Genomic DNA, 55,685 nt, shown 5'->3' with positions numbered 1-55,685 from the left:
GGCGGGCTGGTGGTCGGTCTGTTCGCTCCGCCGCTCCTGCTGTCCGGCGTGATCGGTGCCGGAATCGGCGCAGGTGTTGGCGCCATCAGGAAGCGGCACGAGGAGAAGGCCATCGGCGTCAACGCGGACGAGTGGCTGCCGCCGGGCTCCTCGGCGATCGTGGCCCTCGTCGACGACCTCTACCTCGACCGAGTCGACAAGGCGATCGACAAGGCCACCAAGAGGGTCAGCAAGGCTGTCGAAAGTGGTGACTACGACGCCGTGGTCAAGGCCATCAACGAGGGTGACCAGAAGATCATCGACGCCGCTTCGTCCTGATCGGCCGAGGCGGCGGGTTAGAGCTCGACGCCGAGCAGGGCGTTGACGGCGTCGTTCACCAGCGCGGCGTCCGTGGCCGCGGCGGTCCCCGGGGATTCCAGGGCGGACTTGGCCCAGACGTCGACGGCGGCGAGGGCGCCGGGCGCGTTGAGGTCGTTGGCGAGTTCGGTCCGCATCCGGCCGATCAGGGCCGCGGCGGAGCCGTGGGGAGCCACGGCGAGGGCCTCGCGCCAGGTGCGGAGCCGGTCTTTGGCTTCGGCGAACCCGTCGACGGTCCAGGACCAGTCCGTGCGGTAGTGGTGGGCCAGGATCGCCAGGCGGATTGCGGCCGGCTCTTCCCCGTCGGCGCGGAGCCTGGAGACCAGGACCAGGTTGCCCTTGGACTTGCTCATCTTTTCCCCGTCGAGGCCCACCATGCCTGCGTGCGCGAAGTGGCGGGCCAGCGGCACGCCGGCCAGCGAGTACGCGTGGCCGGCACCCATTTCGTGGTGCGGGAAGACGAGGTCCGAGCCGCCGCCTTGGACGGTAAACGGCTTGGGTAGGTACTCCTGGGCGATTACGGTGCATTCGACGTGCCAGCCGGGCCGGCCCTCCCCCAGCTCGCCGCCGGGCCAGCGGGGCTCGCCCTCGCGGGCAACCCGCCAAAGCAGCGGGTCCAGCGCCTGGCGCTTCCCGGCCCGGCCCGGGTCTCCGCCGCGTTCGGCGAAGAGTTCCAGCATTTCGGCGTCGGAGAGGCCGGAAATCGATCCCAGGGTCCAGGCGTCGACGGCGTCGGCCGAGTGTTTCCCGGCGGCTTCGACGTCGTAGTACACGTCGCCGTCGGGCTCGCCGCCGGTGCCGGGGACGCGGTACGCGAGCCCGCTGTGCAGGAGGCGCTCGATGGCGGGAACGATCAGGGGAACGGCCTCGACGGCACCGATGTAGTGATCCGGGGCGAGGACGTTCAGGGCCTCCATGTCGGTCTGGAAAAGCTCGATCTGGCTCGCGGCGAGTTCGCGCCAGTCGACGCCGGTGGCCGTCGCGCGCTCCAGGAGGGGATCGTCGACGTCGGTCACGTTCTGGACGTAGGCGACGTGCTGGCGGCCGTCCCGCCACGCGCGGTTCAGGAGGTCGAAGGCGACATAGCTGGCCGCGTGGCCCATGTGCGTGGCGTCATAGGGGGTGATGCCGCAGACATACATGGACTGCTCACCGGTGGCCTCCAGGGTGACGATTCCGCCCTTGGCGGTGTCGAAGAGGCGCACGGCGGGCATGCTGCCGGGGAGCTGGGCAACAGGGCGGGAGATCCAGGATTTCACAGCCCAAGCCTAGTGCTAGGCGCTGATGACATTGAAACCGAGCAGCAGGAACAGGGACATACCCAGGAGGATCCGGTACCAGACAAAGAGCCGGTAGCCGCGGGTGGAGACGTACTTCAGGAACCAGCCAATGATGACGTAGCCCACAATGAAGGCGATCACGGTGGCCAGGGCCGTTTCCGCGAGCCCGTACGGGCCGGTGATGCCTTCCTTGGAAACCACCTTGTACAGCTGGTACAGGCCGCTGCCGAACACGGCGGGGATGGCCAGCAGGAACGAATACCGGGCCGCCGCCTCACGGGTGTAGCCCATCAGGAGCCCGGCGCTGATGGTGCCGCCGGAGCGGGACACGCCAGGGAACAGGGCCAGGGCCTGCGCGAGTCCGTAATATAGGCCATGTTTGTAGGTCAGCTGCGTCAGTTCGCGKTTCTGCCGGCCGATGGTGTCGGCCACCGCGAGGACCATGCCGAACACAATCAGCATGGTCGCGACGCCCCATAGGCTGCGGAGCACCGACTCGATCTGGTCCTGGAACAACAGGCCGAGGACGATGATCGGGACGCTGCCCAGGATCACCAGCCAGCCCATGCGCGCATCCGGGTCATGCCGGGACGCTTTGCCGGTCAGCGAAGCGGACCACGCGCGGATGATCCGCAGGATGTCGCGCCAGAAATAGACAATTACAGCCGTCTCGGTGCCCAGCTGGGTGATGGCCGTAAAGGCCGCGCCGGGGTCTGACGCCTCCGGCAGGAAGGCGCCGACAATCCGCAGATGGGCGCTCGAGGAAATCGGGAGGAACTCGGTCAGCCCCTGTACCAGGCCCAGCAGAGCCGCTTGTATCCAGTTCACGTTTATAGACCCTACGTTATGAAGCAGGGCGAATCCCCGTAAGCTTGCTGGCATGCAGCAGCGTTATGTCGGCAACAGTGGGTTGCGCGTGTCCGCCCTATCCCTTGGCACCATGTCCTGGGCCCGGGAAACCGAGGAACAGGATGCGGCCGCCCTGGTGCGGTCCTTCGTCGATGCCGGCGGAACCCTGATCGACACCGCGGCATCCTACGCCGACGGGCAGGCCGAGGCGATGCTCGGCGGAATGCTGGGCGACGTCGTCGCCCGTTCCGAAGTGGTGATCTCCACGAAGGCCGGACTGACGACGGCGGACGGGCGCCGCAGCGTCGACACGTCCCGCAACGGCATGCTCTCCGGGCTTGACGCGAGCCTTGCCCGGCTGGGCACCGACTATGTGGATCTCTGGTTCGCGCACGCCTGGGATTCAAATGTGCCGCTGGAGGAGACCCTGTCCGCGCTGGACCACGCCGTGCGGTCCGGCCGGGCACGTTACGCCGGCGTCTCCAATTTCAACGGCTGGCAGACAGCCAAGGCCGCCGCCATTGCGGGCTTTCCCCTCGTGGCCAACCAGTCCGAATACTCGCTCCTGCAGCGCAGCGCGGAGATTGAACTGATTCCGGCCATCGAGGACGCCGGGCTCGGCCTGATGGCCTGGGGTCCGATCGGACGCGGCGTCCTGAGCGGTAAATACCGCGGGCACATTCCCGGGGATTCCCGTGCCGCCAACCAGCGGCTCGCCACGTACGTGGAGCCTTATCTCGAGGCGCCGGCGTCAAGCGTGGTGGAAGCCGTCGCCATGGCGGCGAAGGGGCTCGGCCGGACGCCCCTGGATGTGTCGCTGAGCTGGCTCCTGTCCCAGCAAGGGGTGGCCACCGCGGTGGTCGGCCCCCGGACGCAGGTTCAGCTCAAGGAGATCCTGGATTCGGCCCTCGCGCCGCTTCCGCCGGAGATCGCCCAGGCCCTCGAGGATGTGTCCGACCCGGCCTGAGGCCGGTCCGGGGGTTCCGCAGGACCTGATTCTCTGGGTTTGTCCGTTCCCTGAGCCTGTCAGTTCTCTGAGTTCTGCAGGATCTCGAGGTCCTCTTCGTCGTCGATGTCGTCTTCGTCATCGTCGTCTTCGTCGCCGTCGATCACTTCCAGGGGCGTCACTTCCCCATACGCCTCATACAGGGCGTCGTCGTAGACTTCAAAGGCGTCAGCAACGGCGAAGAACGCCGCCTCGACCGCGGGATCCCCATCACTTCTGCGGGCGGAAGCCGCCGCCAGGTGTTCTTCCAATGCAGAGGTCAGTGACTGAAGCGCGACACGCGGATCGATGCTCATGACTTCACGTTAGTCGGAAAAAGACGAAAATGGAGAGCAATGAAAGAACATTTTCTGAGCAGCTCGGTCCGGCGGGAACGGGACTATGTGAAGCAGTACGAGTACCTCGTCCTGACGGTCGGTCCTGAGGATTCCCTGCCTGAGGCACGCCGGCGGCTCGTGGAGCATTCCGAGTACGGCAAATGGGAACTGGAACGCAGCCGCCTCTACGTGGGCGGCGGGCGGCGTTTCTGGTTGCGCCGGAAAGTCATCCAGGTCCAGCGCACCGTCTAGGACTCCCCCGGCGCTGAAACCACGGGCATCGGCCGGGAGCGGGGCGACCAACGCCGCGGACCCCGGGGCCGCCTTAGGGTGGGTCCAGCGGGCCCAGCCAGGCGTTCGCCACAGTGTTGTGCGCCGACTCGTCGTCTGACGGGTGGAACATGCCGGCCAGCACATCCCGGTACAACCGCTCCAGCTCGGAGCCGCGGAAGTAGCTGGACCCTCCGGATACCCGGATGGCGAGATCCACCACGGCGCGCGCCGTTTCCGTGGCCCTGACCTTGAGGCCCACGAGCCGGGGGAACCACTGGCCGCCGTGGTCTACGAGTCCGTCGACGTCGGCCGCCACGCGGGACAGCTGCGGGTAGAGCGCATCCATGGCCATCGCCGCCTCTGCCACCTTCCAGCGGATGTCCGGGTCCTGGGCGTAGCTGCGGCCGCCGTTCTTGAATGACGTCCGGCGCTTGACCGCTTCAACCCCGAGCGTGAGGGCCCGTTCGCCGATTCCCGTATAGACCGCGGCGAGCAGGGTTTCGAAGCAGGCAAAGATCGCGAAGATCAGGGGGTCGGCGTTCGGGCCCACCGGCAGTTTCCGGAAGATCCTTTCCGCCGGCACGACGGCGCCGTCCAGGAGGGTCGTGTTGGACTGGCTGGCCCGCATGCCGAGCGTGTCCCAGTCCGGCAGAATCTCGTAGCCGGGCGTTTCCCGGGTCATGAATCCGTGGACCAGTTCCCCGGCGCCGTCCTGGGCGGAGGAGTCCTTCCCGAAAATCCCCAGCCGGGTCCACGCCGGTGACAGGCTCGTGAAGATCTTGCGGCCGGTGAAGCTGTAGCCGCCGTCGGGCAGGGGGACGGCCTCGGTGCGGGAATCGAACAGCACGGAGTCGTTACCGGCCTCCGAATTGCCGAAGGCAAAGACCTCCCCCTGCGCAGCCTCCTGCAGGATGAAATCCAGCGAGGGGTCACCCCGGGCGGCCAGCACCTGGGCGACGCCGGTCCACACCAGGTGCATGTTGACGGCAAGTGCGGTGGCCGGCGCCGCCGTCGCCAGAAGCCGCTGCAGCTGCGCCGCTTCCGCCAGCCTGAGTCCGAGGCCGCCGTCGGCCGCGGGGACAAAAATCTTCAGATAGCCGGCCGCCTTCAGCTCGGCAAGGTCCTCGTGGAAGAAGGCGTTGTCGCGGTCGTAGCCGGCGGCGCGTCCCCGGATCCGTTCCAGCAGCGGCCCGCTAAGGATGTCCTCGGGCGTCATGGCCGGGTGTCCGCTCAGTAGTTGGTGAGCAGGGTGTCGAGCACCCGCGCCCCAAATTTCAAGGAATCCGCCGGGACGCGTTCGTCGACGCCGTGGAACATGCCAGTGAAGTCGAGTTCGTCCGGGAGCATCAACGGGGCGAAGCCATAGCCGGTGATGCCCAGCCGGCTCAGGGACTTGTTGTCGGTCCCGCCGGACAGCGTGTACGGCAACACCTTGGCGCCCGGATCCTCGGAATGCAGGGCATCGATCATCGAATCGACGAGGTTGCCGGCGAACGGCACCTCCAGCGAGACGTCGTTGTGCACGTAGCTGATGTCCACGCCGGTGCCGGCAAGCTCCCGCACGATCTCCAGGACCTGCTGCTCCTGCCCGGGCAGGGTCCGGCAGTCGATGAGGGCCTCGGCCGACTCCGGAATGACGTTGTGCTTGTAGCCGCCCTTGAGCAGGGTGGGATTGGTGGTGTTCTGCAGTGTGGCGCCGACAAAGCGGGCCACCGTGCCGAGTTCCTTGAGGATCTTGTCCGGATCGTCCGGATCGAATTCGACGCCGGTGAGTTCGGTGACTCCGTCGAGGAACTGCCGGGTGGTCGGTGTGAGCTCGATCGGCCAGTTGTACGCACCAATCCGGGAGACCGCACCGGCAAGCCGGGTCACGGCGTTGTCGGTGTTGATCTGCGAGCCGTGGCCTGCGCGGCCATGGGCAACAAGGCGCAGCCAGGAGAGGCCCTTTTCCGCCGTCTGGAGCAGATAGGTGCGCTGCCCGCCGATGGTGGCGGAAAAGCCGCCGACCTCGGAGATCGCTTCCGTGGCGCCCTCAAAGAGTTCGGGCCGCTTGTCGACGGCGTAGCGGGCGCCGTAGGTGCCGCCGGCTTCCTCGTCGGCGAAGAACGCGAAGATGAGGTCCCGCTTGGGTTTGCGGCCCGTGCGGGCGAAGTTGCGCAGCACAGACAGGATCATGGCGTCCATGTCCTTCATGTCCACGGCGCCGCGCCCCCAGATCAGGCCGTCTTTCAGTTCGGCGCCGAAGGGGTCAACGGACCACTGCTCGCGGAGGGCCGGGACGACGTCCAAGTGGCCGTGGACCACCAGGGCGCTGGCCGAGGAGTCCTCCCCTGCCAGCCGGGTCACCACGCTGGCGCGGCCGGGGGCGGCCTCGAAAATTTCGGCCTCCAGCCCGACTTCCGCCATGAGCCCGGCGGTGTATTCGGCGGCCGCGCGTTCACCGGGGCCGGAGCCGTCACCGTAGTTGGATGTGTCGATGCGGATCAGCTCTTGGCAGATCCTGACGACCTCGTCCTCGGGCCTGGGTTCGGTCCGGTTGTCAGTCATTGCGGCTCCTCGTGGCGGGTGGCTCAATTGCTGGCTTCAGCCTACCCACACGCCCCCGCAAAGCCCCGATTATTTGTTTCCGGAAAAGTCGTGCTAGAGTCTTTCTCGCTGCTTCCGAGAAAAGCAAAACGCTGAAAGGCGAAAACGTTCCCGGAATTACCACCTGCGCGGGTGGCGGAATGGCAGACGCGCTAGCTTGAGGTGCTAGTCCTCGAAAGGGGGTGGGGGTTCAAGTCCCCCTCCGCGCACAACAGGAAACACCCTGGAATCCAAGGATTCCAGGGTGTTTTTTTGTGTCTGCTTTGTTATTGCGGCTCTGCCTCACCCGGCTGCTCAGGCTCGGGCAGCGGATCGCGGCCGGACCACGTCTTGAGGACGGTCCAGGCCACGGCGGTGATCGGCACGGCCAGCAGCGCTCCAACGATGCCTGCGAGCAGGGTGCCGGCAGCCAGGGCGAGCAGAATGGCCAGCCCGTGGATTCTGAGCACTTTGCCCATCAGGACCGGCTGCAGGAAGTGGTGTTCAAGCTGGTTCACGCCGATGACGACGGCGAGGACGATGAGCGCCTGAACGGGGCCTTTGGAGATCAGGGCGACGGCGATGGCGAGGGTACCTGCAACGGTGGCCCCGATGATCGGGATGAATCCGCCCATGAAGATGAATACGCCCAGCGGAAGGGCCAGGGGAACTCCCAGGATGACGAGGGTGATCCCGACGACAAGACCGTCGATTGCGGCGACGATTGCGGTGCCGCGGACGTAACCGCCCAGGACGACGGTGCTGCGGTCTGCGGCCAGGCGTGCCTTGGCGCGGTGGTCAGCGGGAAGGAAGCCGATGAGAAAGGTCCGGATCTCAGGCCCGTCCTTGAGGAAGAAGAACAGCGTCACGACCATCAAGATGGCGCCGGCGAAGATTTCCCCCACGGTGCGTGCCCCGATGAGGGCTTCTGCACCGAAGGTGCTGGAGGTGAAGAACTCCCGCACCGAGTCGATGGCGGCGGTGATCTGTATGTCGCTGATTGGGACAGGTCCGGTGGTGAGGAAGGAGTGCAGTTGGGCAACCCCGGCGGCGGCGTGGGCTGAGAGCTCTGCCCACTGGCGGGAGACCAGGATCACGATGCCGGTGATGATGCCGCCGACGACAGCGAGGATGGCCACGAATGAGGCTACGACGGCGAGGGCCCGCGGCCAGGAGCGCTCCGTGAGCCAGCGGACCAGCGGCGAGATGGCGGCGGCCAGGATGACGGCAATCAGGACCGGGATGATGACGAGTGGAACACGGGTCGCGGTCCAGATGATCGCCCATGCGAGGGCGGCCACCGTGAGGGCCTGGACGGATCGGATGCTGGCCCGGCCGAGTCCGTCCGACCATATGGCCGCAATACCGGTGTGGGGTTCGGTCATCGGGCTCTCTCTTTCGCAGCGCTGAATTTATCGCGGCTACTTCCAGTTCAAGGGTTTCGGTCTGGACTGTTGCCACATATCGTAAAACCGTGCGCGGGCCTGATCCCCGCGTAGCTGTTCCAAGGCATGTAAGCGCCCGTAGCTGAATCCGTTGCCTCCGTTGGCCGCGGACTCTGCCGCGAGTGTGAGCAGGGTTTGTCGGGTGACCACGCTGTCCTGGAAGTCTCCGAGTATTTCCTGGATGCCCTCCGCGGCCCGGGCAAGGGCAGTTGCTTGTTTGCCGAAAATCGGGGAGGCGGCTTCAGCGGCATAGCGGAGCCGCTTGGCGCTCTTTCGAACTTCGTGCAGTGCAACATCCTGCGGCCCCCGTCCGGTGGCGCTGTCTACGGCGCGGACCGCTGCGTTCAGGCGCTTTCGTTCCCCTGAGACGAGCCGTCCAACCGTCCGCAGCGCTTCGTTTTCTGCTGAGGCGCTGAGTGGAGGTGCTGCAAGGAAGGCATCGAGGGAATCGAGGAGACGGAAGTAGCGGTCGCTGTCCAGCGCCGCCAAGCCTGCGGCACGGCCCTGCTGCTGGATGGTGCCGAGGTGCTCTTCGACTTGCTGCGCAACCGGACCGATCAACAGCTCCCGTGGTTCGGCGTCGAGCATGTCCTTCAGCCTGGCGCGGATGACCTCGGTGTCCCGGGCCTGGCCCACGGTGCCGGCGAGCCACTGGAGTTCGGCCCGCAGGAACTTGGCGGTCGTCCCATCTGTGAGCTTCCGGAAGGTCGCCAATGCTGACCGTAACCGGCGCGCGGACACCCGAAGTTGATGCACGGCATCGGGCGCATCGACTCTGACTCCCGGGTCATGGAACTTCAGGGCGCCTGCCTGTTGGAACATGTAGGACAGCGCGACGTCCGAGGCCGGCCCGTGCCGGCTCGGCTTTGGGGCGGCTTCGGGATCCCCCGGATAGGTGGATCCGAGAGCCCTGGCCAGCTTGGACGGCAGGGAGGAGACGGGGACTCCCTCAGCTGCGAGCAGTGCGTCGGCGTCCTGGAGCAGCTGCCGGGGACCGTCGGCGAGTTCAATCTCCCACTCCCGCCACCGAGACGGTGCTGCCGGGGCTAACAGGGATTGCGCCTCGACGTGGTCGTCGCTGAACTGGGCCAGGACGGCGCCGTCGGCGGCGTACAAGGGGGTCGAACTCCGGTTCGTCTTGACGCGTGCCACGGGCACCAGCATCTGGCTGCGGGTGTGAACAAGCACTAACTGGCGCAAAAGCTCCGGCACGGCATCCTGGTCGCCTCCAAGCGGCTCCCCTATCTCCCGCCGCTCCCCCGCGGTGACTGGGAGTTTGAGGTGCCAGCCGGCATCCGGACCGCCGGACCGGCGGCGCAGGGTGATCCGCCGTGCGGCCAGCGCCAGTGCCTCAGTATCAAAGTAGACGGCGTCCAGCTGCTCTGTAACGGGTTGCCCGACGCGAGCCACCCCTTGGATTGCTCCCAGTTGCGGGAGGGCGTCGGATTCCGAAGGGCTGTACTTGTGTTCCACCTCAATGACTTCGGAACCGGCCATACTCCATTCTAGGAACCGGCATGCCCGCCCGCCCGTGCCCTAAGCCCTCTTTCAGGGGAACCCGGCACCGCGGCTGCGCCTGCCAGGGGCACGTGGCGAAGCTCCGGTCAAATAGCGGTTGACCGGAGCTTCGGGACCATTATGGGCAGTGATTCCTGTGTATTGGTCGGGAAAGGCCGCCCGCCGCTAGGGGTTGAGAAATTCGCTCATGAGGGGCGCATTGCGGACGTTGTCGGTCAGGGGCGTCAGCCCCCACACGTCCTCGATGGTGTGCAGCAACGAATAGTGCGAGTAGGCGGCATGGGAGGTGAAGCCCTTCCGCGCCGCCGGGCCGGCAAATACCGTGGCCACCCGGTTGTCGTCTTTGCTGCCCTCGTCCCACGTAAGCACCAGCAGGGAGTTCTGCGTCGTGAAGGCCGGTGACCCAAGAATCCGCGGCACCTCGCGGGAGAGCCAGTCGTCTCCGGTACTGATGGGACAGTCGTGGGTGTCGTTGCACATGTCTGGGCTGATGAAGGAGTAGTCCGGCAGGGCCGACGCCGACTGCAGGTCCTGTTCCAGCCGGCCATACGGCACAACATGGTCCGAGCACGAGGCCAAATCGTCCGTCACGGCGGGGTAGTACATGAACGGATTGTGCTTCACCGCATACCGCCGGGAGTCGTGCGCAACGCAGGGCGCGGGCATGCCCTCGGCGTACATTTTCCACGTCCGTCCGGATTGGGTGATCTCATCGGCGATGGAGCGCACATCGGCGGTGCAGGACTTCGGTTTGCAGTCGCTGGTGATCCCCGCGTTGGTCCCGCTCGTCAGGGCGAGGTAGTTGGGCAGGCTCGGATGCGTAATGGCCCGATAGTTGGCGGCCGTGGAGAATTCCGCCGCCAGCTTGTTGAAGTAGCCTGCCTCGCTGGCTCCCATGATCTGCGAGGCCGCCTTGTTTTCCTGGACGATGATCACAATGTGTTCGATTCCGCCGTTGCCCTGCCGCCCCGGCTCCGGGTGCGGCGCCGGCTGTGYGAAGTACGGGGACGGTGGAGGGGTCGCGGCGGGAGGCGTGTCCTGGCCCGGGGGCCGGGACGGGGATTCGGCAGGAGCCGACTCAGCAGGCGTGGATTGGGGCGGTGTGGATTGGAAGGGCGCAGGCGGGCTCGCTTGGAAGGGTTGCACCGGGGTGCACCCCGCCAACAGCATCGCCAGCGCCCAAACGCCCGCCAGACCCCCTCGGCCGATCCGCGTCATCGGACCATGCTAGCGGCCGGCATCGGCGCGGCCAATGCCGTCTGCGGGCAGGGTCTCAGGTCCGGCTCAGGTCCCGGAATCGAGGGCACTCCGGACGGTGCCCAGCAGGGACAGGAACCGCTCATTGCCCGGCAGGTCATCGATCAGGACCACGCCCTCGGGAGCGGCCAGCGGGATGCGCCAGTTCGGGTACTCGGTGCTGGTGCCCGGCTGGTTCTGGGTCCGGGTCTCCCCCACGGCGTCCACGAGCGCCACGCCCAGCAGCGAGGACGGGGCCAACGCCGTGTAGGCGTACAGCGCCTCCACCGTGGCCCGGACATCGGTGCCGCCGGTGTCCGTCAGCAGGCCGCGTGCCCGGACCTGGCCCAGCACTGCCTCTTGCTCGGCCGCGGCCTCGGCGCGTTCTTCATCAATGGGGCGCCGCAACAGCCCGAGCGATTCCCGCAAAGTGACATGTTCCCCGGCAAGGTAACCCGCCGTCGGGGGCAGATCGTGGGTGTTGACGCTGGTCAGGCATTGCCGGCGGTAGTGCTCCGGCGGGATCGGGCCGTCGGCGTCGTGTTCGAACCAGAGAATTGATGTGCCGAAGATCCCCCGTTCGGCCAGGTAGCCGCGGACCCACGGCTCGAACACGCCCAGGTCTTCGCCGATCACGATCGCCCCGGCCCGTTGCGCCTCGAGGGCCAGGATGCCGATGAGCGCCTCGTAGTCGTAATGCACGTACGTGCCGTGCTCCGGGCCGGCGCCCTCGGGGATCCACCACAACCGGAACAAGCCGAGGATATGGTCCACGCGGATGCCGCCGGCGTGCCGCAGCACGGTCCGGAGCATGTCCCGGTAGGCGGCATAGCCGGATTCGGCGAGCCGGCCCGGGTGCCACGGCGGCTGGGACCAGTTCTGGCCCAGCTGGTTGAACATGTCCGGAGGTGCGCCCACCGTAACGCCCCGGGCGAGAACGCCGGCCAGCGTCCAGGCGTCGGCACCGCCAGGCTTCACGCCAACGGCGAGGTCATGGACCACACCGATCCCCATCCCCGCCTGGCGTGCAGAACGCTGGGCCGCCTCGAGCTGCTGGTCGCAGAGCCACTGGAGCCAGCAGTGGAACTCGATCCGGGCGGCGAGCCTCTGCCGCTGCTCCACACAGTATGGCGAGGCCGGGGATGCCGCCGCCCCGGCCCATTCCGGCGCCGACTGCGGCAGCTGTTCGGCGAGCGCACACCACAGCGCAAAGTCCTCGAGCCCCTGCCCCTGCTCGGCACAGAAGTCCGCGAACTGCCGCGTGCGGGCCGGACCGCGGCGAACCGCAAACACGAGCTCCAGGGCCGTGAGCTTCGCCGTGTAGCTGGCGTTGCGGTCCAGGAGGTCCCGTGACCGGTTGGCCGCCTGCAAACCTTCGGCCAGGCGTGCCACCTCGGCCCGGCCTGCAGCGTCCAGGTAACCGTATTCCGGGATTTCCTCCACCCGCAGGTAGAGCGGGCTGAAAAAGCGCCGGGTGGCGGGCAGGTACGGGGAGTCCTCGACCGGCGGCACGGGTTCGGCGGCATGCAGCGGGTTGACCAGCACAAAGCCGGCCCCCTGCTCACCGGCAACCGCGGCGAGGTCGCTGAGGTCCGCGAAGTCGCCAATCCCCCAGGACCGGGAGGACCGCACGGAGTACAGCTGGGCCGTCAGCCCCCAGGTGCGGCGTTTCGCGAGCACGGCAGGGGCCCGGAGCTGGTCGGGCGTCACAACCAGCGGGCACTGCGCCAGGGTGCCTTCGGCGTCGGCTGTCAGGGTGTGCCAGCCCAGGCCGAGGCCGCCGGGAATGGCGAACGTGGCACGTCCTGTCAGGACGCCGTCGACGTCAACCGGCTGGTCCCAGTTCTCCCGCTGGACGGCGTCATGCCTGCTGCCGTCCTCGGCATCGATCCAGACGCGGACACCGCTGCCGTGCGGGACATGGACATCCACGGGGGTCTCCCGTCCCTCCCTCACCACAAGAACCGGCGGGAGGGTGCGCCGCCACGGTGCCAGCCGGGACTCGGCCAGGGAGCGCTGCTGCTCCTGGAGCCCGTCGGCGGGGACACCGAGGGCCGCCAGCACGTCCCGCAGCGTTCCGGCGGCCACGGAGTGCTCTACTCCGTCCCAGCCCCAGTAGCTCGTGTCCACGCCATGGGCCGCGGCGAGTTCGCGCAGCAGTGCGTCAGCCATGTCAGTGACCCCGGGGTTCCCGGGACTTCCAGGTGAACCTGCGTATTCCGGGTTTGCGGGGTTTTCGGTGGTCTCGGGATGCGTCTGGTCCGCCATGCGCCCACTCTAGACGCTGCCTCCGCGCCCCGCGCCCCCTCCGTGGATGTGCGATTCACCTACCAGTTCTTCGAGTCCCTCCACGGCGGCCGCAAACGCAGGACCGATGGACGGGTACCACCACGGACACTGCCCGCGGCGCGGAAAGGCCCTTCCGACCGTTTAGGCGCCGCCACAGCGCCCGCGCTAGCCTTGCACTCTATGGTTGACGTCGAACGGTTCCGGATCCTGCTGCACGAGGAACGTCACCGGAAGCTTGCCCTCCTGCCCGCTCTCCGCGAAGACATCACCTCGGTCAATGCCGCCCGCCGGGACTCCAATGTCGACGACGAGCACGATCCCGAGGGCACCACCATCGCCTTCGAGCTGTCCCAGGCATCCGCGCTCCTGGAACAGAGCCGGGCCTCCTTGGCGCAGATCGATGCCGCCCTTTCCCGGATGGAAGAGGGCACCTACGGGATCTGCGCAGTGTGCGGCGCCCCGATCCCCGAGGGCCGGCTGGAGGCCAGGCCCTGGACGGCGTACTGCATCGAGCATGCCTCGGGCAGGACATGACCCGCCACGGCCTCCCGGTGGAACCGAACCTGGCCCTGACGTGGTGGGAGCGGATCGTTGCCGGGTTCACCCACACCCCCAGCCCGCACGTGACCAGTACCGAGCTCGTGGCGGTGATCCTGCTGGCCGTCGCCGTGTCCCTGCCGCGCCAGACCTGGCGCTACTTTGGTCTGCTCGCCACCGTGACCCACGAACTCGGACACGCGTTCGCCGCCCTCACCTCCGGCCAGCGGCTCGGGGGCATCCGGCTGGGCCTGGACCACTCCGGCACCACCACGACTTACAGCCGGAGCCGGCTCTCCGCCGCCTGGTCGACCTTCTGGGGTTACCCCGTGCCCGCCGTCGTTGGTGCAGTGATGGTCTGGTGCGGATTCAACGGCTGGGGACCCGCCGCGATGTCGGTGGGCACGCTGATCCTCCTGGCGTCATTCCTGTTCCTGCGCAACGGCGTCGGCCTCCTCATCACTGCCGCCGCCGTGCTGGGCTCGGCGCTCCTGGTGCTGTTTGTGCCGCCGGCGTTCAACGCTCACGTGATGATCGTGCTGGGCCTGGCGCTCCTGGTCGCGGCCGTCAGGGATCTCGGCAAACTGGCGAACGTCCATCTGCGGCACCGCGACAGGCTCCCGACGTCGGACGCCTACCTGCTGGCCCGGGCCACCTCCGTCCCCGCCGCGGTATGGATTGCGCTCTTCGCCGCCGTGGTGGCCGGCGCCTGGTGGTTTGCCTGGCAGCCCATGGCGCCGGTGTTCACCGCCATGTAGTGCGCAACAGTGTTCGGACCGTTCAGTGCCCGGCCTTAGGCTGGGACCATGAGCCAGAGAACCCACACCGACGATCCGGGATTCAGCACCAAGGGCGCCTACGTGACCGGCGGCGAGGAATTCACCCGGGACACCAACTACATTGAGGACCGGATCACCCGGGACGGCGGCGCGGGCCGCAACGGCGAGCCCGGCTGGCCGGTGGAGCCTGGCCGCTACCGCCTCATCGCGGCGCGTGCCTGCCCGTGGGCCAACCGCACGGTGATCGTGCGCCGGCTGCTCGGGCTGGAAGAGGTCATCTCCCTCGGCCAGCCCGGTCCCACCCACGACGCCCGGTCCTGGACGTTCGACCTCGACCCGGATGGCAGGGACCCCGTCCTCGGGATTGAGCGCATCCAGGACGCGTACTTCCGCCGCTTCCCCGGCTACCCCCGAGGGATTACCGTCCCGGCGATCGTGGACGTGCCCAGCGGGCAGGTCGTCACCAACGACTTCGCCCAGATCACGCTCGACTTTTCCACGCAGTGGGCGCAGTATCACCGGGCCGGTGCGCCGGAGCTGTACCCGGAGCACCTGAGGGAAGAAATCGACGCCGTCAACAAGCGCGTCTTCACCGAAGTGAACAACGGGGTCTACCGGTGCGGCTTCGCCGGTTCCCAGGAGGCCTATAACGCCGCCTACGATCGGCTCTGGACGGCTCTCGACTGGCTCGAAGACCGCCTGGCCGGGCAACGCTACCTGGTGGGCGACACCATCACGGAGGCAGATGTCCGCCTGTTCACGACGCTGGCCCGCTTCGACGCCGTGTATCACGGCCACTTCAAGTGCAACCGGCAAAAGCTCAGCGAGATGCCGGTCCTGTGGGCCTACGCCCGCGACCTATTCCAGACGCCCGGGTTCGGTGACACCACCGACTTTGTGCAGATCAAGGAGCACTACTACATCGTCCATGAGGACATCAATCCCACCGGAGTGGTCCCGCGCGGACCTGAACTGGGCAACTGGCTCTCAGAACACGGCCGCGAAGCGCTGGGCGGCCGGCCGTTCGGCGACGGCACGGCTCCCGGACCGGTCCGCGCCGGTGAAGAGGTCGCCCCGGGACACGGCGCAGCCTGATGCCGGCAGCGGCCGGCGCGGAGCCGGGGTGGGGCACGGCAAGCGGAGCTGTGGAGACGGGAGCTGTGGACACATCAGCGCGGACCGTCTCGACCGGCCTTGCCAYCCCCGAATTCGCGGAAGTTCGTGAGCTCTTCGACTCCTTCCTGTCCGATGACGCGGGCTACAGCGCGCAACTGTCCGTCTACCGCCGCGGCACCAAGGTGGTGGACCTTTACGGCGGCCCGGGCTTCGCGCCAGGGGACATCACTGGCACCTAATCCTGTTCCAAGGGAGTCGCCGCATTCGTGATCGCCCTCCTCGTCCAGGACGGCCGGCTCGACCTTGACCGGACCGTCGCGTCCTACTGGCCGGAGTTCGGCGTCCAGGGCAAGGACCGGCTCACCGTGCGGCAGGCCCTGTCCCATCAGGCGGGGCTGCCCGGCGTCGTCGGCGGTTTTCCGCTGGCGGAGTTCACCACGCCCGCCGCGGCACGGCGTCTCGCGGCCTCGGCGCCGCTGTGGCGCCCGGGCACGGCCTTCGGCTACCACGCACTGACCATGGGGATCCTGATGGAGGAGCTTTGCCGCCGTATCTCCGGGATGCCGCTCCAGGGGCTCTACGACGCACGCATCCGCCACCCGTGGGGCATTGACTTCTTCCTGGGCCTGCCTGAGGACCAGGAACCGCGATACCGCGAGGTACTCTACGATCCCGACCCGGCCCAGCCGTGGCTGGACCCGCTCAGCCTCGATGGCCTGGTCAGCAACGCGCCGGTCAGCACCATCATGGAGCTGCCCAACCATCGGTCAGTGCGCGCCTCGGGGATGAGTAGCGCCGGAGGTGTGGGGTCAGCCGACGGGCTGGCCAGGCTCTATGCCGCCGCCACAACGGGGGTGGACGGCAGCCCCGCGTTCCTGAACCCGGCCACCATCGATCTCATGGCCGCGGAGCAGGTCTGGGGACTGGACCGTTGCTCCGGCTCGGACAACGCCTTCGCCGTGGTGTTCATGAAACCCCAGCCGGGACGGAACTTCGGCAGCCATCTGGCGTTCGGACACGAGGGCGCCAACGCTGCCCTCGGCTTCGCGGATCCCGGCTACGGCCTCGGGTTCGGGTATGTGCCCCGCCGCAGCGAAGAGGGCAGGACCGGGGGCCGGGCCCAGCGGCTGTCCGCGGCGGTGCGGCGGGCCGCCCACGCCGCGTCCTGAGCGGGTCCGCATCGGTTCCTTCGGCGCCTCCCGGGGTTCGTCCAGTTGTCGCAGGAGCCTCCCGGCCCTAGGGTGAGCCGAATGGCCCTTCCAGAAAAGACTGTCGGCAGCCCGCCCTCCCCGCTGCGCCGATGGACCCGAACCGCGGGCAGCGCAGTCGCCGCGGCCGTGCTGTGGCCCCGGCTCCAGCTGGCCCTGAAGGCAGGGCTGGCCGCGGGCATCGCCTTCGCGATCGCCCCCTTCATGCCGGGCTCCGCCGCCGAGTATCCGTACTACGCCCCGCTCGGCGCCTTGGTGGCCATGTACGAGAACGTTGCCGGTTCCATGCGCCAGGGCGTACAGACGCTCGTCGGACTGGCGATCGGCGTCGGTCTTGCGTTCATGCTGTTCAGCCTCGGCGCGCCATCTCCGTGGACGGTCGCGGTGGTCATGGGCCTGGGCGTTATTCTTGCCGGCCTGCCCAAGATCGGTTCGGGCCGGGACTGGATCCCGACGGCGGCGCTTCTGGTGCTGTTGGTCGGCGGCCATAATCCGGACTCGTTCTCGTTCGGGTACCTCTTCCAGATGGGCGTCGGCGTCACGGTGGGCATCATCGTGAACCTGCTGGTCTTCCCGCCGCTGCACTTCCGGGCCGCGGCCCTGAGTATCGCGGAACTGCGCCAGGCGCTCGCCCAGCAGCTCTGGGACATGGGCAAGGCCCTCAAGGAAAGCTGGCCGCCGGAACATCAGGACTGGTCCCGCCGCTCGGAGGCGCTCGCAGCCCACGCCCGCTCCGTGCGCCTCGCCGTCGAGAAGGCCGATGCGAGCCGCCAGGCCAATCCCCGCCGCCACCTGCATCCGCGCGATATGGAGCTCGACTACCGGAACCTGCGGGACCTCGAGCGGCTGACCTTCCACGTCCAGGACGTGACCCAGGTGCTCTCGGACGTCATCTGGGACCATGACACCCCGTTCGTGGTCCCCGACGCCTACGCGGCGCCCCTCGGGGACGCCATGGCCTCCGTCGGGGACGTGCTGCGTGCCTTGGAGGAAGAACAGCCGGAACGCCAGGCCGAACTGGCCCGCTCCGCCGACGCGGCCATCAACGAGCTGACGGCCCGGCTTGCCGCCGAACAGCACAGCAGGGACGCCCCGAGCGCGGTGGAATCCATCCTCGTGAGCCTCCACCGCATGCTGCGCGTCGCCACGCCGGGCCGGCCGGAGGCAGAACCGGCCAACACGCCTGCAAGCTAGGCAAACGCGCGGCGTCCGCCCGCTGGGCAGGCCCGACGGAACGGACGGCGGCGGCGGGGGCTGGGTTGTCCCGGCCCGGGAGATTCGTCCCGGGCCCGGCTACGGCAGCGCCGCGACAGAACCGCTGAAGTGCCGGCGCCCGGACAGCGGGTTCCACGCCACATAGTCGGAGCGCTGCCATGGGCCCCCGTCGGCCTGCACCGTGCTGATGTCCAGCGCCACGCGGGCCGGCAGGAACACGGGCGCTTCGAAGGCGACGTCCCAGCGGAACGAGTCCCCCCTGACGGCGCCGACGTCGGCCAGCGCCCGGGACGCCAGGTACATGCCGTGGGCARGGGACCGCCGCTGACCGAGAGCCTTGGCAGTCAGGACGCTCAGGTGGATGGGGTTGAAGTCGCCGGACACAGCCGCGTAGGCCCGCCCGGTGTCAACGCCCAGCTGCCACAGGGCCGTGGGGTCCGGCACCGAGAACGGCGGCAGCGTCAACGGCACCGAGGTCTTGTCGATCCCGGGCAGGAACACCCCTTTGGCCAGGTAGGTCGAGACCCCGCGCCAGCGGACGGCGTCCTGGCCGGCGGCACGGACCTCTGCCACGACATCGAGCTGCGTGCCTGCCCGGTGTCCGCGCAGGTCCTGCACCCGGGCCCGGATATCCAGGGCCTGGGTGAACAGGACCGGCGCGGACTGCACCACCGTGTTGCTGAGGTGGATCATGCCCAGCAGGGGCAGCGGAAAATCGTCCCGGTTCAGCACGCTCATGGCCAGCGGAAACGCCAGGGCATGGATAAAGCCGGCCGGCAGGACATCGCTCGCGCTCTCGCCGATCAGGTGCTGGTAGGCCGTCAGGTTGGCGACGTCGGCCTTCACGCCGCGCACCTCGTGGGTGTAGGCCGGCAGCTCGGTGCCGCCGTGGGTGCCCAGAACCCGTCGCCGCGCCGCCGCGGCCGCCGCGTTGACGTAGAGCTTGGACAGGGCCGGCATCTCGCCGAGGATGACGGTCTGGGAACCGCTCATGCGCCCACCAGGTTCTGCCCGCAGACGCGCAGCACCTCGCCGGAAATCCCGCCGGCAGCGTCGCTGGCCAGGAACGCGATGGCCTCGGCGACGTCGCCGGGCTGGCCGCCCTGCTGCAGGGAGTTGAGCCGCCGTGCCACTTCGCGGGTCGCGAAGGGGATCCGGGCGGTCATCTCGGTTTCGATGAACCCCGGAGCGACGGCGTTGATGGACCCGCCGCGCCCGCCGATCAGCGGCGCCGTGGCACGGACCATGCCGATCACGCCGGCCTTGGACGCGGCATAGTTGGTCTGGCCGCGGTTTCCGGCGATGCCGCTGGTGGAGGCCACGGACACAATCCTGGGCGAGCCGCGGAAATGCTCCGAGGCCAGGAGCGCCTCATTGATCCGCAGTTGAGCGGCGATGTTGACGGCGATCACGGAGTTCCAGCGGCCCGCGTCCATGTTGGCCAGGAGCTTGTCACGGGTGATCCCGGCATTGTGGATGACGATGTCCAGCCGGCCGTGCCGTGCCGCGGCGTGGTCGATGATCCGTTGGCCGGCGTCGTCGCGGCTGATGTCCAGCTGCAGGGCCGTCCCGTGGACCTCGTTGGCCACCTCAGCAAGATGGTCCCCGGCCGCCGGGATGTCGACGAGGATGACCGTGGCGCCGTCGCGGTACAGGGTGCGGGCGATCGCGGCCCCGATTCCCCGGGCGGCGCCGGTCACCACGGCCACCTTGCCGGCCAGCGGCTTCCCGACGTCCCCGGGCAGCTGCCCGGCGTCGGAGCTGACGGTCAGGAACTGCCCGTCCACAAACGCCGAGCGGCCCGACAGGAAGAACCTCAACGCCCCCAGCGTCGCGGGGCTCGTAGGCCGTGCGCCGTCCCCGAGCAGGATGCCGTTGCCGGTGGCGCCGGCCCGGAGTTCCTTCGCCAAAGACCGCAGGAGACCGTCCACGCCCTGCCGGGCCGCTGCCGTTGCCGGCCCCGGCGCGGAGTCTGCCGTGCGGGACACGGTGATGAGGCGGGCGTTCGGGGCAAGATCGCGCAGCGAGGCGGCCGTGGTGAGGACGGGTTTTTCGAGGTCGCCGGGGTGGGCCAGTTCGTCCAGTACCAGGATGATGGCGCCGAGCTTTTCCTTGGGTATCGCGTGACGGCGGACATCGAGGTTCCAGGACAGGAGTGTGGCGGCGAGCTCGTCCGCGCCGCCGGTTGATCCCTGGACCAGTAAGGGCCCTTCGATGAGGGGGCGGCCGGGCTGGTACCGCCGGAGGGCCACCGGCTGCGGGAGGCCGAGCCGCTTGGCGATGTCCTTGCCGAGTCCGTGGCTGACGAACTGGGTGTATTTGTCGCTCATCCGATTCTCCCTAGAGTGCTTCGAGGATTGCGACGACGCCCTGGCCGCCGGCGGCGCAAATGGACACCAGCCCGCGGGCCGGGCGCCCGTTGACCTGGCCTTGGGCGTGCAGCATTTTGGCCAGCGACGCCACGATCCGGCCGCCCGTGGCAGCAAACGGGTGTCCGGCGGCCAGCGAGGAGCCGTTGACGTTCAGTTTGGTCCGGTCGATGCTGCCGAAGGCGCCGTCCAGGCCCAGGCGGGTGCGGCCGAAGTCCTCGTCCTCCCACGCGGCCAGGGTGCTCAGCACCGTGCCGGCGAAGGCCTCATGGATCTCGAAGAAGTCGATGTCGGCGAGGGTGAGATTGTGGCGTGCGAGCAGCCGGGGCACCGCGAATGCCGGCGCCATGAGCAGCCCGTCCTTGCCGTGGACAAAGTCGACGGCGGCCGCCTCGCCGTCGACCACCGCGGCGAGCTTGGGGAGGTCGTGGGCGTCGGCCCACTCCTCGGACGCGAGCAGCACGGTGGAGGCACCATCGGTCAGCGGGGTGGAGTTGCCGGCCGTCATGGTCGCTTCGGCACCCAGGTTCTTGCCGAAAACGGGTTTGAGTGTGGCCAGTTTCTCCAGGCTCGTATCGGCGCGCAGGTTAGAGTCCCGGCTCAGTCCCCGGTAAGGGGTCAGGAGGTCGTCGAAGAAGCCGGCGTCGAAGGCCGCGGCAAGATTCCGGTGGCTGTTGAAGGCGAGCTCATCCTGGGCCTCGCGGGTGATCTTCCACTGCGCGGTGGTCAGCGCCTGGTGCTCGCCCATCGACAGTCCGGTACGCGGCTCCCCCGTGTTCGGGGCATCGGGGGCCAGATCCTTGGGCCGGAGCCGGCTGAGGACCTGCAGCTTCCGGGACACGGTCTTGGCACGGTTGAGGTCCAGGAGCACCTCGCGCAGTCCCTCGCTGACCGCGATGGGGGCGTCAGAGGCGGAGTCGACGCCGCCGGCTATCGCGGAATCGATCTGGCCCAGCTTGATTTTGTTCGCCAGGCCGAGCACCGTTTCCAGGCCGGTGGCGCAGGCCTGCTGGAGGTCGTACGCCGGGGTCTCGGCAGAGAGGGCCGAGCCCAGCACGGCCTCCCGGGTGAGGTTGAAGTCGCGGGAGTGCTTGAGGACGGCTCCGGCCGCGACTTCCCCGATCCGTTCGTCCTGAAGGCCGAAGCGGGCAATCAGCCCGTCCAGGGCGGCGGTGAGCATGTCCTGGTTGGAGGACTTGGTATACGCGCCGCCGGTCCGGGCAAAGGGGATGCGGTTACCGCCCACCACCACAGCCCTGCGGAGCTGCGCCGATGCCGCGCCGACGTGCTGTGTCGTCACTGCGGCCGCCCCGGCGGCGGGCCCCGCGGCGGGCCCCGCGGCGGATGTTCCGGCGGCTGGTTTGGCGGCTGGTTGGGGGCGGGGCACTGACGGTCCGTTGACGGACATGGGCTGTCTCCTTCGATCAAAGCGATTACCGATACCCAGCGTACCTGATACGCTGGGTATCGTGAACATCCCCAACGACACCCCGCCCGCCGGGCAGGCCGCCGTCGACGGCCGCGCTTCCCGCTGGCAATCCCACCGCGAGGAACGGCGGCGGGAGCTCATCAAGTCGGCCCGGAGGGCTGTGCACGCCCTTGGCAGTGAAGCGTCGATGGAGGACATTGCCGCAGCCGCGGGAACCTCAAAGTCTGTGTTCTACCGCTATTTCGGCGACAAGGCCGGACTCCAGCAGGCCGTGGGCGAAGTGGTCCTGAGCCAGATGCAGCGGCGCATCCAGGAGGCGGCCCAGAGCGCCCAGACGCCCCGTGAAGGACTGTTCGCCATGGTGTCCGCCTACCTGCAGATGGCCGAGACCAGCCCGAATGTCTACACCTTCGTCACGCGCTACGCCCCCGGCGAAGCGGATACCGCCAGCCCGCCCATTTCCACAGCCGGTGCATTGAGCCACTTCTTCGCCGCCATCAGCGACATGATTGCCCGGCCCATGCGCAGCCATCTGGGCGGCGGCCCGGACAAGGAAGCCGTGATCGGCTACTGGCCCAATGCCGCGATCGGCCTGGTGCGGAACGCCGGAGAGCAATGGCTCGCCAGCCCGCCCGGACCCGGTAAACCGGACCAGGAAGCCATGGCTCGGCAGATCACGGACTGGCTCTGCTTCGGGATCGCGCCCGAGCTGCAGACGCCCTCGCCAGCACCGGCGGACCCGGCAGGCCAGGGCACGCTGTAACGCGGCACGCCGGCCCGCGCCGACGAACTGAATTGTCAGCACTAAAGATTGTCAGAACCACAGAAGGAAACGACATGACTGAACTAGCCGACCGCACCACCGGCAACGCATCTCGCCACACCACGACGCCGGCAGCCACAACGGCCGGCCGTTCCGGCGCCGAACCCAGCTCCCCTGAGGCGCCCGCCGTCGACGTCGCGGCCCTTGGCGAACAGCTCCTCGGCAAGTGGGCCGATATCCGGCTGAAGTCCAGGGGCCTCGCCGGCCGCCCGGAACTGCACAAGATCGAGGGCCTGACCCACACCGAGCATCGCCAGCGCGCGTTCGGACAGCTCAGGATCCTGGTGGACAACGGCGCCGTTCACCGCGCATTCCCCACGTCCGTGGGCGGCTCGGATGATCACGGCGGGAACGTGGCCGGTTTCCAGGAGCTGGTCATCGCCGACCCGTCGCTGCAGATCAAGGCCGGTGTCCAGTGGGGACTGTTCGGCTCCGCGGTGAACCACCTCGGCACCGCCGAACACCACGAAAAGTGGCTGCCCGGCATCATGAGCCTGGACATTCCGGGCTGCTTCGCCATGACGGAGACCGGGCACGGTTCGGACGTGGCCAGCATTGCCACCACCGCCACCTACGACGCCGCGGCCCAGGAGTTCGTGGTCCACACGCCGTTCCGGGCCGCGTGGAAAGACTACATCGGCAACGCCGCCACCGACGGCCTGGCCGCCGTCGTGTTCGCCCAACTGGTCACCAAGGGCGTCAACCACGGCGTGCACGCGTTCTACATGGACCTGCGGGACCCCGAAACCAAGGAATTTCTGCCGGGCATCGGCGGCGACGACGACGGCGTTAAGGGCGGCCTGAACGGCATCGACAACGGCCGGCTGCACTTCACCCAGGTCCGGATCCCCCGCACCAACCTCCTGAACCGCTACGGCGACGTCGACCCTGAGGGCACCTACACGTCCCCCATCGGCAGTCCGGGCCGCCGTTTCTTCACCATGCTCGGCACGCTGGTCCAGGGCCGGGTCTCCCTCGACGGCGCCGCCGTGACGGCGTCGAAACTGGCCCTGAAAACCGCCATCCAGTACGCCACCGAACGCCGGCAGTTCAACGCCTCCTCGCAGACCGACGAAGAAGTCCTGCTGGACTACCAGCGGCACCAGCGCCGGCTCTTCACCCGGCTGGCCACCACGTACGCCGCGAGCTTCGCCAGTGACCAGCTGCTGCAGAAATTCGACGACGTCTTCTCCGGCCGTCACAGCACCGACCAGGACCGCCAGGACCTCGAGACCCTGGCCGCGGCACTCAAACCGCTCAGCACCTGGCACGCACTCGATACCCTGCAGGAATGCCGCGAGGCCTGCGGCGGCGCCGGGTTCCTGATCGAGAACCGTTTCGCCTCGCTCCGCGCCGACCTGGACGTGTACGCCACTTTCGAGGGCGACAACACGGTCCTGCTGCAGCTGGTCGCCAAGCGGCTGCTGGCCGACTACGCCAAGGAATTCCGCACCGTGAACTTCGGCGTGCTGGCMCGCTACGTCGTGGGCCAGGCCACCGGTGTCGCGATCCACCGCACCGGACTGCGCGGCGTCGCCCAGTTCGTGGCGGACACCGGATCAGTGCAGAAAGCGGCCCTGGCGATCAAGGACGAAGCAAGCCAGCGGACCCTGCTGACGGACCGCGTCCAGACCATGGTCGCGGAGGTGGCCACGGCCCTCAAGGGTGCCAACCGGCTCCCGCAGCAGCAGGGCGCCGCCTTGTTCAACGCGCACCAGCACGAACTCATCGAGGCCGCCCAGGCCCATGCGGAGCTGCTGCAGTGGGAGGCCTTTACCGAGGCCCTCGGGAAAGTCAGCGACCCGGGCACGCACAAGGTCCTGACGTGGCTGCGTGATCTGTTCGGCCTGTCCCTGATCGAGAAGAACCTGTCCTGGTACCTCATGAACGGCAGGCTGTCGATGCAGCGCGGACGCACCGTGGGCGAATACATCAACCGCCTGCTCGTGAAGATCCGCCCGCACGCCGTGGACCTGGTGGACGCCTTCGGCTACGGACCGGAGCACCTCCGCGCGGAGATCTCCACCGGCGCGGAGAAAGTCCGCCAGGACGAGGCCCGGGACTACTTCCGGAAGCAGCGGGCCAGCGGCCAGGCACCCCTGGACGAAAAGATCCTGCTCGCCCGCGCGGCCCGGGTGACAAAGGCCCACGACACGAAAACCCACGGCACAAAGGCCCACGGCGCCTGACCCAGCCGAATTACGACGACGGCGCCGCCGCCTCAGCAGGGGCGGCGCCGTCGTCGATTGCCGTTCAGATGCGGGTCAGGAGCCCTCGTTGAGCACCGAGCGGTAAACCTCAAGCGTGGTCTCCGTGATCGATTCCCAGGAGAAGTGCTCCTCGGCCCGGCGCCGGCCGGCTTCGCCCATGGCGCGCGCCCGGGCAGGATCGGACACCACTTCGATGAGGGCCTCGGCAAAGTCGGTGACGAACTTCTCCGGGTCCAGCGGGATGCCGGTGCCGTCCGTGACCTGCTCGATCGGAACAAGCAGCCCGGTCTTGCCGTGCTCGACGACCTCCGGAATACCGCCGGTGGCGCTGGCCACCACGGCGGCACCGCACGCCATCGCCTCCAGGTTGACGATGCCCAGCGGTTCGTAAATGGACGGGCACGCGAACGCGGTCGCGTGGCTGAGCACCTGGATGACCTCGTTGCGGGGCAGCATCCGCTCGATCAGGATCACGCCGCTGCGCTGGCTCTGGAGCTCCTCGATCAGGCGTGCCGTCTCGGCCGCCAGTTCCGGAGTGTCCGCGGCACCGAGGCACAGCACCAGCTGGACGTCGGCCGGGAGCTTGGCGGCGGCCCGCAGCAGGTAGGGTACGCCCTTCTGCCGGGTGTTCCGGCCCACAAAAACAACGCTGGGGCGCTCCGGATCGATCCCGAGCGGACGGATGATGTCATCAGATTCGTCCCGGTTCCACTGGCTGACATCGATGCCGTTATGGACCACCTTGACCTTGGCCGGATCCACGTCGGGATAGCTGCGCAGGATGTCCTGCCGCATCCCTTCAGAGACCGCGATAATGGCGGCAGCGGCCTCGTAGGCGGTCTTTTCCACCCATGAGGACACCGCGTATCCGCCACCGAGTTGCTCGGCCTTCCACGGGCGCAGCGGTTCCAGGCTGTGGGCGCTGAGGACATGCGGGATGCCGTGGAGCAGGGACGCGATGTGTCCGGCCATGTTGGCATACCAGGTGTGGGAGTGGACCAGGTCCGCGCCGGCTATGTCCGGAACGATCCTCAGGTCCACCCCGAGGGTCTGGATGGCGGCGTTTGCTGAGCCCAGGTCGTCGGGCACGGAATACGACGTGACGGTCGCTCCGTGATACCCGGGCTCGCGGGGCGCGCCGAAGGCACGCACCTGAAGATCCACGCGTTGGGCCAGCACCCTGCTGAGCTCGGCCACATGGACCCCGGCGCCGCCGTATATTTCCGGCGGGAATTCTTTGGTCACAATATCTATTCGCACATGCACCAAGGTAGTCGTTACGGTGGAACTGATCTAGTGTGAAGACGTTCGGGCATGCCGGACTGTATTGGGGAGTAACGAAGGCGTTCAGGAGCTATCACCATGCCGCATCAAAAGAGAGTTTTGGCAATTGTCCTCGCAGGTGGCGAGGGAAACCGGCTCATGCCGTTGACGGCGGACCGGGCCAAGCCTGGTGTCCCGTTTGCCGGAAGCTACCGGCTAATTGACTTTGCCCTTTCAAATCTTGTGAATTCCCGCTATCTACAAATTGTGGTGTTGACGCAATACAAGTCCCACAGCCTTGACCGGCACATTTCCGAAACGTGGCGCATGTCCACCCAGTTGGGCAACTATGTGGCCTCGGTTCCGGCCCAGCAGCGCGTCGGCAAGAGCTGGTTCCTCGGCAGCGCAAACGCCATCTATCAGTCCCTAAACCTCATTCATGACGCCAATCCCGACATCGTGGTGGTGGTCGGCGCAGACCACGTCTACCGGATGGACTTCTCCCAGATGGTGGCGCAGCACGTCGCCAGCGGGGCCAAAGCCACAGTCGCCGCCGTCCGCCAGCCTCTGCACATGGCGGACCAGTTCGGCGTGATCGAAACGGATGCGGACAACCCGGAGAAAATTGCCGCGTTCGTCGAGAAGCCGTCCTCGACGCCCGGCCTCGCGGCCGACCCCAGCCAGTTCCTGGCCTCCATGGGCAACTACGTGTTCGACGCCGATGCCCTGGTCGAAGCCCTCCACGTGGACGCCGAGCGCCTCGACACCAAGCACGACATGGGCGGGGACATCATTCCCTACTTCGTGAACCAGGGTGAGGCCGGCGTCTACGACTTCACCCTCAACGACATTCCCGGGTCCACCGAACGGGACCGCACCTACTGGCGCGACGTCGGCACCATCGATTCGTTCTACGACGCCCACATGGACCTGATCTCCCCCGTTCCGGTCTTCAACCTCTACAACTCTGAGTGGCCGATCTACACCCGCCAGAGCATTTCGCCGCCGGCCAAGTTTGTCCGCGGCAAGTCCAACACTGTGGGTACGGCACTGGATTCCATCGTGGCCAGCGGTGTCGTCGTCTCTGGCGGCATTGTGGAGGGGTCCGTGCTCTCCAATGACGTCTACGTCGGCACCGCAAGCCGGGTCCTGGACTCGGTACTGATGGACAAGGTCAATGTCGGCGAAGGCGCTGTCATCAAACGCGCCATCATCGACAAGAACGTCAAGGTTCCGGCCGGGGCCGCTATCGGGCTCGACCCCGAACTGGACCGCGCCCGCGGGTTCAAGGTCACCGACTCCGGAATTACGGTCCTGTCCAAGGGGCAGGTGGTCCCGGACCCGAGCGATTCGGAACGGGCGCTCTCTGCGGCCAACCTCCGCCTGGTGCCGGATGCCGTCCGCACCGCGACGGAGAGCTGGCCCGAATTGCGGGAGTCCGTGGACAAGGTTGTCCACGTGCAGGCCGCCGCGGTCGGCGCGGACGCACCGGCCAAGCAATCGCCCACGGCATAGTCAGGCGGGGGCCCGGCGCTGCGGTCAGGCCGGGTCCCCGCACCCTGTAAAATTAGGGCAATGAGCTCCCCCGATCTGTCCTCCGATCTTCCCTCTGCCGAGTCTGGTCTTGCCGGGCCCGGCTTGGCCGAGCTGACCCCGGAGGAAATCCAGGCCTGCCTGAAGGTCCTGAACACGATCCACGCCTATGACGAGGAACACCCGGACTACCTTTCCGTGCGCCGCGCCACCGGGAAGATGTTCAAGGCCGTCAAGCGCCACCGGCGGGTCAGCAAGCGCGATGAGATCGCCGAGGCGGACCGCGCCGTGATCGCCCAGACGGCGACGGCGGCCCCCGACAGGATCGACGACGAGACGCGCGGCAACAAGCTCGCCACGTCCGCGACCGGGGAGATCGCCGGCCATCTCATCAGGTCCCGGCCGTGTTACATCTGTAAGCAGCACTACACCCAAGTGGACGCCTTCTACCACCAGCTGTGTCCCGAGTGCGCCATGTTCAGCCACAGCAAGCGCGACGCCCGCACCGATCTGACCGGCCGCAGAGCCCTGCTGACCGGCGGCCGGGCAAAGATCGGCATGTACATCGCGCTCCGGCTCCTCCGGGACGGCGCCCACACCACCATCACCACCCGGTTCCCCAAGGACGCCGCCCGCCGCTTCGCCGCGATGGAGGACAGTACCGACTGGCTGCACCGGATCCGGATCGTGGGCATCGACCTCCGCGACCCGTCCCAGGTAATGGCCCTGACGGATTCCCTCGATGCCGCAGGGCCGCTGGACATCATCATCAACAATGCGGCCCAGACGGTGCGGCGCTCCGGCAACGCCTACAAGCCCCTCGTCGACGCAGAGGACGAGCCGCTGCCAGCCGCTCTCCAGGCTGCCAACGGGGGCCCGGAACTCGTCACGTTCGGCCACGCCCACGACAAGCACCCGCTTGCCCTTGCCAGCAGCGTGTTCGACCATCCCGTCCTGGCCGGGGACGCAATCACTTCCCTCGCCCTCTCCACGGGCTCCGCGTCGCTGGAGCGCATTGCCTCCGGCACCGCCATCGACGCCGGCGGGCTGGTCCCGGACCTCGCCACGATCAACAGCTGGACCCAGGTGCTGGACGAAGTGGACCCTCTGGAGATGCTCGAAGTGCAGCTGTGCAACGTAACGGCTCCCTTCCTGCTGGTCAGCCGGCTGCGCGGCGCCATGAAGCGCTCCACCGCGCGGCGGAAGTACATCGTCAATGTCAGCGCCATGGAAGGCCAGTTCTCCCGCGCCTACAAGGGCCCCGGGCACCCGCACACGAACATGGCCAAGGCTGCGCTGAACATGATGACCCGTACCAGTGCCCAGGAAATGCTCGACGCCGACGGCATCCTGATGACGGCCGTGGACACCGGCTGGATTACGGACGAGCGGCCGCACTACACCAAAGTCCGCCTCATGGAAGAGGGCTTCCACGCGCCCCTTGACCTGGTTGACGGCGCCGCCCGCGTTTACGACCCCATCGTGATGGGCGAATCCGGCGAGGACCAGTACGGCGTCTTCCTGAAGGACTACAAGCCCAGCCCCTGGTGACAGGCACCCGGGTGGCGCCTCACGCTGAGGTGTGCAGTGCAGTGAGGAGCGCAGTGCAGGCCTTATGGCCCTAATCGGGGTCCGGGCCGGTACGTAACGTGGCTCCACATGGACACAACCACGCCACTGCCGGATTACTCGCTGACCATGGACCAGTGCTGGGCGCTGCTCGATGCCGAAGTCGTGGGGCGCGTAGCGCTGATCGTGGACAGCCATCCGGAGATCTTTCCGGTGAACTTCGTGCTGGAGCGGCGGACGATTGTCTTCCGCACCTCCGGGGGCACGAAGCTGTGGGGCGCCATCACGGGCAAGCCGGTCGCATTCGAGATCGACGGGTACGACGCCCGCGACGAGACGGCCTGGAGCGTGATGGCACGCGGCGAAGCCGAACTGATGGAGAACCAGGCGGACAAGGACGAGGCGGATGCCCTGCTCCTGGAACCGTGGCAGCCCGGCGGCAAGCCGTACTACGTGCGTGTGGCTCCCAAGGCGCTGACGGGGCGACGCTTCAAGGTCAACAGGCCCGATGTGTGGGCCACCCGCCTCTCGGACCAGCGCCGCGCCTCCTTCGAATAGCTCGCGGGTCGAATAGGACACGGTTCGAATCACGTGGGTTCGAATTGCTCCGTGCAGGGATTCCGGCGTCAGTCGCTTTCTGGCGAGTGAACGACCAGTACCGGGCAATGCGCATGCGCCACGCAGGCGGAACTGACTGATCCCAGGAGCAGGCCGCCGAACCCGCCGTGGCCGCGGCGGCCCACCACGAGCATGTCCGCGGACTTGCTTTCCTCGATAAGCATCCGGCGGGGATGCCCCTGGACGAGGCGGGCCTCGACGTTGTCCGGGGTGTCCGGGCCGAAAGCCTTCACCACCGCCTCGGCCAGGATTTCCCCTGCCCGGACGTCGAAGTCCTCGATGCCGACGGCGACGTAGCCGTCGTACACCGGCGGGTAGTCCCAGCACGCCAGYGCCACGACCTTGGCGGACAGCGGCACCGCGAGGCCCTGCGCATGCCGTAACGCCGACACCGAAGCGTCCGAGCCGTCAACGCCTACCACGATCGTGCGGACGTCCCTGGCTTCGTTCATCGGTTAACCCTTGTCCTCGTGCCGGCCGAGCTTGTTGCGCCAGATGGCGACGCTCCCATGATTTCCTCCGCCCGGCCAGGGAGCCTAGGGCCAAAAGTCATGCAAGCACACCAGCCAGCTCGCGTCCGAAAGCGATCAGTGCAGCGGCCGCAGGCGGCCCGTTGGGCACTATGACCCTTGTCCGTGGCGCCGCAGTGCAGAAGAATGGCAGAGGCTGGGGTAGTCAATGCACCACAGATGTTCATGCACCACAGAAGTCGATGACTACAGAATCGAGCGGTCCCGCAAGCGGCCGGACGGGAGAACCATGATTGCCTGGGCAGACGCAGGTCTCGCTGCACCTGATGGCGTGCAGGCGGTGATCCGCGTCTTTATTCTCGATGACCACGAACTCGTCAGACGCGGACTGCAGGAACTTCTCGAAGGCGAGGGTTTCGTGGTGGTCGGCAGTTCCGGATCCGCGGTGGAGGCGACCCGCCGCATTCCCGCACTGCACCCCGATGTCTGCGTGCTGGACGCCCGCTTGCCGGACGGAACCGGCATTGAGGTCTGCCGGGACGTGCGGTCGGTGGACCCGTCCTTGAACTGCATCATCCTGACGAGCTTCGACGACGAACAAGCCCTGCGCGGGGCCGTGCTGGCCGGCGCGCGCGGATATGTGCTGAAGGAGATCGGCGGCACGGACCTGATCGGAGCGCTGCGGCGGGCAGCAGCGGGCGAGACTCTCTTCGAGGAAGACGTCGCCGCCGGCATCGTGGACAGCCTGGTGGAGGCCGAGGAAGTTGACCCGCGCACCTCATCCCTCACGCCCCAGGAACGCAAGGTGTTGGAGCTGGTGGGCGGCGGGCTGACCAATCGGCAAATTGCCGCCGAAATGTTCCTGGCGGAAAAGACCGTCAAGAACTATGTGTCATCGCTGCTGGCCAAGCTCGGTTTCGAACGACGCACCCAGGCCGCTGTCTTCATCGCCAGCCCGGCATTTCCGGTGGCCTCCGGTGCAGGCACCGGCGATGGCACCCGGCCTCACAGCGTCCGCTAACCTCCCTGCGGGAGCCTCCGTGCGCGCCGGCTAGAGGGGCACCGGGCTAGAGGGGCACTGACCACTCCAGGCTGGTGCCGGCGTCGGGCGCGCTCGTAATGGTGCATTCGCCGTCCAGCATGCGTGCCCGGTCCTCGAGATTGCTCAGCCCGTTGCGTTTTCCGGGTTGGGCGAATCCGGCGCCGTTGTCGCTGATTACCACCGTCACGCGGCCCTTGACGACCGCCACCGAGACCGAGATGGTATCCGCCCCGGAGTGCCGGATGGCGTTGCTGAGCCCTTCGGAAACCACAGCCACGACGTTGTCGGCCTTGTCCGGAGTCACGGCATCCACGGGTCCTGTGATGGTCAGGCGCGGTGCAAAGGGCATGGATTTCGCCGAACTTCGCGTGACCCGACGGATCCGTCCGCTCAGCAATTCGGCATCGCCGATATTGCTCTTCAGTGAGTAGATGGTGTCGCGCAGGCTGCGGATCGCCTCGTCGAGTTCACCTGTGATGGTGCGGATGCGCTCCCACGCCAGTTCGTCCTTGGTGAACCGGGTCAGGCTCTGCACGCTCAGCCCGGCGGCGAACAGCCGCTGGATGACGAGGTCGTGCAGGTCCCGGGCAATCCTGTCGCGGTCCGTGAAGACCAGGAGCTCTTCGCGCAGCCGGTGCACCCGGGACAGTTCCAAGGCGAGGGCAACGTGGGAGCCGAAGACGGCCCCCATCTCGATGTCCGTCCGGGCGTAGCGGACCGAATCCTTGTTCCGTGCCAGCAGCAGGAGACCATGGTGGGCGCCTTGGGTGCTCAGTGCCACCGCCAGCAGCGGACCGGTGACTCCGGCGTCGACCTCCCCGACCACTTCCGACGCGTCGTCGAACAGCACCGGCTCGCCGCCTTCAAGGACACTATCCAGGAGCCCTGATTCCAGATGCAATGACTTTCCCGAAAACGCCGCGCCGCGCCCACCGGCAACGCCGATCACCACGTGGTCAACGCCGTTGGCTGCGGGAGCCACCAACAGGGCGAGATCGGACGCGGACTCCTGGAGCGCGCGGCCGGCAATCGGGTCCAGGCCGCCTGAGGTGTAGTCGCGGTCCGTGCTCAGCATCAGCCCGGAGACGTCCATGCAGGCTTCCAGCCAGCGGGCCCGGCGGCGGGAGTCGTCGTAGAGCCTGGCATTCTCAATGGCGACGCCGGCGGCTGCCGCCAATGCGACGGCCAAGGCTTCGTCTTCGGCGGTGAAGTCGCCCCCGCCTTCCTTTTCCGTGAGGTAGAGGTTTCCGAATACGACCTCCCGGACACGGACCGGGACCCCCAAGAAAGACTGCATGGGAGGGTGGTGGGCTGGGAACCCGTAGGCTTCAAGGTGCTTGCTCAGATCATGCAGCCGAAGCGGCCGGGGGTCTGTAATCAGGAGGCCAAGGACGCCGTGACCGGTGGGCAGCGGACCGATCCGCCGCGACAATTCGCCATCGATGCCCACGGTGATGAAGTGGCTCAGCGCGTGGTCATCACCGATGACTCCCAGGGCACCAAAGCGTGCATGCAACAACCGGCAGGCCGATTCGACCACGCGTTCCAGCACGGCATCCAGGCTCAGGTCCTCGGCCAGGGCGACAACCGCTTCCAGCAGCCCCGCCATGCGTTCCTTGGATTGGAGCAGCTCTTCTGCCCGGGCGCCGAACCCCTTCAGCAGTTCCTCAACCACGGGATTTGGCTCGGATACGGCATGGCCAGAACCCTCACCCGTTGATTGCATATCTTTGCCCCCACTCGCTCCGGCCCGTGTCGACGCTGACGGCCCTATGCCAGAATACCGCGAAGAACTCAGGAATGCCTCAGAATTCACAGTTTTAACCGACGTCTGGGACCATATGCCCTAGCCGTCCCCAGCCCCGGCAGCGTACGCTCGCCGGCATGAGTACTGAGTCGAGCCCGGGCAGTCACGAGTCAAAGGACAAGGCCCACACCGTCGAAAACCTGGCCACTCACGAATGCTGGCAATTATTGCGCAGCGTCTCGGTCGGCAGGCTTGCGGTCTGGGTGGACGATCACCCCGACATCTTCCCCATCAACTACAAAGTGGACCACGGTACCCTGGTCTTCCGGACCGCCGAGGGCACCAAGCTGCAGGCGGCCACCGGAGACACTCCGGTGGCGTTGGAAGCGGACGGCGTGAACGCGGACACCGGCGTCGCCTGGAGCGTTGTCGTCAAAGGCCAGGCCGCGCCGGTGCAGAACCCCCAGGAAGTCATGGACACGGTGGGCCTGCTGCTGTTCCCGTGGCAGGCCGGACAAAAGGAACACTTCGTCCGGATCACGGCGGACACCGTCACAGGCCGGCGCTTCAAGGTGGTACCGCCGCAGACGTGGTGGACGCCGTTGGACGACTCCACCCGCTCCGGCCTCGAATAACTCCCCCAAAGCACCGCATGCTCTATCAGATCGGGCTGCTTTGAGGGCCTCAGGGCAGCCCGATCTGATAGCGCAACGGTTTAGGCCAGGCGGGTGATCTCCACGCTGACGGTGAGGGCCGATCCCCCGCCGCCGGACAGGATGCCCTTGAGCGGCGGCACGTCGCGGTAGTCGCGGCCCCGGGCGACAGTGACGTGGAAGTCCCCCGCCGGCTTGTGGTTGGTCGGGTCCCAGCTCCGCCATTCGCCGTCCCACCACTCGAGCCACGCATGGGATTGGCCGGCAACTGTCTCGCCGAGATCCGCCGTCGAGCGGGGGTGAAGGTAGCCGGACACATAGCGGGCCGGGATACCGCAACTGCGCAGGGAGCCGATGGCGAGGTGTGCCAGGTCCTGGCAGACGCCCTGCCGCTGGTTCCAGGCTTGCTCGGCGTTGGTGGTCACGCCGGTGGAGCCCTTCATATAGGTCATTTCGCCGCGCATCCAGGCAAAGACTGCCATGGCCGCCTCGTGCGGCGTTTTTCCCTCCACAACTCCGGGGATGATGGCGAGCACTTCAGAGCCGGGATTCGTCAGCTGGGACTGGGGAACCCAGTCACTGAACTGGTTGAGCGTCTCCGGTGCGGCCAGGACGTCCCATCCCACGATGTCGGCCTCGGCTGCGATCTTCTCGACCCGGTGCACCTCAACGGTGGTGGTGGACAGGACTTCGAGGTGCTCGTGCGGCATCTGCATGTCGAAAGCCGTCACGCGCGTGCCCCAGTAGTCGCGGTAGCTGCTCATGGCCGCCTGCGAGGGCGACACCTTCATGGAGGACTCCAGGACCACCTGCTGCGGGTCCGTCAGCGGGGTCATCCGGGCCTCGTTGTAGGACAGCGTGACGCGTTTGTTGTACTTGTACGCCGTCTTGTGGACGATGTTCAGCCGGGTCATGAAACTTCTCCCACCCAGGCCAGTTCGTCTGCCTGATTGAAGTACTTACGGGAAATGGCGTCCGAGGCCTGCGAAACCGCTTTTTGCACACGCTCCATGTGCTCCGGCAGCTCCGACATGAGGTCATCGGTGCGGTGGAACTCCAGGAAAGTGCGGGCCTGGCCGACAATCCGGCGGGCGTCGTTAATGAAGCCGACGCGCTGGGCCGAGGGGTCCAGTTTCGCCAGGCACTCGTCGGCGTCCCGCAGGGCGTAGACGATGGACCGCGGGAACAGCCTGTCCAGGAGCAGGAATTCGGCCGCGTGCTGGTCCCCGAACGCCGCCCGGCGGGTCCGCAGGAAGGATTCGTACGCGCCGGCGCAGCGGAGCATGTTCACCCACGACATGCCGGCCGAGAGGACATCGCGTGTGGACAGCATGCGCGCGGTCATGTCGGCCCGCTCCAGGGACCGGCCCAGGACCAGGAACTGCCAGCTCTCATCGTGGCTGACGGTGGTGTCGGCCAGGCCGCTGACCATGGCCGTGCGTTCCAGGACCCAGTTGCAGAAGCGGTAGGTACCCACCACGTCCTTGCGGTGCTGGTTCAGCCCGTAGTAGGTCGTGTTCAGGCTTTCCCAGAGCCCGGAGGAGACGGTCTCGCGGGCGCGGCGGGCGTTTTCCCGGGCCGCGCCGAGGGAGCCGGCAATGGACGTGGCACTCTGCTTGTCGTAGGCGAGGGCATTGAGCAGTTCCGGCAGGCCGAAATCCTCATTCTGCGCACGGGCCCCCATGACGGCGAGGAGTTCCTGCGCGACGCTGCGCTGTTCCTCCATGGGCAGATGGTTGAGCCGCTCGAGGTGGACGTCGAGGATCCGGGCCGTGCCGTCGGCCCGTTCCACGTAGCGGCCGATCCAAAAAAGTGACTCGGCAATACGGCTAAGCATTCGCGGGTACCTCCTGCGCGTCAGAAATCTGCTGCTGCTGCTGTTCTTTCTGGCTGTCGCGCCAGTTGCTCTCCACCGGCCAGACCGAAACCCGCTCGCGGATTGCGATGCTGGGCCGCGGGATCACTTCGACGGGGACCTGCGGGGAATCCGCCAGGACCCAGGTGTCCTTGGAGCCGCCGCCCTGGCTGGAATTGACGATCAGCGAGCCCTCCTTGAGCGCCACGCGGGTCAGTCCGCCGGGGAGAACCCAGACGTCCTCGCCGTCGTTGACGGCGAAGGGGCGCAGGTCCACGTGCCGGGGGCCGAACTTGTCGCCGCTGAGCGTGGGCACGGTGGACAGCTGCAGCACCGGCTGGGCGATCCAGCCGCGGGGGTCGGCGATGATCCGCTTGCGCAGGGCATCGAGTTCGTCCCTGGAGGCGTCCGGGCCGATCACCAGGCCCTTGCCGCCCGAGCCGTCCACGGGCTTGACCACGAGCTCGTCGAGGCGGTCCAGGACGTGCTCCCGGGCCTCTTTCTCTTCCAGCCGGAACGTGTCCACGTTGGCGATCAGGGGCTCTTCGCTCAGGTAGTAGCGGATGAGGTCGGGCACATAGCTGTAGACCAGCTTGTCATCGGCGACGCCGTTGCCCACGGCGTTGGCGATCGTGACGCCGCCGGCGCGGGCGGCGTTGACCAGGCCGGGGCAGCCAAGCATGGAGTCGGCGCGGAACTGCAGCGGGTCCAGGAATTCGTCGTCGATCCGTTTGTAGATCACGTCCACCCGCTGCTCGCCGGCCGTGGTGCGCATGTAGACCCGGTTGCCGCGGCAGATGAGGTCACGGCCCTCGACGAGTTCGACACCCATGAGGCCGGCGAGCAGGGTGTGCTCAAAGTAGGCGCTGTTGAACACGCCGGGGGTCAGGACCACCACGGTGGGATCGTCGACGCCGGAGGGCGCCGTCTTCCGCAGGGCGGACAGGAGCCGGCGGGGGTACTCCTCGACCGGGCGGATGAGCTGCTGGCCGAAGGCCTCGGGCAGGCCCTTGGCCATGGCCCTGCGGTTCTCGAGGACGTAGCTGACGCCCGAGGGCACGCGCACGTTGTCCTCCAGGACGCGGAAGGTGCCCGCGGCGTCGCGGACGACGTCGATTCCGGAAATGTGGACGCGGACGCCGCCGGCCGGCTCGAAGCCGTGCACCTGGCGGTGGAAGTGAGCGCTGGTGGTGACGAGCTGGCGCGGGATGACGCCGTCGGACACCACCGTCATTTTGTCGTAGACGTCGTTGAGGAAGGCTTCCAGGGCGCGGACGCGCTGGGCCACACCGCGTTCCAGGACGCTCCACTCATCGGCGGGGATCACGCGGGGGACGATGTCCAGCGGGAACGGCCGCTCTTCGCCTGCGAAGTCGAACGTCACGCCGCGGTCCAGGAAGGTCCGCGCCATGGAATCGGCACGGGCGCTGACGTCAGCCAACGAAAGTTCACGCAGGGCCACGGCCACCTGCCCGTAGGACTTCCGGGCCTGCTGGCCGGGGGCAAACATCTCGTCGTAGGCGCCGGTTCGGCCGGCGGCCTCGGAGTAATCCTGGAATAGGTCAGACATGGTCACTAGCCAACCACTTTTTCGTTACGAAATCATTTCGGCGGCCCGCGCGGCGGCCCGCGGAGCGCGGTCCTCAGGCGCGGGCCCGCTTGCCGGGATGGCCGCGGTTACGGCTTTTCCGGCCGGGTACGGCAATGTAGGGGCGTGCCCCCCAAGAGATCCGCTGCCGCGGCCGCGCCAGGCCTGATCGGCGCCGCGGCCGCCGTTGCCGTCGCCGTCGCCGTCCATCTGCTGCTTCCGGCGCTGCCGGCGATGACCCTGGCCGTGCTCCTCGGGCTCTTGGCCGCGAACCTGCCCGGCGTGGCGGGGTGGACCGCCGGGCCGGCGCGTCCCGGGCTCGACTTCGCCGGCAAACACCTGATGCGGGCCGGGATCGTGGTGCTGGGCCTGAAAGTCAGCCTCGGCGATGTGCTGGGCCTGGGCTGGGCTGCGCTGCTGCTCGTGACGGCCGTGGTGCTGGCTGCCTTCGCTGGCACATACGGGATCAGCAGGCTCTTCCGGCTTCCTCCCCGGGTATCGCTGCTGGTGGCCACCGGTTTCGCCATCTGCGGAGCGTCCGCGATCGGGGCGATGGCCGCCGTGCGCAGAATCCGGCAGGAGGACACCGTGCTGCCCGTGGCGCTCGTGACCCTGTGTGGAACGCTGGCAATCGGGGTGCTGCCGTTGCTCGCGCGGCCGCTGGGACTCGGCCCGGAGCTCTTCGGGGCGTGGACCGGCGCCTCGGTGCACGACGTCGGGCAGGTGGTCGCCACCGCCCAGACCGCAGGCGCCGCGGCGCTGGCGGTCGCCGTCGTCGTCAAACTCACCCGGGTGATCCTGCTGGCCCCGATGATCGCCGCCGCGGGGTTCCACCACCGGCTGGGCACCGCCGACGACGGCGCCACGCGTCCGCCGGTGATCCCGCTGTTCGTCATCGGATTCGTGGCCCTGGCGGGCCTGCGCACCACCGGGTGGCTCTCCCCCGCAGTGCTGGACGGGGCCGCCGCCCTCCAGGACGCGCTGCTGGGCATGGCGTTGTTCGGGCTGGGCTCCGCCGTCCGCGTGGGGCAGTTGGTGCACACCGGCGCACGCGCGCTGCTGGCCGCGCTGGCGTCCTGGCTGCTGATCGCCCTGCTGGGCCTGGCGGCCGCGTACCTGATGTTCCCGCCGGCGTGATCCGGCGCACACGCTCCCGTGATTAGATAGCTGGGTGTCAAACCAGAACTTGAGCCGCGACGAGGCCGCGGTCCGTGCCGCCGTCATTACCACGCACAGCTACGACGTCTCCCTCGACGTCCGGCAGGCAGCCGACCCGAACGTCGCCGGCTACACAAGCCGCAGCGTCATCTCCTTCTCGGCCAGCGAACCCGGGGCATCGACCTTCGTGGACTTCATCGCGGACAGCGTGCACAGCGTCTTCCTCAACGGCAAGGGCCTCGCCGTCGCCGACGTCGTGGACGGTTCCCGGATCCGGCTCGAGAACCTGCAGCCGGAGAACCAGGTCACCATCACCGGGACAGCGCTCTACAGCACTTCCGGTGAGGGCATGCACCGCTTCGTCGACCCAGCCGACGGCCAGTGCTACCTGTACACGCAATACGAACCCGCCGACGCCCGCCGCGTGTTCGCCAACTTCGAGCAACCCGACCTGAAGGCCGAGTTCACCTTCCACGTCATGGCCCCCTCCGAGTGGCAGGTGTCCTCCAACGGCGCCGAGGTGCTGCGCACCCAACTAACTTCCGATCCCGCCACGAGCCGCTGGGACTTCGCCCCCACCAAGGCGATGTCCACCTACATCACCACTGTCCTGGCCGGACCGTACTTCAGGGCCGAGGACGCCTGGAGCGGCACACTCGCCGACGGCACGGTCCTGGAGGTGCCGCTGGCGCTCTACTGCCGCGCCTCCATGGCCGCGTCCTTCGACGCCGATGCCCTGTTCCGCCTCACCAAGAACGGGCTGACTTTCTTCAACGAGCTCTTTGATTTCCCCTACCCGTGGGGCAAATACGAACAGGCCTTCGTGCCCGAGTACAACCTCGGCGCCATGGAAAACCCCGGCCTGGTGACGTTCACCGAAAGCTACGTCTTCACTTCCCGGGCCGCCGATTCGCAGTACCAGGCCCGTGCCAACACGCTCCTGCACGAGATGGCGCATATGTGGTTCGGCGATCTCGTGACCATGAAGTGGTGGGATGATTTGTGGCTCAAGGAATCCTTCGCCGACTACATGGGCACCCTCGGCGTGGACCGGAGTACGGACTGGGACACGGCCTGGGTGAACTTTGCCAACAACCGCAAGTCGTGGGCCTACGTCCAGGACCAGCTGCCCACCACGCACCCCATCGTTGCCGACATCCCGGACCTGGAGGCCGCGAAACAGAACTTCGACGGCATCACGTACGCCAAGGGCGCCTCGGTGCTCAAGCAACTCGTGGCCTACGTCGGGTTCGAGGCCTTCATTGCCGGGTCCCGCCAGTACTTCCGGGACCACGCCTACGGCAACACCACCCTCGCCGAGCTGCTGGCGGCACTGAGCGCGGCGTCCGGACGCGACCTCGGCGAATGGGCCCGCCAATGGCTCCAGACCTCCGGCATCTCAACCCTCTCCAGCGAGATCACCGAGCACGGGGACGCGCTCAGTTCCGTCGCCGTCCTGCAGGACGCCGTTGATCCCGCCACCGGCAGGCAGGAGCCCCGGCCGCACCGGCTCCGGATCGGGCTCTACGACTTTGACGACGCCGGCGCACTGGTCCGCACGGACAGCGTCGAGACCGATGTCAGCGGCGCCCGGACCGACGTGACCGACCTGGCCGGCAAACCCCGGCCCGCTCTGCTGCTGGTCAACGACGAGGACCTCAGCTACGCCAAGGTCCGGCTTGACCGGCACTCCGAGGCCACTGTGCGCGGCTCCCTGGACAAGCTGACGGACCCCATGGCGCGGGCGCTCTGCTGGACGGCGCTGTGGGATTCGGCCCGTGATGCCGTTACACCGGCCGCCCTCTACGTCGACGCCGTCCAGCGCTTCGGCCCCGCCGAACCGGGAATCGGGGTCCTGCTCAACGTGCTGGGCAACGCCTCGACGGCGATCGAACGCTACGTACCCCGGGGCCAGCGGGACGCCGCGCGCCGCGGCTTCCTGACCACCGCCGCGGAACAGCTGCAGGCGGCGGCACCGGGCTCCGACCAGCAACTGGCCTGGGCCAGAACCCTCGCCGCGACCAGCCGCTACGACGCCGGCCGGCTCGACCTGCTCCGGGGCATCCTGGACGCCAGCACCGTGATCGACGGTCTCGCTGTTGACGCCGAACTGCGCTGGAATCTCTGGCATGGCTTGGCCGCCAACGGCCAGGCCTCACAGGAGCAGCTGGACCAGGAGCTCGCCCGGGACAACACGGCGGCAGGGAAGTCCGGGCACGCCACGGCCCTGGCCGCCCGCCCCGAGGCGTCCGTCAAGGCGGCAGCCTGGGAGGCCGCCGTCCACGGCACGGGGCTGTCCAACCAGCTCCTGAGCGCCACCATTTCCGGGTTCAATACCGGCGCGGCCTCGCTGCTGGCCGGGTTCATTGACCCGTACTTCGAGTCCCTCGAGCAGGTCTGGGCGGACCGGAGCATTGAGATCGCCAGCCGGATTGTCCGCGGCCTCTATCCCGCAGGTCAGGATCTCGACGGGCACGGCGGGACGCCCGAGACCCATGCCGTGATTGTCCGCACCGACCACTGGCTGGCCGCCCACCCCGACGCGCCGCGCGCCCTGCGCCGGATCATCATCGAACAGCGCAGCMACCTGCACCGTTCCCTCAAGGCGCAGGCGCTGACGGCACCGGCCATAGCACCATCGACTGCTCCGTAACCGCCCTTTTGACGGCTGAAAACGCAGCTGGGCCCACGCCGGCAGGGTGCCCTGGCCGAGCTTGCGAGGCGAGGGGGCCGGTGGGGAGCAATCGATGGTGTTTAAGGAGCGGGTTCTTTAGGGAACCCGGTGCAGCCACTCCGCGGTGCCGAACTTGGCCCCCACGCGGCGGCGGGCGGCCTCAAGCTCGGCGTCGGTGAGTACCGACGGTGTCGCGTCGTAGCGTTCGGCGAAGACGTCCATCATGGCTGCGACGATCTCGGCCCGGGCCATGCCGGTCTGGCGGCGGAGCGGATCCACGCGTTTCTTGGCGCTCCTGGTGCCCTTGTCGGACAGTTTCTCCTTGCCGATCCGCAGCACCTCCACCATCTTCTCGGCGTCGATGTCGTAGCTCATGGTGACGTGGTGGAGCATCCCTCCGTTGGCGAGCCGCTTCTGCGCGGCCCCGCCGATCTTGCCGTGCTCCGTGGCGATGTCGTTGAGCGGCACGTAGAAGGCGCTGATGCCGACCTTTTCCAGGGCCGCCATCACCCAGGCGTCCAAGAAACGGTAAGAGTCCGCGAAGCTGATGCCGTCCACGAGGGTCTGCGGCAGGTAGAGCGAGTACGTGATGCAGTTCCCGGCCTCCATGAACATCGCTCCCCCGCCGCTGATCCGCCGGACCACGCTGATGCCGTGCCGGGCCACCCCCTCGGGGTGGAGTTCATTACGGACGGACTGGAAGCTGCCGATCACCACTGACGGCTCCTCCCAGTCCCAGAACCGCAGGGTGGGGTTGCGCCGCCCGGCGCCGACTTCCTCGGTCAGGACCTCGTCCAGGGCGACGTTGACGTGGGTGGGCAGGACGGACGGGGCGATGATGTTCCAATGGTGGTCCGCCCAGCCCGTCGCCTTCGCCAGGGCGCGGCGGACGGTGACCGCGACGGCGTCGGCGGAGAAGCCGAACAGCACGGTGCCTTCGGGCAGGGCCGCCGTCACGGCGTCCGCGATGTCGGCGGCGCTGGTGTCGACGGGCAGCCCGGTGATCGCCCGGTTGATCTCCGGCAGCGCCTCGTCGGGTTCCAGGAAGAAGTCCCCGCTCACCGAGACGTGGGCCAGTGCGCCGTCCACGACGTCGAAATCGGCCACCACGAGTTTGCCACCCGGGACCTTGTACTCGCCGTGGTGACGGCCGGCGTTCTCGTCAGTGCTGGGAGCGGTGCCCACGGGATGGGATGTCATGACATCCATCCTGCCCCATGCAGCCGGGAATCCGGGAAACTGCGAAACCACGAAAACGYGAAACCGGAACACCGGCAGAGACGCAGAAAGCCCGCACCGTTGCCGGTGCGGGCTTTCCATCAGACCTTGGGGAAGAAGCTTACTTCTTGCCGCCGAAGCCCTTGAAGCGAGCGTTGAAGCGCTCGACGCGGCCTGCGGAGTCCATGATGCGCTGCTTGCCCGTGTAGAACGGGTGCGACTCAGAGGAGATTTCGACGTCGATGACCGGGTAGGTGTTGCCGTCTTCCCACTCGATGGTCTTCGAAGAAGACACGGTGGACTTGGTCAGGAACTTGACGCCGGAAGCCAGGTCGTTGAAAACAACAGCTTCGTACTTCGGGTGGGTATTAGACTTCATAATTGGACCTTTGTTCGCACAACTGGATTTTGCCAGTTGCCAGGTATGAATGGGATGGCTGGCGGAAATCACCGGACGGCCAGCTATCAAGCATAGCCGATAGCCGGACCACTGACGAACACCATCGGTGCACGTCAGCGCGGCGCAGCAGTGCTTGGCCTCAGTCACGCGAAATCCCAGCACACCCCACATCCAGGCCATGCCCGGGGCTGATGCGTGAGCTCACCCGGCGCGGGTGAGGCGCCGCAACCCACCCGGGCACAGGATGGAACTGCGGCTATCCGTCGGATTGCCTGTACCCGATTGAGAAACGGAGGTCATCAGTATGGCTGAGACACTGGATGAACTAGGGCCGGTGGACTGGCTCGTCGTGGAGTTCCCCGGTCCCGACTTCGGTAAGGGTCAGCTCGCCCCGTTCCTGGAGGACCTGGTAAAGCGCGACCTCATCAGGGTGCTCGACATGGTGTTCCTGAGAAAAACCGACGATGGCACGCTCGAGACGGCCGAAATCTCCGACCTCGACCCGAGCGAGCTCGGCGAGGTGCGCATGGCCGAGGCCGACCTGGCCATGGTGCTCTCTGAGCAGGACGTCATGGACCTGGCCGAGACGATCGAGCCCGGCCACTCCGCCGCGGTGCTGGTCTGGGAAAACCAGTGGGCGGCCCCTTTCGGCGCGGCCATCCGCAAGGCCGGCGGCCAACTCGTGGCCAGCGGCCGGATCCCGACCCAGGCCGTCATCGCCGCCTTCGAGGCCGACGCCGAAGCCCAGTCATCGGAAGAAGCAAAGGAAGGAGCCTGACATGCCACTGGCAGCACGACGCAGGCGCAGGACCGCCGCCGCCGTTGGCGGGGCCGTTGTCGTCGCCCACGGGATAAACCGTCGCGGCGACCGCCGTGAGGACCGGCGGGACGACCGCCAGGACGACCGCGGCGACCGGCGGGAGGACCGGCGCGACTGACACCACAGAGCCGGCTCCCGGCACACGCGGGTGCGCATGACCCTTCTGGGGTCATGCGCACCCCCACCTGACGCACTTCCCCCAGCAGGCGGAAGCCGCGAGGCATTCCGAACCGGCCACTTCTCCGGGTCTTCCCGACGATGACAGGACGCCAGCTTCGAAGCGGTCAACGCCGGAGTGTTCTTCCACGGGAACCCGGGCCAGTCCGAGGGCCTGGACAGCCTCCCCGCCGCAGCTGCCGAACTGCCCGAGCAGGACTGGGGGCCATACCCGGGCAAGAAGGACTAAAAGCTCCCAAGTTCTCCCGGCCGCGTGGCCGGGAGAACGAGAGCGGCACCGCCAAAATCCGTTGACGGCATCATTGGGAGTCCTTCGGACGGAGCTCCCAGAACGCTACCGCCGACGCAGCGGCGACGTTGAGCGAATCGACGCCCGGGCGCATGGGGATCTTCACGGCGAGGTCGACGGCGGCCAGGGTCGCTGCGCTCATGCCCGCGCCTTCCGTGCCCAGCACCAGGGCCAGCCGCTCCGGGCGGCGGGCCGCGAGCACGTCGAGATCCACCGCGTCGTCCGTGAGCTCCATGGCGGCCACGGTGAAGCCTTGCTCCTGCAGCGAGGTCAGGCCTTCCGCCCAGTCCTCCAGCCGGGCCCACGGCACCTGGAACACGGTGCCCATGCTGACCCGCACGCTGCGGCGGTAGAGCGGATCACCGCACCGTGGCGAGACCAGGACGGCGTCCACACCCAGGGCCGCGGCCGAGCGGAAGATGGCGCCGACGTTTGTGTGGTCGACGATGTCCTCCAGCACGGCAACCCGGCGGGCTCCGGCGAGCAGTTCTGCCAGCGGCACCGGGGCGGGCCGGTGCATGGCGGCCATGGCGCCGCGGTGCAGGTGGAAACCGGTGATTTCCTCCAGCAGCGCCGCGGAGCCGACATACGCCGGGACATCCGGGTACCGCTCAAAGACATCCGCCAGGTCCTCGGCCCATTTCTCGGCAAGGAAGAAGGACCGCGGCCGGTGCCCCGCGGCCAGCGCCCGGCGCAGGACGCGGGAGGACTCGGCGATGTAGAGGCCCTCGGCCGGTTCCCGGACTTTGCGCAGGTGCACGTCGGTGAGCTGCGTGTAGTCGGAAACCCGCGGGTCGTCGGCGGATTCGAGAAAGTACATGGTCACGGGCAGGTCATTTCCGGAGGCTATTCGTGGGGGCTATTTGAACAGGTTGGCGATCATGAACCCCAGTGCCACCAGGCCCAGGGCGAAGATGACCCCGCGCAGGACCGCCGGGGAGAGCCGGCGCCCCACCTTGGAGCCGATCACGCCGCCGATCAGTGAGCTCACGGCGATCAGTCCGACCACGCCCCAGTCGATCCGGTCGAAGGCGAACAAAAGGTAGGAGCAAGCGGCGATCACGTTCACGCCCAGGACCAGGAAGTTCTTCATCGCGTTGGCGTTCTGGATGGTCCCCGTCATGAACACGCCCAGGATGCCAACCAGCAGGATGCCCTGCGCCGCGACAAAGTAGCCGCCATAGACGCCGGCCAGGTACACAAGCGCCACAAGCAGGACACCGTGGCGGCGGTCCCGGATGGCGTGCTCAGGGTTTTCCTCGCGGTTCTTCACCCACCGCTGCAGCCTCGGCTGGAAGACGACCATCAGCAGGGCCAGCACGATCAGGACAGGGGCGGCGTAGTAGAAGACCGTCTCGGGCAGGTGGAGCAGCAGGTACGCGCCGGTAACGGCGCCCAGCAGCGAAGCCGGCAGAAGCCGGAGCAGCTGCCGGCCGCGGCCTTCGAGCTCCTTCCGGTAGCCCCAGGCGCCGGTGGCGTTGCCGGCCACGAGCCCCATGGCGTTGCTGATGGAGGCAGTGACGGGGGCATAGCCCAGGGCGATCAGCACCGGGAACGTGACGAGGGTGCCGGATCCGACGACGCTGTTGATGGTGCCCGCCCACAGCCCGGCGAAGAAAATGAAGGCGCTATTGAGGAGCTCCACGCGGGGTCAGTGGACCCGTCAGTGGCTGGCGGTCGCGGTGTACCGGCCGGCGTTGACGGTGACATCCAGCGGCAGGCCGAACGTTTTGCTCAGGTTTTCGGCAGTGAGGACCTCCGGCAGCGGACCGGAGGCCACCACGCCGCCGTCGCGCATGAGCATCGCGTGCGTGAATCCCGGCGGCACTTCTTCGAGGTGGTGGGTGACGAGGACGATCGCGGGGGCGGCGTCGTCGCGGGCGAGTTCGCTCAGGCGCTGGACCAGGTCCTCGCGCCCGCCGAGGTCGAGCCCGGCGGCCGGCTCGTCCAGGAGCAGGAGCTCAGGATCGGTCATGAGGGCACGGGCGATCTGGACGCGCTTGCGCTCCCCCTCGGAAAGCGAGGCGAAGGGGCGGTTCAGCAGCGGGCCCATCCCCCACTCGTTCAGCAGGCCAAAGGCGCGCCGCTCGTCGTTCTTCTCATAGCCTTCGCGCCAGCGGCCGGTCACACCGTAGGCGGCGGTGACCACCACGTTGAGGACCTTCTCGTGCTCGGGGATCTGGCTGGCCAGCGCAGCGGAGGACAGGCCGATCCGGGGGCGGAGCTCGAAGACGTCGACTGCGCCGAGGACTTCCTCGAGGATGCCGGCCATTCCGGATGTCGGGTGGATCCGGGCCGCGGCCAGCTGGAGGAGTGTGGTCTTGCCGGCGCCGTTGGGTCCGAGGATCACCCAGCGTTCGCCTTCCTTGACCTGCCAGTCCACCTTGTCCAGGAGCGTCTTAGCCCCACGTACAACGCTGACGCCGGCCATTTCAAGAACATCACTCATAGGAGTAGACACTAGGACAAAAAAGCGGACGACTGATAACCGGCGCCGCGCGCTGCCGTGGGGCGTCACGCGGCGCCGGCCCGGGCGCAACGAATTCGGGCCGTCCAACGCCTGCTCGCTAGGATTGAGGCCATGAGTTCGAACGTGACCGCAGTGAGCTACGGCCTGAAACTGTCCCTTCCCGAGATCGAGCGGCTGCGTTCGCTCCTGACGGCCGCGGGGCTGAGCGTCGGTGCCGAAACCCGCGCCGGCGACGGGCGCTTCGAGGTATATGCGGCGGACTGCTCGCTGGAGGCCGAACTGGACGGCGCGCCGGAAGCCGAAAGTCCCATCCCCGACGCGGTTTCGGGAGCCCGGCTGGAGGGGCCGCGCCGTGCGCTGGCGGACTCCGGCATCGACGGTGTGGACACGGCGCTGGTTCCCGCGGCACTGCGCAGCGCGCCGCGGAAGTTCCTGATCATGGACGTGGACTCCACCCTCATCCAGCAGGAAGTGATCGAGCTCCTGGCCGCGTACGCCGGAAAGCGCGAGGAAGTGACGGCAGTGACCGAGGCGGCCATGCGCGGCGAGCTGGACTTCGCCCAGAGCCTGCACGCCCGGGTGGCTGTGCTCGCCGGACTGCCGGCCAGCGTCGTCGAGTCGGTCCGCGCCGAGGTCAGGCTGACCGAGGGCGCCGCCGAGCTCGTAGCGGCATTCCGGGCCGCCGGCCATGCCGTGGCCGTGGTGTCCGGCGGGTTCAACCAGATCCTGCGGCCGATCGCCGAGGACCTCGGGCTGCACTACTGGATCGCCAATGAACTCGAAATCGTCGACGGCGCGCTGACCGGCAAGGTGCTCGGCGACGTGATCGACCGGGCGGCCAAGGAGAAGTACCTGCGCGAGTGGGCCGCTGCCGAGGGCATCCCGATGGAACACACCATTGCCGTGGGAGACGGCGCCAACGACCTCGACATGCTGGGCGCCGCCGGGATCGGCATCGCCTTCAACGCGAAGCCTGCCGTACGTGCTGCCGCGGACGCCGCCGTCAACCTCCCCTATCTCGACGCCGTGCGGTACATCGCGGGGGTCTGATGCGTTAACCGCGAGATGGCACGTCGCGGTAATGTTTTAGGTAAACACTGCCGCGACGCGCCATCTCGGCGGTCTGCGCCTAGCTGGAGTTCTTGTCTGCGGTCTTGTCGAAGTAGTCGGCGCCGCCGACGTACTCGGTGTGGCCTGTCTCGACGTCGGCGGTGGCCATCTTGGCGACCTCCGCGGCAAATTCCTTGACTGAGTAAAGCTTGCCAGCTTCGGCACGGCGGGCCTCGATGGCGCCGGGGTTGGACCGGTCGAGCAGGGTGGCCGTGACGGTGCCCTCGATCATGTCGCCGGAGACCACCACGAGCGAGATCCCCTTGTCCGCCAATGCCGGAACCAGCGCGCGGAGTGCGTCCTCGCCGGCACGCTTGCTGCGGGCCACGGGCTCGTAGTCGGGCATGGTGGGCACCGTGTCGATGAAGTGGGCCTGGTGGCTGGTCACGAAGACCACGCGCGAGCCTTCGGGCATGAGCGCCACGGCGGCGTTGAGCATGTTCACCTGGGCGTCACGGTTCAGCTTCAGCGCGTAGCCCTCTTCCATCCCGGTCTCCATGCCGCCGGAGGCGTTGAGGACCAGGAGGTCAAGCGAGCCGAAGTTCTCCATGGCGGCGCTGGCCAGGGCCTGGACGCCTTCCTGGGTGGTCAGGTCCGCCCCGACGGCCGCAGCACGGCCGCCGTCGGCTTCGATCTCCGCGACAACCTTGTTGGCGCGCGGCGCCTTCTGGCGGTAGTTCACGACGACGGCCGCGCCTTCGCCAGCCAGAATCTTGGCGACGTCGGCGCCGATTCCGCGCGACGAACCGGTCACGATCGCAGTCTTGTTATCCAGCAGTCCCATACGAGCTCCTTTTGTTCCAAACGTCCAAACACTGTGGGTCTGCCATCCATCATGCCAGCGGATCGCACCATTGCAGTTGTTCAGCATCAACAAAGAAGCCCCGGCGGTGTAGTTCCGACGCGTCATGGCCGGAGCGCGCTGGCGGTTGGTCAGCTGCGGTCGATCCGGATCTTCTTGGTAGTTTCCCCCGTCACTACCTCGGGAGCCGGTGCGCGGACTTCCAGGACACCGTCCTTGTACGTGGCGGTGATATCTTCTTCCTTCGCCCCTGCGGGCAGCGCAATGCTGCGGGCGGACCGGCCGTAACGGAACTCCGAGCGGTAGCCGGCCTTGCTTTTGTGCTCGGACGCTTCCTGCCGCTGCACCGCGATATGAAGCATGCCCTCGCTGACCGAGACGTCGACGTCCTGGTCGGGGTCGATCCCCGGCACTTCCGCCCGAACCACCAGGGTGCTGCCCTCTTGGAACTGTTCGATCTTGATCCCTGGCGCTATGGACAGATCACCGTCAAGGAAGCGCCGGACCGGTTCCAGCATGTCCGAGGGCGTCCACTTGCTGAGATCACTCATGATTTTCCTCCTGCGCTCACGCCCCTGCCGTGGCATGGTCGGGGGCTGTGAGCCCATTACACGCTCCCGGCGTTCCGGTGCCAAGGGCAAAAAGGCCCGGCGCGGCAGACAGCGGACGACGTCGGATACCGCCGTCGGCCGCTGTCCGCCGCGTCCGGCGTTGCCGGGGCTAGTGGCCCATTCCGAGGCCGCCGTCGACCGGAATGACCGCGCCCGAAATGTAGGACGCCTCGTCGCTGGCGATCCAGCGAACCACGTTGGCGACCTCGGAGGCCTCGGCGAAGCGGCCGGCGGGAACCTTGGTCAGGTAGTCCTTCTGCGTGGCTTCGGGCAGCTCGGCCGTCATGTCCGTGTTGATGAAGCCGGGCGCGACCACGTTCGCGGTGATCCCGCGCGCGCCGAGCTCGCGGGTGAGCGACCGGGCGATGCCCACCAGGCCTGCCTTCGAGGCAGAGTAGTTGATCTGGCCCGGCGCGCCGTATAGGCCGGAGACGGAGGAAATGAGCACCACGCGGCCCTTGCGCGCCCGGATCATGCCCTTGGAGGCGCGCTTGATGACCCGGAAGGCGCCCGTGAGGTTCGTGTCGATCACCGAGGTGAAGTCGTCTTCGCTCATGCGCATCAGGAGGGTGTCCTTGGTGATGCCGGCGTTGGCTACGAGTACTTCCACAGGACCGTGGGCGGCTTCGACTTCCGCGAACGCAGCGTCGACCGAAGCTTCGTCGGTGACGTCCGCCTTGACGCCGAGGATGCCCTCGGGCAGCGACGAGGCGCTGCGGAAAGTCACTGCTACCTTGTCGCCGTTGGCCAGGAAAGACTCGGCGATGGCCAAGCCGATCCCCCGGTTTCCGCCGGTGATCAGAACGCTGCGGCCGGTGGTGGGTGTGTCAGACATATGGGGCTCCGGGTTCTGCGGCAGGGAGGGCCGCGCTGGGGGCTGGATTTTTCCTGCCTCCGATCTTAGCGCCCGGTTCGCATCCGTTTGGGCGGCTCCCCCGATGGTGAGAGAATCTAAGTAAGCCTTGGGAGCGTGATCTGACAGCCGTGACACTCAAAAACCGACCCGGTGCGCATGTGCCCGGGAGGCCGGACGCCGAGTCCGGCGGTACCGAGGTGCACAGCATCACCGACGCCGCCGCTGCGCACTCAGACGAGATGCGCGAACGGATGATCAAGTACGCCGTCGCAATGGGCATCCGCATGGTCTGCCTGATCCTAATTTTTGTCGTGGATGGCTGGTTCAAGCTCATCCCGGTGCTTGGGGCCGTCTTCCTGCCCTGGGTTGCGGTAGTGATCGCCAACGGCAGCGACAAAGCGGAAATCCATAGTGATTCCCTGCTGGACTACGTTCCGCTCGCCGAGCTGGACGCCCCGGCCCCCACGGGCGCGGCCGAGGCTTACCCGGCCGACGGCGATGACGGCTCGGGGACGCTGCTGGAAGGCGAGCTGATCGATGATGAGAACGATGACGATGACGACGACGACCACGGACGGGCAGCTTCATGAACCTCTTTGACCTGGCCGGGCACGGTGGCGGCACCGCCGCGGGCCCCGGCACCGTCTGCTCACGGAAGGCCTGCCGCGCGGCGGCGGAATGGCAGCTGCTGTGGAACAACCCTAAGATCCACACCCCGGAGCGGCGCAAGATCTGGCTGGCGTGCGGTGAGCACCGCGCCTGGCTTGAAGACTACCTCCAGACGCGCGGACTGTGGAAAGAGACCGTGGCCCTCGGCGCAGAAATAGCCCCCCTTTCCGCAGGGACAGCCCCCCTCGACCCGTCAGGCAGGATCGGCTGAATGTACCGCTTTCTCTTCTCCAGTAAGTGGCTGGGGTACTTGTTGCTGGCCGCGATCTTCGCCGCCGGCTGCGTTGGCTTGGGCCGATGGCAGATGGACCGTCGCGCCGAAACCCTGGCCGAGATCAACCGGGTGGTCTCCAACTATTCCGCCGACGCCGTGCCCTTCGCCGATGTCCGGGACCAGTTCAGCCGGCTGAACCCGGAGCGCGAGTGGACCCAGGTGGAACTCAGGGGCAGCTACGACGTCGCCGGCCAGCGCATCGTCCGCAACCGCCCGCTCAACGGCCAGCCCGGCTACGAGGTGGTGGTTCCGTTCAAGCTCGAGTCCGGCGAAACCGTGGTGATTGACCGCGGCTGGCTGCCCATCGGCAACAACACCCCGGGCCGGCCCGACTCCGTGCCTGCGCCGCCGCAGGGTCCGGTAACAGTGGTTGCCCGCCTCAAGCCGGCGGAGCCCGAGCTGCAGCGCGGCGCCCCTGACGGCCAACTGGCCTCGATCGACCTCGCCGCCTATTCCGCGCAGCTGGGCTATCCGCTGCTCACGGGCGCCTACGGGCAGCTGGCCTCCGAGTCGCCGTCGGTGCAGGACATGCCGTTCCCGTTCCCCAAGCCGTCCACCGATGAAGGCACGCACCTGTCCTACTCGCTGCAGTGGTTCGCATTCGGCGTGCTGATGTTCGTCGGGTTCGGCTACGCCGCCCGGCAGCAGGCCCGCAACGCCGCGATTGACGCGGAGGACGCAGAAGCCGAGGCTGCCGAAGGCGTGTACCTGCACTCCAGCGGCCCGGCCGTGCGGCGCCGTCCCGTTCCGCGCAAGCGCAGGAACGCGACGGCGGAAGAAGAGGAAGACGCCATCCTCGACGCCCAGGGGTTCTGAGCGGTGAGCCCTGATGCCTTCCCCGGACCGGTGGCTAACGTCAAACGCGCCCTCACCGCCCTGGGCGCCAAAGACACCGTGACAGTGTTCGATTCAAAAGTCCCGACGGCGGCCGCAGCGGCCGCGGCGCTCGGCTGCGACGTCGCGGCGATCACCAACAGCCTGGTGTTCGACATTGGGGGCGCTCCACTGCTGATCCTGGCCAGCGGCGCTGCCAAGGTGGACGTCCAAAAGGTCGCCGAACAGTTGGGCTCGGGCAAGATCCGCCGCGCCTCCCCCGAGTTCGTCCTCGAACACACCGGCCAGGAAGTGGGCGGCGTAGCCCCGGTAGGCCACCCGGAGAAGATCCGGACCCTGTTGGACGAATCCTTGTCAGTCCACAGTGTGCTGTGGGCTGGAGCCGGAGACCACAACTCGATGTTTTCGATCGGCTACGAAGACCTCCAGCGGATCACGGGCGCAGAAGAGATGCCCGTCCGCTGATCCAGGTGACTCGCAGCTGTGGGCGGTCCTGAGCGCTGAAAACGGCCCCCTGATGCGGCGGTCCCGCGCCCTACGCCAGCGTGATCAGGTCCAGGTAGTCTTCGTTCCAGTGGTCCTCGATGCCGTCGGGCAGCAGGACCACGCGCTCCGGGTTGAGCGCCTCGACGGCGCCCTCATCGTGGCTCACGAGGACGACGGCGCCGGTGTAGTTGCTCAGGGCCCCGAGGATCTCGGCGCGGCTGGCAGGGTCGAGGTTGTTGGTGGGTTCGTCGAGGAGCAGCACGTTCGCACTTGAGGCCACGATGGTAGCCAGCGCCAGTCGGGTCTTCTCGCCGCCGGAAAGCACACCGGCGGGCTTGTCGACGTCGTCACCGGAGAACAGGAACGAGCCCAGAATGTTGCGTACCTCCGCGTCGTTCATGTCCGGGGCGGACGAGCGCATGTTCTGCAGGACCGTGCGGTCCACGTCGAGCGTCTCGTGCTCCTGGGCGTAGTAGCCCACTTTCAGGCCGTGGCCCGCAACGACTTCGCCGGTGTCCGGCTTGTCGACGCCGGCGAGCATGCGCAGCAAGGTGGTCTTGCCGGCGCCGTTGAGGCCCAGGATGACCACCTTGGAGCCGCGGTCGATCGCGAGGTCGACGTCGGTGAAGATCTCCAGCGAGCCGTAGGACTTGCTGAGGCCATCCGCGGTGAGCGGGGTCTTGCCGCAGGGTGACGGATCCGGGAAGCGCAGGGCTGCCACGCGGTCGGTCGCGCGCACGGCCTCGAGGCCGCCGAGCAGACGCTCGGCACGCTTGGCCATGTTTTGCGCGGCGACGGCCTTGGTGGCCTTGGCGCGCATCTTGTTGGCCTGGTCGATGAGGACCTGGGCCTTCTTCTCCGCGTTGGCGCGCTCACGCTTGCGTGCGCGCTCGTCCGTTTCGCGCTGGGTCAGGTAGCGCTTCCAGTCCATGTTGTAGAAGTCGATCTGGGCGCGGTTGGGATCCAGCAGGAAGACCTTGTTGACAGTCGCTTCGAGCAGTTCGGTGTCGTGGCTGATCACAATCAGCCCGCCCTGGTGGTTCTTGAGGAACTCACGGAGCCAGGAGATGGAATCGGCGTCGAGGTGGTTGGTGGGCTCATCCAAGAGCATGGTTTCGGCATCCGAGTACAGGATGCGCGCAAGCTCCACACGGCGCCGCTGTCCGCCGGACAGGGTCTTGAGCGGCTGGTTCAGCAGCCGGTCCGGCAGGGCAAGGTTCGAGCAGATTGCTGCCGCCTCGGCTTCGGCCGCATAGCCGCCGGCGGCCAGGAACTCTGATTCCAGCCGGTCATAGCGGTTCATCGCCTTGCGCTGGACCGCGGCGTCCTCGCTGGCCATTTCTTCGTGGGCCAGACGGAGCTTGCCCACGGCAATGTCCAGACCGCGGACGGACAGGATACGGTCCCGGGCGAGCTGCTCCATGTCCGGCGTGCGCGGATCCTGCGGCAGGTAGCCGATTTCGCCGGTGCGGGTTACCTTGCCCGCGGCGGGCAGGCCCTCGCCCGCGAGGACCCGGGTCAGCGTTGTCTTGCCTGCACCGTTACGGCCGACCAGGCCGATCTTGTCTCCCTTGTCGATCCGGAAGCTCACCTGGTCCATGAGGAGGCGGGCGCCGGCGCGCAGTTCGAGATCCTGGACGGTAATCAATGCAGCTAAGGCCTTTCACAACAGGGAACGCCGCGGCACAACGGGTGGAGTCTGGGCGGGGCCGGGGCAGGGCGGTGCGAGAGCACGGCCTGTACAAGTCTACCGGCACGGCCTCTTCTCCCTGACATGGGCCCATATGGCAGCGGCCAGCCGCCGGCGCGATGCGGATACGGGCGGCTGGCCGGTTCATTGGCGACGCCCTCCAGCTTCCGGGCCGCCGGTTAGTGGGGCGCCTACAAAAAACCCGCCCCGCCCTGACCGTACAGTCGATATCACAAGTCCGATATCCGCAGCAGCATCCGACAGGAACTCCATGACGCAAACCGACCATCCCGCCACAGCCAGGACCCCGCGCCGCCGGAGCCGCTGGAATGCCACCGACCTTGGGCTCATCGCCGTCTTCGCCGCCCTTGTGGCGGGTTCGGCGCTGATCGCCGCCATTCCCGTGGGCGGGCTCGGCGTGCCCATCACGCTGCAGACCCTCGCCGTCATGCTCACGGGGCTGGCCCTCGGCCCGGCCCGCGCCTTCGCCGCCGTCGGCCTCTACCTGCTCCTGGGCTTCGCGGGCCTGCCGATCTTCAGCGGCGGCCGCAGCGGGCTGGGCGTCCTCGCCGGCCCTTCCGCCGGCTACATCATCGGGTTCCTGCTGGCCGCCACAGCGGTAGGCTGGCTGGCCGTCGTCGTGCTGGCCCGCACCGCCAACCGCACCGGCAAACTGCGCGCCATCCTCCTGTTCGCGGCCGCCATGGTGAGCAGCATCGTCTTCATCCACGGCCTGGGCATCCTGGGCATGATGGTCAACGCCAAGCTGGACTTCTCCAAAGCCTTCCTTGCCGATCTTGCGTTCTATCCCGGCGACATCATCAAGAACGTCCTGGCCGTCAGCATCGCCCTGGCCCTGCACAAAGCCTTCCCGGATCTGCTGCTCCGCCGAGTCCGGACGGCTGACACCCGCCCGTGAGCATCATCGTCCTGGACCGCGTGACGGTGCGGGTGTCGGTTGACGGCCGCCCCGCACCCAAGACGCTGCTCCAGGAACTTTCGCTGGACCTTACGGAACGGCGGATCGGCGTTATCGGGGCCAACGGCTCGGGCAAGTCAACCCTCCTGCGGCTCCTGAACGGGCTCGTGGCACCCAGTGAGGGCACGGTGCGGGTTGACGGCGCCGATACCGTCCGCGCGGTCCGGGAGGTCCGGCGGCGCGTGGGCTTTGTCTTCACGGATCCGCTGTCCCAGCTCGTCATGCCCACCGGCCGCGAGGATGTGGAATTGTCCCTGCGGCGATCGTTCCGCAACGCCACAGAGCGCCGGGCCCACGCGGAGTCAGTCCTGGAACGGTTCGGCCTGCTGCCGCTGGCGGACCAGAGCATCTACGAACTCTCCGGCGGCGAACGCCAGCTCCTGGCGCTGGCCGCGGTCCTGGCCGTCGATCCTGAGGTGCTGGTCCTCGACGAGCCGTCCACATTGCTGGATCTCCGCAACCGCGAACTCCTGCGACGCACGCTGGACGGACTCCGCCAGCAGGTGATTCTGTCCACCCACGACCTTGAGCTCGCCCGGGACATGGACCGCGTCCTGGTGGTGGACGACGGGAAGGTGGTGTTCGACGGCGAACCGGCGGCCGCCGTCGCGCACTACCGTGCCCTGAGTGCTGCGGGCCTGCCTGCAGCTGGCCGCGGAATGGCCGGSGGGCYKGCGGSCGGCGGGCTTGCCGACGGGCTGGCGGGCGGCGGGCTGGAGCGGGCCGTGCCGGAGCAGGCCCGGCTGGAGCAGGCGTGAGCAGCCACGGATTCCTCCTGGCGGCGTATGCGCCGGGTTCGTCGCTGATCCACCGGGCGCCGCTGTGGCTGAAGTTCCTGCTGGTCGTTGGGTGCGGAATGGCGTCGTTCCTGATCGCCGACTGGGCCGTGTCGGCCGCCGTGCTGGCGCTGCTGTGCGGGCTGTTCGTGCTTAGCGGGGCGGGTCGGGCCCGGCTGTTTCGCGCGGTGCGCCCGGTCCTTCCGTTTCTCGTGGCGATAGGCCTGTTCCAG

52 protein-coding genes, 1 tRNA gene and 2 pseudogenes (1 of these 55 running past the window's edge) are annotated in these 55,685 nt (G+C 67.6%); 28 read left to right on the top strand and 27 right to left on the bottom strand.

What is annotated here, in order from left to right:
• Positions 1–318: the 3' portion of a DUF1269 domain-containing protein gene (locus AC1D2F_RS11425; RefSeq protein WP_229994982.1), read on the top strand. Its footprint begins 201 nt before the window's first position; the window shows 318 of its 519 coding nt (coding positions 202–519); its start codon lies off the left edge, out of view; its stop codon occupies positions 316–318.
• A gap of 17 nt (positions 319–335) precedes the next feature.
• Here the strand turns inward: AC1D2F_RS11425 and mshC are convergent, their stop codons facing one another.
• Both mshC and AC1D2F_RS11415 read right to left on the bottom strand, forming a co-directional pair.
• Positions 336–1,616, bottom strand: coding sequence for a cysteine--1-D-myo-inosityl 2-amino-2-deoxy-alpha-D-glucopyranoside ligase (gene mshC, locus AC1D2F_RS11420; RefSeq protein ID WP_229994983.1), 1,281 nt, complete (start codon positions 1,614–1,616; stop codon positions 336–338).
• Positions 1,617–1,631: 15 nt separating this feature from the next.
• Positions 1,632–2,465, bottom strand: a complete 834-nt coding sequence (locus AC1D2F_RS11415) for an undecaprenyl-diphosphate phosphatase (protein WP_476966749.1) — start codon at positions 2,463–2,465, stop codon at positions 1,632–1,634.
• Positions 2,466–2,517: 52 nt separating this feature from the next.
• Here AC1D2F_RS11415 and AC1D2F_RS11410 point away from each other — a divergent pair, with 52 nt between their 5' ends.
• Entirely contained in the window at positions 2,518–3,453 is a 936-nt protein-coding gene (locus AC1D2F_RS11410; protein WP_229994985.1) for an aldo/keto reductase, read from the top strand.
• Between the two features lie 59 nt (positions 3,454–3,512).
• Here the strand turns inward: AC1D2F_RS11410 and AC1D2F_RS11405 are convergent, their stop codons facing one another.
• On the bottom strand, positions 3,513–3,788 hold the full coding sequence (locus AC1D2F_RS11405) for a hypothetical protein (protein ID WP_229994986.1): 276 nt from the start codon (positions 3,786–3,788) through the stop codon (positions 3,513–3,515).
• 39 nt (positions 3,789–3,827) lie between these two features.
• On the opposite strand from AC1D2F_RS11405, the gene AC1D2F_RS11400 reads away from it, so the two are divergent.
• On the top strand, positions 3,828–4,061 hold the full coding sequence (locus AC1D2F_RS11400; RefSeq protein WP_018772920.1) for a DUF5703 family protein: 234 nt from the start codon (positions 3,828–3,830) through the stop codon (positions 4,059–4,061).
• Between the two features lie 73 nt (positions 4,062–4,134).
• Here AC1D2F_RS11400 and AC1D2F_RS11395 read toward each other — a convergent pair whose 3' ends face one another.
• Together AC1D2F_RS11395 and AC1D2F_RS11390 are read right to left on the bottom strand one after the other, a co-directional pair.
• A complete protein-coding gene (locus AC1D2F_RS11395) occupies positions 4,135–5,298 on the bottom strand; it encodes an acyl-CoA dehydrogenase family protein (protein ID WP_229994987.1) in 1,164 nt (387 codons plus the stop codon).
• A gap of 14 nt (positions 5,299–5,312) precedes the next feature.
• Complete coding sequence (locus AC1D2F_RS11390; RefSeq protein ID WP_229994988.1) at positions 5,313–6,629, bottom strand: M20/M25/M40 family metallo-hydrolase; 1,317 nt, start codon at positions 6,627–6,629, stop codon at positions 5,313–5,315.
• A gap of 165 nt (positions 6,630–6,794) precedes the next feature.
• On the opposite strand from AC1D2F_RS11390, the gene AC1D2F_RS11385 reads away from it, so the two are divergent.
• Positions 6,795–6,877 (top strand) — tRNA-Leu (locus tag AC1D2F_RS11385).
• 57 nt (positions 6,878–6,934) lie between these two features.
• Here the strand turns inward: AC1D2F_RS11385 and AC1D2F_RS11380 are convergent.
• From AC1D2F_RS11380 to malQ, 4 genes are all read right to left on the bottom strand, one after another.
• On the bottom strand, positions 6,935–8,032 hold the full coding sequence (locus tag AC1D2F_RS11380; protein ID WP_229994989.1) for an AI-2E family transporter: 1,098 nt from the start codon (positions 8,030–8,032) through the stop codon (positions 6,935–6,937).
• Positions 8,033–8,068: 36 nt separating this feature from the next.
• A complete protein-coding gene (locus AC1D2F_RS11375; protein ID WP_476966748.1) occupies positions 8,069–9,589 on the bottom strand; it encodes a CYTH and CHAD domain-containing protein in 1,521 nt (506 codons plus the stop codon).
• 186 nt (positions 9,590–9,775) lie between these two features.
• Positions 9,776–10,546, bottom strand: a complete 771-nt coding sequence (locus AC1D2F_RS11370; protein WP_476966747.1) for an alkaline phosphatase family protein — start codon at positions 10,544–10,546, stop codon at positions 9,776–9,778.
• Positions 10,547–10,894: 348 nt separating this feature from the next.
• On the bottom strand, positions 10,895–13,114 hold the full coding sequence (malQ, locus tag AC1D2F_RS11365; protein WP_476966746.1) for a 4-alpha-glucanotransferase: 2,220 nt from the start codon (positions 13,112–13,114) through the stop codon (positions 10,895–10,897).
• A 201-nt stretch (positions 13,115–13,315) separates the two neighbouring features.
• On the opposite strand from malQ, the gene AC1D2F_RS11360 reads away from it, so the two are divergent.
• The 5 genes and pseudogenes from AC1D2F_RS11360 to AC1D2F_RS11340 all read left to right on the top strand — a co-directional run bounded on the left by AC1D2F_RS11360 (position 13,316) and on the right by AC1D2F_RS11340 (position 17,969).
• Positions 13,316–13,669: a TraR/DksA family transcriptional regulator gene (locus tag AC1D2F_RS11360; RefSeq protein WP_229992582.1), complete on the top strand. Its 354-nt coding sequence runs from the start codon at positions 13,316–13,318 to the stop codon at positions 13,667–13,669.
• A complete protein-coding gene (locus AC1D2F_RS11355; protein ID WP_229992583.1) occupies positions 13,666–14,430 on the top strand; it encodes a M50 family metallopeptidase in 765 nt (254 codons plus the stop codon). Before AC1D2F_RS11360 ends, AC1D2F_RS11355 begins: the two co-directional genes overlap by 4 nt.
• A gap of 48 nt (positions 14,431–14,478) precedes the next feature.
• Positions 14,479–15,546: a glutathione S-transferase family protein gene (locus AC1D2F_RS11350; RefSeq protein WP_229992584.1), complete on the top strand. Its 1,068-nt coding sequence runs from the start codon at positions 14,479–14,481 to the stop codon at positions 15,544–15,546.
• Between the two features lie 65 nt (positions 15,547–15,611).
• A pseudogene (locus AC1D2F_RS11345) lies at positions 15,612–16,736 on the top strand (serine hydrolase domain-containing protein).
• Positions 16,737–16,907: 171 nt separating this feature from the next.
• Positions 16,908–17,969: an FUSC family protein gene (locus AC1D2F_RS11340; RefSeq protein WP_229992647.1), complete on the top strand. Its 1,062-nt coding sequence runs from the start codon at positions 16,908–16,910 to the stop codon at positions 17,967–17,969.
• Positions 17,970–18,068: 99 nt separating this feature from the next.
• Here the strand turns inward: AC1D2F_RS11340 and AC1D2F_RS11335 are convergent, their stop codons facing one another.
• Genes AC1D2F_RS11335 through AC1D2F_RS11325 form a run of 3 tightly spaced genes read right to left on the bottom strand, consistent with a single transcriptional unit; the run spans position 18,069 to position 21,767 of the window.
• Complete coding sequence (locus tag AC1D2F_RS11335) at positions 18,069–18,983, bottom strand: MaoC family dehydratase (protein ID WP_476966745.1); 915 nt, start codon at positions 18,981–18,983, stop codon at positions 18,069–18,071.
• The gene (locus AC1D2F_RS11330; protein ID WP_229992586.1) at positions 18,980–20,320 is read right to left on the bottom strand and encodes a 3-oxoacyl-ACP reductase; all 1,341 of its coding nucleotides are present in this window, start codon (positions 20,318–20,320) and stop codon (positions 18,980–18,982) included. The genes AC1D2F_RS11335 and AC1D2F_RS11330 overlap by 4 nt, the downstream gene beginning before the upstream one ends.
• A 10-nt stretch (positions 20,321–20,330) precedes the next feature.
• The gene (locus tag AC1D2F_RS11325; protein WP_229992587.1) at positions 20,331–21,767 is read right to left on the bottom strand and encodes an acetyl-CoA C-acetyltransferase; all 1,437 of its coding nucleotides are present in this window, start codon (positions 21,765–21,767) and stop codon (positions 20,331–20,333) included.
• Between the two features lie 61 nt (positions 21,768–21,828).
• Between AC1D2F_RS11325 and AC1D2F_RS11320 the strand changes: the two genes are divergently transcribed.
• Together AC1D2F_RS11320 and AC1D2F_RS11315 are read left to right on the top strand one after the other, a co-directional pair.
• Positions 21,829–22,551 (top strand): TetR/AcrR family transcriptional regulator, encoded by a 723-nt coding sequence (locus tag AC1D2F_RS11320; protein ID WP_229992588.1) that lies wholly within the window; start codon positions 21,829–21,831, stop codon positions 22,549–22,551.
• Between the two features lie 74 nt (positions 22,552–22,625).
• The gene (locus AC1D2F_RS11315) at positions 22,626–24,800 is read left to right on the top strand and encodes an acyl-CoA dehydrogenase family protein (protein ID WP_229992589.1); all 2,175 of its coding nucleotides are present in this window, start codon (positions 22,626–22,628) and stop codon (positions 24,798–24,800) included.
• Between the two features lie 75 nt (positions 24,801–24,875).
• On the opposite strand, the gene glgA is transcribed toward AC1D2F_RS11315, so the two are convergent.
• Complete coding sequence (gene glgA / locus AC1D2F_RS11310; protein ID WP_229992590.1) at positions 24,876–26,081, bottom strand: glycogen synthase; 1,206 nt, start codon at positions 26,079–26,081, stop codon at positions 24,876–24,878.
• A gap of 102 nt (positions 26,082–26,183) precedes the next feature.
• Here glgA and glgC point away from each other — a divergent pair, with 102 nt between their 5' ends.
• The 3 genes from glgC (at position 26,184) to AC1D2F_RS11295 (ending at position 29,744) form a co-directional block, all read left to right on the top strand.
• Positions 26,184–27,599 carry a glucose-1-phosphate adenylyltransferase gene (glgC, locus tag AC1D2F_RS11305; protein WP_414645444.1) on the top strand — a complete coding sequence of 472 codons (1,416 nt, stop codon included), beginning with the start codon at positions 26,184–26,186 and terminating at the stop codon, positions 27,597–27,599.
• Positions 27,600–27,659: 60 nt separating this feature from the next.
• Positions 27,660–29,168 carry an SDR family oxidoreductase gene (locus tag AC1D2F_RS11300; protein WP_229992591.1) on the top strand — a complete coding sequence of 503 codons (1,509 nt, stop codon included), beginning with the start codon at positions 27,660–27,662 and terminating at the stop codon, positions 29,166–29,168.
• Between the two features lie 108 nt (positions 29,169–29,276).
• Entirely contained in the window at positions 29,277–29,744 is a 468-nt protein-coding gene (locus AC1D2F_RS11295) for a pyridoxamine 5'-phosphate oxidase family protein (RefSeq protein ID WP_476966744.1), read from the top strand.
• A 68-nt stretch (positions 29,745–29,812) separates the two neighbouring features.
• Here the strand turns inward: AC1D2F_RS11295 and AC1D2F_RS11290 are convergent, their stop codons facing one another.
• Positions 29,813–30,256, bottom strand: a complete 444-nt coding sequence (locus AC1D2F_RS11290; protein ID WP_476966743.1) for a universal stress protein — start codon at positions 30,254–30,256, stop codon at positions 29,813–29,815.
• A gap of 307 nt (positions 30,257–30,563) precedes the next feature.
• Between AC1D2F_RS11290 and AC1D2F_RS11285 the strand changes: the two genes are divergently transcribed.
• Positions 30,564–31,295: a response regulator gene (locus AC1D2F_RS11285; protein ID WP_290369320.1), complete on the top strand. Its 732-nt coding sequence runs from the start codon at positions 30,564–30,566 to the stop codon at positions 31,293–31,295.
• Between the two features lie 46 nt (positions 31,296–31,341).
• Here the strand turns inward: AC1D2F_RS11285 and AC1D2F_RS11280 are convergent, their stop codons facing one another.
• On the bottom strand, positions 31,342–33,042 hold the full coding sequence (locus tag AC1D2F_RS11280) for a GAF domain-containing sensor histidine kinase (RefSeq protein ID WP_229992594.1): 1,701 nt from the start codon (positions 33,040–33,042) through the stop codon (positions 31,342–31,344).
• Between the two features lie 158 nt (positions 33,043–33,200).
• Here AC1D2F_RS11280 and AC1D2F_RS11275 point away from each other — a divergent pair, with 158 nt between their 5' ends.
• Entirely contained in the window at positions 33,201–33,698 is a 498-nt protein-coding gene (locus AC1D2F_RS11275) for a pyridoxamine 5'-phosphate oxidase family protein (RefSeq protein ID WP_229992595.1), read from the top strand.
• A gap of 80 nt (positions 33,699–33,778) precedes the next feature.
• On the opposite strand, the gene AC1D2F_RS11270 is transcribed toward AC1D2F_RS11275, so the two are convergent.
• The 3 genes from AC1D2F_RS11270 to AC1D2F_RS11260 are packed head-to-tail and all read right to left on the bottom strand — an operon-like array spanning position 33,779 to position 37,141.
• A complete protein-coding gene (locus tag AC1D2F_RS11270) occupies positions 33,779–34,630 on the bottom strand; it encodes a transglutaminase family protein (protein WP_229992596.1) in 852 nt (283 codons plus the stop codon).
• Positions 34,627–35,553 (bottom strand): alpha-E domain-containing protein, encoded by a 927-nt coding sequence (locus AC1D2F_RS11265; protein WP_090577845.1) that lies wholly within the window; start codon positions 35,551–35,553, stop codon positions 34,627–34,629. Before AC1D2F_RS11265 ends, AC1D2F_RS11270 begins: the two co-directional genes overlap by 4 nt.
• Complete coding sequence (locus AC1D2F_RS11260) at positions 35,546–37,141, bottom strand: circularly permuted type 2 ATP-grasp protein (protein ID WP_364743222.1); 1,596 nt, start codon at positions 37,139–37,141, stop codon at positions 35,546–35,548. Before AC1D2F_RS11260 ends, AC1D2F_RS11265 begins: the two co-directional genes overlap by 8 nt.
• 144 nt (positions 37,142–37,285) lie before the next feature.
• On the opposite strand from AC1D2F_RS11260, the gene AC1D2F_RS11255 reads away from it, so the two are divergent.
• Both AC1D2F_RS11255 and pepN read left to right on the top strand, forming a co-directional pair.
• Positions 37,286–38,296 (top strand): YeiH family protein, encoded by a 1,011-nt coding sequence (locus tag AC1D2F_RS11255; protein ID WP_476966742.1) that lies wholly within the window; start codon positions 37,286–37,288, stop codon positions 38,294–38,296.
• A 34-nt stretch (positions 38,297–38,330) separates the two neighbouring features.
• Positions 38,331–40,970 carry an aminopeptidase N gene (gene pepN, locus AC1D2F_RS11250; protein ID WP_476966741.1) on the top strand — a complete coding sequence of 880 codons (2,640 nt, stop codon included), beginning with the start codon at positions 38,331–38,333 and terminating at the stop codon, positions 40,968–40,970.
• 117 nt (positions 40,971–41,087) lie between these two features.
• On the opposite strand, the gene AC1D2F_RS11245 is transcribed toward pepN, so the two are convergent.
• A complete protein-coding gene (locus AC1D2F_RS11245; RefSeq protein WP_364743230.1) occupies positions 41,088–42,191 on the bottom strand; it encodes a lipoate--protein ligase family protein in 1,104 nt (367 codons plus the stop codon).
• 139 nt (positions 42,192–42,330) lie between these two features.
• The gene (locus AC1D2F_RS11240; protein ID WP_018772953.1) at positions 42,331–42,588 is read right to left on the bottom strand and encodes a type B 50S ribosomal protein L31; all 258 of its coding nucleotides are present in this window, start codon (positions 42,586–42,588) and stop codon (positions 42,331–42,333) included.
• A gap of 325 nt (positions 42,589–42,913) precedes the next feature.
• Here AC1D2F_RS11240 and AC1D2F_RS11235 point away from each other — a divergent pair, with 325 nt between their 5' ends.
• The gene (locus AC1D2F_RS11235; RefSeq protein ID WP_229992601.1) at positions 42,914–43,387 is read left to right on the top strand and encodes a DUF6325 family protein; all 474 of its coding nucleotides are present in this window, start codon (positions 42,914–42,916) and stop codon (positions 43,385–43,387) included.
• 1 nt (position 43,388) lies between these two features.
• A complete protein-coding gene (locus tag AC1D2F_RS11230; protein ID WP_229992602.1) occupies positions 43,389–43,547 on the top strand; it encodes a hypothetical protein in 159 nt (52 codons plus the stop codon).
• 358 nt (positions 43,548–43,905) lie between these two features.
• Here the strand turns inward: AC1D2F_RS11230 and AC1D2F_RS11225 are convergent, their stop codons facing one another.
• The 3 genes from AC1D2F_RS11225 to AC1D2F_RS11215 are packed head-to-tail and all read right to left on the bottom strand — an operon-like array spanning position 43,906 to position 46,344.
• Positions 43,906–44,721, bottom strand: coding sequence for a TrmH family RNA methyltransferase (locus tag AC1D2F_RS11225; RefSeq protein ID WP_229992603.1), 816 nt, complete (start codon positions 44,719–44,721; stop codon positions 43,906–43,908).
• 33 nt (positions 44,722–44,754) lie between these two features.
• The gene (locus AC1D2F_RS11220; protein WP_229992604.1) at positions 44,755–45,540 is read right to left on the bottom strand and encodes a sulfite exporter TauE/SafE family protein; all 786 of its coding nucleotides are present in this window, start codon (positions 45,538–45,540) and stop codon (positions 44,755–44,757) included.
• Positions 45,541–45,558: 18 nt separating this feature from the next.
• The gene (locus AC1D2F_RS11215) at positions 45,559–46,344 is read right to left on the bottom strand and encodes an ABC transporter ATP-binding protein (RefSeq protein ID WP_476966740.1); all 786 of its coding nucleotides are present in this window, start codon (positions 46,342–46,344) and stop codon (positions 45,559–45,561) included.
• A gap of 132 nt (positions 46,345–46,476) precedes the next feature.
• Here AC1D2F_RS11215 and serB point away from each other — a divergent pair, with 132 nt between their 5' ends.
• Entirely contained in the window at positions 46,477–47,415 is a 939-nt protein-coding gene (gene serB, locus AC1D2F_RS11210; protein ID WP_476966739.1) for a phosphoserine phosphatase SerB, read from the top strand.
• A 79-nt stretch (positions 47,416–47,494) separates the two neighbouring features.
• Here serB and AC1D2F_RS11205 read toward each other — a convergent pair whose 3' ends face one another.
• The 3 genes from AC1D2F_RS11205 to fabG form a co-directional block, all read right to left on the bottom strand.
• The gene (locus AC1D2F_RS11205; RefSeq protein WP_476966738.1) at positions 47,495–48,259 is read right to left on the bottom strand and encodes an SDR family oxidoreductase; all 765 of its coding nucleotides are present in this window, start codon (positions 48,257–48,259) and stop codon (positions 47,495–47,497) included.
• 149 nt (positions 48,260–48,408) lie between these two features.
• Positions 48,409–48,828 (bottom strand): Hsp20/alpha crystallin family protein, encoded by a 420-nt coding sequence (locus AC1D2F_RS11200; RefSeq protein WP_229992608.1) that lies wholly within the window; start codon positions 48,826–48,828, stop codon positions 48,409–48,411.
• Between the two features lie 169 nt (positions 48,829–48,997).
• On the bottom strand, positions 48,998–49,723 hold the full coding sequence (fabG, locus tag AC1D2F_RS11195; protein WP_229992609.1) for a 3-oxoacyl-ACP reductase FabG: 726 nt from the start codon (positions 49,721–49,723) through the stop codon (positions 48,998–49,000).
• A 149-nt stretch (positions 49,724–49,872) separates the two neighbouring features.
• Here fabG and AC1D2F_RS11190 point away from each other — a divergent pair, with 149 nt between their 5' ends.
• Genes AC1D2F_RS11190 through AC1D2F_RS11175 form a run of 4 tightly spaced genes read left to right on the top strand, consistent with a single transcriptional unit; the run spans position 49,873 to position 51,986 of the window.
• Positions 49,873–50,334 (top strand): DUF3099 domain-containing protein, encoded by a 462-nt coding sequence (locus AC1D2F_RS11190; RefSeq protein WP_476966737.1) that lies wholly within the window; start codon positions 49,873–49,875, stop codon positions 50,332–50,334.
• Complete coding sequence (locus AC1D2F_RS11185) at positions 50,331–50,624, top strand: hypothetical protein (protein ID WP_476966736.1); 294 nt, start codon at positions 50,331–50,333, stop codon at positions 50,622–50,624. The genes AC1D2F_RS11190 and AC1D2F_RS11185 overlap by 4 nt, the downstream gene beginning before the upstream one ends.
• Positions 50,625–51,503, top strand: a complete 879-nt coding sequence (locus AC1D2F_RS11180; RefSeq protein ID WP_476966735.1) for an SURF1 family cytochrome oxidase biogenesis protein — start codon at positions 50,625–50,627, stop codon at positions 51,501–51,503. It abuts the gene before it with no gap.
• A 3-nt stretch (positions 51,504–51,506) separates the two neighbouring features.
• Positions 51,507–51,986 carry a YbaK/EbsC family protein gene (locus tag AC1D2F_RS11175; RefSeq protein ID WP_476966734.1) on the top strand — a complete coding sequence of 160 codons (480 nt, stop codon included), beginning with the start codon at positions 51,507–51,509 and terminating at the stop codon, positions 51,984–51,986.
• Positions 51,987–52,056: 70 nt separating this feature from the next.
• Here AC1D2F_RS11175 and AC1D2F_RS11170 read toward each other — a convergent pair whose 3' ends face one another.
• Positions 52,057–53,655, bottom strand: a complete 1,599-nt coding sequence (locus tag AC1D2F_RS11170; protein ID WP_476966733.1) for an ABC-F family ATP-binding cassette domain-containing protein — start codon at positions 53,653–53,655, stop codon at positions 52,057–52,059.
• 313 nt (positions 53,656–53,968) lie between these two features.
• Here AC1D2F_RS11170 and AC1D2F_RS11165 point away from each other — a divergent pair, with 313 nt between their 5' ends.
• The 3 genes and pseudogenes from AC1D2F_RS11165 to AC1D2F_RS11155 form a co-directional block, all read left to right on the top strand.
• On the top strand, positions 53,969–54,616 hold the full coding sequence (locus AC1D2F_RS11165; RefSeq protein ID WP_476966732.1) for a biotin transporter BioY: 648 nt from the start codon (positions 53,969–53,971) through the stop codon (positions 54,614–54,616).
• The gene (locus tag AC1D2F_RS11160; RefSeq protein ID WP_476966731.1) at positions 54,613–55,434 is read left to right on the top strand and encodes an energy-coupling factor ABC transporter ATP-binding protein; all 822 of its coding nucleotides are present in this window, start codon (positions 54,613–54,615) and stop codon (positions 55,432–55,434) included. Before AC1D2F_RS11165 ends, AC1D2F_RS11160 begins: the two co-directional genes overlap by 4 nt.
• Positions 55,431–55,685 (top strand): annotated as a pseudogene (locus AC1D2F_RS11155) (energy-coupling factor transporter transmembrane component T family protein); the annotation flags it as partial. The gene AC1D2F_RS11160 and the pseudogene AC1D2F_RS11155, both read left to right, overlap by 4 nt.

It is taken from the genome of Arthrobacter sp. P1_B3 (assembly GCF_056406615.1).
This window is presented reverse-complemented; position numbering and strand designations above follow the sequence as displayed.

Excerpts from the sequence above, each read along its gene's own strand:
- AC1D2F_RS11355 (WP_229992583.1), top strand. The coding sequence starts at position 13,666 with ATGACCCGCCACGGCCTCCCGGTGGAACCGAACCTGGCCCTGACGTGG.
- AC1D2F_RS11395 (WP_229994987.1), bottom strand. The coding sequence starts at position 5,298 with ATGACGCCCGAGGACATCCTTAGCGGGCCGCTGCTGGAACGGATCCGG.
- AC1D2F_RS11280 (WP_229992594.1), bottom strand. The coding sequence starts at position 33,042 with ATGCAATCAACGGGTGAGGGTTCTGGCCATGCCGTATCCGAGCCAAAT.
- AC1D2F_RS11390 (WP_229994988.1), bottom strand. The coding sequence starts at position 6,629 with ATGACTGACAACCGGACCGAACCCAGGCCCGAGGACGAGGTCGTCAGG.
- AC1D2F_RS11350 (WP_229992584.1), top strand. The coding sequence starts at position 14,479 with ATGAGCCAGAGAACCCACACCGACGATCCGGGATTCAGCACCAAGGGC.
- AC1D2F_RS11230 (WP_229992602.1), top strand. The coding sequence starts at position 43,389 with ATGCCACTGGCAGCACGACGCAGGCGCAGGACCGCCGCCGCCGTTGGC.
- AC1D2F_RS11235 (WP_229992601.1), top strand. The coding sequence starts at position 42,914 with ATGGCTGAGACACTGGATGAACTAGGGCCGGTGGACTGGCTCGTCGTG.
- AC1D2F_RS11245 (WP_364743230.1), bottom strand. The coding sequence starts at position 42,191 with ATGACATCCCATCCCGTGGGCACCGCTCCCAGCACTGACGAGAACGCC.
- AC1D2F_RS11185 (WP_476966736.1), top strand. The coding sequence starts at position 50,331 with ATGAACCTCTTTGACCTGGCCGGGCACGGTGGCGGCACCGCCGCGGGC.
- AC1D2F_RS11360 (WP_229992582.1), top strand. The coding sequence starts at position 13,316 with ATGGTTGACGTCGAACGGTTCCGGATCCTGCTGCACGAGGAACGTCAC.
- glgC (WP_414645444.1), top strand. The coding sequence starts at position 26,184 with ATGCCGCATCAAAAGAGAGTTTTGGCAATTGTCCTCGCAGGTGGCGAG.
- AC1D2F_RS11325 (WP_229992587.1), bottom strand. The coding sequence starts at position 21,767 with ATGTCCGTCAACGGACCGTCAGTGCCCCGCCCCCAACCAGCCGCCAAA.
- AC1D2F_RS11285 (WP_290369320.1), top strand. The coding sequence starts at position 30,564 with ATGATTGCCTGGGCAGACGCAGGTCTCGCTGCACCTGATGGCGTGCAG.
- AC1D2F_RS11180 (WP_476966735.1), top strand. The coding sequence starts at position 50,625 with ATGTACCGCTTTCTCTTCTCCAGTAAGTGGCTGGGGTACTTGTTGCTG.
- fabG (WP_229992609.1), bottom strand. The coding sequence starts at position 49,723 with ATGTCTGACACACCCACCACCGGCCGCAGCGTTCTGATCACCGGCGGA.
- AC1D2F_RS11270 (WP_229992596.1), bottom strand. The coding sequence starts at position 34,630 with ATGACCCGGCTGAACATCGTCCACAAGACGGCGTACAAGTACAACAAA.
- AC1D2F_RS11240 (WP_018772953.1), bottom strand. The coding sequence starts at position 42,588 with ATGAAGTCTAATACCCACCCGAAGTACGAAGCTGTTGTTTTCAACGAC.
- malQ (WP_476966746.1), bottom strand. The coding sequence starts at position 13,114 with ATGGCGGACCAGACGCATCCCGAGACCACCGAAAACCCCGCAAACCCG.
- AC1D2F_RS11200 (WP_229992608.1), bottom strand. The coding sequence starts at position 48,828 with ATGAGTGATCTCAGCAAGTGGACGCCCTCGGACATGCTGGAACCGGTC.
- AC1D2F_RS11215 (WP_476966740.1), bottom strand. The coding sequence starts at position 46,344 with ATGAGTGATGTTCTTGAAATGGCCGGCGTCAGCGTTGTACGTGGGGCT.
- AC1D2F_RS11300 (WP_229992591.1), top strand. The coding sequence starts at position 27,660 with ATGAGCTCCCCCGATCTGTCCTCCGATCTTCCCTCTGCCGAGTCTGGT.
- AC1D2F_RS11410 (WP_229994985.1), top strand. The coding sequence starts at position 2,518 with ATGCAGCAGCGTTATGTCGGCAACAGTGGGTTGCGCGTGTCCGCCCTA.
- AC1D2F_RS11260 (WP_364743222.1), bottom strand. The coding sequence starts at position 37,141 with ATGTCTGACCTATTCCAGGATTACTCCGAGGCCGCCGGCCGAACCGGC.
- AC1D2F_RS11330 (WP_229992586.1), bottom strand. The coding sequence starts at position 20,320 with ATGAGCGACAAATACACCCAGTTCGTCAGCCACGGACTCGGCAAGGAC.
- AC1D2F_RS11380 (WP_229994989.1), bottom strand. The coding sequence starts at position 8,032 with ATGACCGAACCCCACACCGGTATTGCGGCCATATGGTCGGACGGACTC.
- AC1D2F_RS11265 (WP_090577845.1), bottom strand. The coding sequence starts at position 35,553 with ATGCTTAGCCGTATTGCCGAGTCACTTTTTTGGATCGGCCGCTACGTG.
- serB (WP_476966739.1), top strand. The coding sequence starts at position 46,477 with ATGAGTTCGAACGTGACCGCAGTGAGCTACGGCCTGAAACTGTCCCTT.
- AC1D2F_RS11165 (WP_476966732.1), top strand. The coding sequence starts at position 53,969 with ATGACGCAAACCGACCATCCCGCCACAGCCAGGACCCCGCGCCGCCGG.
- AC1D2F_RS11205 (WP_476966738.1), bottom strand. The coding sequence starts at position 48,259 with ATGGGACTGCTGGATAACAAGACTGCGATCGTGACCGGTTCGTCGCGC.
- AC1D2F_RS11375 (WP_476966748.1), bottom strand. The coding sequence starts at position 9,589 with ATGGCCGGTTCCGAAGTCATTGAGGTGGAACACAAGTACAGCCCTTCG.
- AC1D2F_RS11405 (WP_229994986.1), bottom strand. The coding sequence starts at position 3,788 with ATGAGCATCGATCCGCGTGTCGCGCTTCAGTCACTGACCTCTGCATTG.
- AC1D2F_RS11400 (WP_018772920.1), top strand. The coding sequence starts at position 3,828 with ATGAAAGAACATTTTCTGAGCAGCTCGGTCCGGCGGGAACGGGACTAT.
- AC1D2F_RS11275 (WP_229992595.1), top strand. The coding sequence starts at position 33,201 with ATGAGTACTGAGTCGAGCCCGGGCAGTCACGAGTCAAAGGACAAGGCC.
- AC1D2F_RS11295 (WP_476966744.1), top strand. The coding sequence starts at position 29,277 with ATGGACACAACCACGCCACTGCCGGATTACTCGCTGACCATGGACCAG.